General features: G+C 39.4%; 64 protein-coding genes (1 of these 64 running past the window's edge). 28 read left to right on the forward strand and 36 right to left on the reverse strand.

The window, feature by feature from the left end; genetic code table 11:
• Positions 1–335 precede the first annotated feature (335 nt).
• The 9 genes from fliD (at position 336) to I3259_RS07845 (ending at position 6,933) form a co-directional block, all read left to right on the forward strand.
• Positions 336–1,670: a flagellar filament capping protein FliD gene (fliD, locus tag I3259_RS07805; protein ID WP_238029104.1), complete on the forward strand. Its 1,335-nt coding sequence runs from the start codon at positions 336–338 to the stop codon at positions 1,668–1,670.
• A gap of 13 nt (positions 1,671–1,683) precedes the next feature.
• Positions 1,684–2,079 (forward strand): flagellar export chaperone FliS, encoded by a 396-nt coding sequence (gene fliS, locus I3259_RS07810; RefSeq protein WP_238029105.1) that lies wholly within the window; start codon positions 1,684–1,686, stop codon positions 2,077–2,079.
• A complete protein-coding gene (locus I3259_RS07815; protein ID WP_238029106.1) occupies positions 2,066–2,368 on the forward strand; it encodes a hypothetical protein in 303 nt (100 codons plus the stop codon). Before fliS ends, I3259_RS07815 begins: the two co-directional genes overlap by 14 nt.
• A gap of 3 nt (positions 2,369–2,371) precedes the next feature.
• Positions 2,372–3,460 (forward strand): flagellar hook-length control protein FliK, encoded by a 1,089-nt coding sequence (locus I3259_RS07820; RefSeq protein WP_238029107.1) that lies wholly within the window; start codon positions 2,372–2,374, stop codon positions 3,458–3,460.
• 24 nt (positions 3,461–3,484) lie between these two features.
• Entirely contained in the window at positions 3,485–3,973 is a 489-nt protein-coding gene (locus I3259_RS07825; RefSeq protein ID WP_238029169.1) for a flagellar basal body-associated FliL family protein, read from the forward strand.
• A gap of 7 nt (positions 3,974–3,980) precedes the next feature.
• Entirely contained in the window at positions 3,981–4,709 is a 729-nt protein-coding gene (locus I3259_RS07830; protein ID WP_238029108.1) for a FliA/WhiG family RNA polymerase sigma factor, read from the forward strand.
• Between the two features lie 9 nt (positions 4,710–4,718).
• Positions 4,719–5,576 carry a flagellar motor stator protein MotA gene (gene motA / locus I3259_RS07835; RefSeq protein ID WP_005364325.1) on the forward strand — a complete coding sequence of 286 codons (858 nt, stop codon included), beginning with the start codon at positions 4,719–4,721 and terminating at the stop codon, positions 5,574–5,576.
• The gene (locus I3259_RS07840; RefSeq protein ID WP_238029109.1) at positions 5,576–6,574 is read left to right on the forward strand and encodes a flagellar motor protein MotB; all 999 of its coding nucleotides are present in this window, start codon (positions 5,576–5,578) and stop codon (positions 6,572–6,574) included. Before motA ends, I3259_RS07840 begins: the two co-directional genes overlap by 1 nt.
• Positions 6,575–6,639: 65 nt before the next feature.
• The gene (locus I3259_RS07845; protein ID WP_045082413.1) at positions 6,640–6,933 is read left to right on the forward strand and encodes a hypothetical protein; all 294 of its coding nucleotides are present in this window, start codon (positions 6,640–6,642) and stop codon (positions 6,931–6,933) included.
• Here the strand turns inward: I3259_RS07845 and I3259_RS07850 are convergent.
• Both I3259_RS07850 and I3259_RS07855 read right to left on the reverse strand, forming a co-directional pair.
• Positions 6,930–7,205 carry a hypothetical protein gene (locus I3259_RS07850; protein ID WP_238029110.1) on the reverse strand — a complete coding sequence of 92 codons (276 nt, stop codon included), beginning with the start codon at positions 7,203–7,205 and terminating at the stop codon, positions 6,930–6,932. The two genes, I3259_RS07845 and I3259_RS07850, sit on opposite strands and share 4 nt — an antisense overlap.
• Positions 7,206–7,371: 166 nt before the next feature.
• Positions 7,372–8,124: a class I SAM-dependent methyltransferase gene (locus tag I3259_RS07855; RefSeq protein WP_275949783.1), complete on the reverse strand. Its 753-nt coding sequence runs from the start codon at positions 8,122–8,124 to the stop codon at positions 7,372–7,374.
• 394 nt (positions 8,125–8,518) lie between these two features.
• On the opposite strand from I3259_RS07855, the gene I3259_RS07860 reads away from it, so the two are divergent.
• Positions 8,519–8,800 carry a hypothetical protein gene (locus tag I3259_RS07860; RefSeq protein WP_238029111.1) on the forward strand — a complete coding sequence of 94 codons (282 nt, stop codon included), beginning with the start codon at positions 8,519–8,521 and terminating at the stop codon, positions 8,798–8,800.
• Between the two features lie 71 nt (positions 8,801–8,871).
• Entirely contained in the window at positions 8,872–9,579 is a 708-nt protein-coding gene (locus tag I3259_RS07865) for an SDR family NAD(P)-dependent oxidoreductase (RefSeq protein ID WP_238029112.1), read from the forward strand.
• Positions 9,580–9,582: 3 nt separating this feature from the next.
• Here I3259_RS07865 and I3259_RS07870 read toward each other — a convergent pair whose 3' ends face one another.
• Complete coding sequence (locus I3259_RS07870; protein WP_238029113.1) at positions 9,583–10,479, reverse strand: permease; 897 nt, start codon at positions 10,477–10,479, stop codon at positions 9,583–9,585.
• 110 nt (positions 10,480–10,589) lie between these two features.
• On the opposite strand from I3259_RS07870, the gene I3259_RS07875 reads away from it, so the two are divergent.
• Complete coding sequence (locus I3259_RS07875; protein ID WP_238029114.1) at positions 10,590–10,886, forward strand: metalloregulator ArsR/SmtB family transcription factor; 297 nt, start codon at positions 10,590–10,592, stop codon at positions 10,884–10,886.
• 17 nt (positions 10,887–10,903) lie between these two features.
• On the opposite strand, the gene I3259_RS07880 is transcribed toward I3259_RS07875, so the two are convergent.
• From I3259_RS07880 to flgB, 12 genes are all read right to left on the reverse strand, one after another.
• Complete coding sequence (locus I3259_RS07880) at positions 10,904–11,953, reverse strand: flagellin (RefSeq protein WP_238029115.1); 1,050 nt, start codon at positions 11,951–11,953, stop codon at positions 10,904–10,906.
• A gap of 14 nt (positions 11,954–11,967) precedes the next feature.
• On the reverse strand, positions 11,968–12,867 hold the full coding sequence (gene flgL, locus I3259_RS07885) for a flagellar hook-associated protein FlgL (protein ID WP_045082418.1): 900 nt from the start codon (positions 12,865–12,867) through the stop codon (positions 11,968–11,970).
• 10 nt (positions 12,868–12,877) lie between these two features.
• A complete protein-coding gene (flgK, locus tag I3259_RS07890) occupies positions 12,878–14,245 on the reverse strand; it encodes a flagellar hook-associated protein FlgK (RefSeq protein WP_238029116.1) in 1,368 nt (455 codons plus the stop codon).
• A 5-nt stretch (positions 14,246–14,250) separates the two neighbouring features.
• Positions 14,251–14,733, reverse strand: coding sequence for a rod-binding protein (locus I3259_RS07895; RefSeq protein ID WP_238029117.1), 483 nt, complete (start codon positions 14,731–14,733; stop codon positions 14,251–14,253).
• A 9-nt stretch (positions 14,734–14,742) separates the two neighbouring features.
• Positions 14,743–15,864 carry a flagellar basal body P-ring protein FlgI gene (locus I3259_RS07900; RefSeq protein WP_275949782.1) on the reverse strand — a complete coding sequence of 374 codons (1,122 nt, stop codon included), beginning with the start codon at positions 15,862–15,864 and terminating at the stop codon, positions 14,743–14,745.
• On the reverse strand, positions 15,864–16,532 hold the full coding sequence (gene flgH / locus I3259_RS07905) for a flagellar basal body L-ring protein FlgH (protein ID WP_005364296.1): 669 nt from the start codon (positions 16,530–16,532) through the stop codon (positions 15,864–15,866). The genes I3259_RS07900 and flgH overlap by 1 nt, the downstream gene beginning before the upstream one ends.
• Before the next feature lie 9 nt (positions 16,533–16,541).
• A complete protein-coding gene (gene flgG, locus I3259_RS07910) occupies positions 16,542–17,327 on the reverse strand; it encodes a flagellar basal-body rod protein FlgG (RefSeq protein ID WP_045186484.1) in 786 nt (261 codons plus the stop codon).
• Positions 17,328–17,362: 35 nt separating this feature from the next.
• Positions 17,363–18,094 carry a flagellar basal body rod protein FlgF gene (locus I3259_RS07915; protein ID WP_238029118.1) on the reverse strand — a complete coding sequence of 244 codons (732 nt, stop codon included), beginning with the start codon at positions 18,092–18,094 and terminating at the stop codon, positions 17,363–17,365.
• A 12-nt stretch (positions 18,095–18,106) separates the two neighbouring features.
• Positions 18,107–19,303, reverse strand: coding sequence for a flagellar hook protein FlgE (gene flgE, locus I3259_RS07920; protein WP_238029172.1), 1,197 nt, complete (start codon positions 19,301–19,303; stop codon positions 18,107–18,109).
• 69 nt (positions 19,304–19,372) lie between these two features.
• A complete protein-coding gene (gene flgD, locus I3259_RS07925) occupies positions 19,373–20,050 on the reverse strand; it encodes a flagellar hook assembly protein FlgD (RefSeq protein ID WP_238029119.1) in 678 nt (225 codons plus the stop codon).
• Positions 20,050–20,484 carry a flagellar basal body rod protein FlgC gene (gene flgC, locus I3259_RS07930; RefSeq protein ID WP_238029120.1) on the reverse strand — a complete coding sequence of 145 codons (435 nt, stop codon included), beginning with the start codon at positions 20,482–20,484 and terminating at the stop codon, positions 20,050–20,052. The genes flgD and flgC overlap by 1 nt, the downstream gene beginning before the upstream one ends.
• A 2-nt stretch (positions 20,485–20,486) precedes the next feature.
• Complete coding sequence (gene flgB / locus I3259_RS07935; RefSeq protein ID WP_238029121.1) at positions 20,487–20,849, reverse strand: flagellar basal body rod protein FlgB; 363 nt, start codon at positions 20,847–20,849, stop codon at positions 20,487–20,489.
• A gap of 151 nt (positions 20,850–21,000) precedes the next feature.
• Between flgB and flgA the strand changes: the two genes are divergently transcribed.
• Together flgA and I3259_RS07945 are read left to right on the forward strand one after the other, a co-directional pair.
• Positions 21,001–21,744, forward strand: a complete 744-nt coding sequence (flgA, locus tag I3259_RS07940) for a flagellar basal body P-ring formation chaperone FlgA (RefSeq protein WP_238029122.1) — start codon at positions 21,001–21,003, stop codon at positions 21,742–21,744.
• Between the two features lie 214 nt (positions 21,745–21,958).
• Positions 21,959–26,563, forward strand: a complete 4,605-nt coding sequence (locus I3259_RS07945) for an SslE/AcfD family lipoprotein zinc metalloprotease (protein ID WP_238029123.1) — start codon at positions 21,959–21,961, stop codon at positions 26,561–26,563.
• Between the two features lie 67 nt (positions 26,564–26,630).
• Here I3259_RS07945 and I3259_RS07950 read toward each other — a convergent pair whose 3' ends face one another.
• Positions 26,631–27,770, reverse strand: coding sequence for a PcfJ domain-containing protein (locus I3259_RS07950; protein WP_238029124.1), 1,140 nt, complete (start codon positions 27,768–27,770; stop codon positions 26,631–26,633).
• A gap of 208 nt (positions 27,771–27,978) precedes the next feature.
• Here I3259_RS07950 and flgM point away from each other — a divergent pair, with 208 nt between their 5' ends.
• Genes flgM through I3259_RS07965 form a run of 3 tightly spaced genes read left to right on the forward strand, consistent with a single transcriptional unit; the run spans position 27,979 to position 29,550 of the window.
• Positions 27,979–28,260: a flagellar biosynthesis anti-sigma factor FlgM gene (gene flgM, locus I3259_RS07955; RefSeq protein ID WP_238029125.1), complete on the forward strand. Its 282-nt coding sequence runs from the start codon at positions 27,979–27,981 to the stop codon at positions 28,258–28,260.
• A gap of 30 nt (positions 28,261–28,290) precedes the next feature.
• Positions 28,291–28,758: a flagellar protein FlgN gene (locus I3259_RS07960; RefSeq protein ID WP_238029126.1), complete on the forward strand. Its 468-nt coding sequence runs from the start codon at positions 28,291–28,293 to the stop codon at positions 28,756–28,758.
• An 18-nt stretch (positions 28,759–28,776) separates the two neighbouring features.
• Positions 28,777–29,550: a lytic transglycosylase domain-containing protein gene (locus I3259_RS07965; protein WP_238029127.1), complete on the forward strand. Its 774-nt coding sequence runs from the start codon at positions 28,777–28,779 to the stop codon at positions 29,548–29,550.
• A gap of 120 nt (positions 29,551–29,670) precedes the next feature.
• Here the strand turns inward: I3259_RS07965 and I3259_RS07970 are convergent, their stop codons facing one another.
• Together I3259_RS07970 and I3259_RS07975 are read right to left on the reverse strand one after the other, a co-directional pair.
• Entirely contained in the window at positions 29,671–29,868 is a 198-nt protein-coding gene (locus tag I3259_RS07970) for a hypothetical protein (protein ID WP_238029128.1), read from the reverse strand.
• On the reverse strand, positions 29,865–30,017 hold the full coding sequence (locus I3259_RS07975; RefSeq protein ID WP_238029129.1) for a hypothetical protein: 153 nt from the start codon (positions 30,015–30,017) through the stop codon (positions 29,865–29,867). The genes I3259_RS07970 and I3259_RS07975 overlap by 4 nt, the downstream gene beginning before the upstream one ends.
• Before the next feature lie 400 nt (positions 30,018–30,417).
• Between I3259_RS07975 and I3259_RS07980 the strand changes: the two genes are divergently transcribed.
• The 3 genes from I3259_RS07980 (at position 30,418) to I3259_RS07990 (ending at position 32,011) form a co-directional block, all read left to right on the forward strand.
• Positions 30,418–31,236 (forward strand): PhzF family phenazine biosynthesis protein, encoded by an 819-nt coding sequence (locus I3259_RS07980; RefSeq protein WP_238029130.1) that lies wholly within the window; start codon positions 30,418–30,420, stop codon positions 31,234–31,236.
• Between the two features lie 48 nt (positions 31,237–31,284).
• Entirely contained in the window at positions 31,285–31,581 is a 297-nt protein-coding gene (locus tag I3259_RS07985; protein WP_238029131.1) for a Dabb family protein, read from the forward strand.
• A gap of 139 nt (positions 31,582–31,720) precedes the next feature.
• Positions 31,721–32,011, forward strand: a complete 291-nt coding sequence (locus tag I3259_RS07990; protein WP_107208340.1) for a YkgJ family cysteine cluster protein — start codon at positions 31,721–31,723, stop codon at positions 32,009–32,011.
• Positions 32,012–32,081: 70 nt separating this feature from the next.
• Here I3259_RS07990 and I3259_RS07995 read toward each other — a convergent pair whose 3' ends face one another.
• Positions 32,082–32,669, reverse strand: a complete 588-nt coding sequence (locus I3259_RS07995; protein WP_238029132.1) for a YceI family protein — start codon at positions 32,667–32,669, stop codon at positions 32,082–32,084.
• Between the two features lie 46 nt (positions 32,670–32,715).
• Positions 32,716–33,261, reverse strand: coding sequence for a cytochrome b (locus tag I3259_RS08000; RefSeq protein WP_238029133.1), 546 nt, complete (start codon positions 33,259–33,261; stop codon positions 32,716–32,718).
• Positions 33,262–33,513: 252 nt separating this feature from the next.
• Between I3259_RS08000 and I3259_RS08005 the strand changes: the two genes are divergently transcribed.
• Positions 33,514–34,209: a pseudouridine synthase gene (locus I3259_RS08005; protein ID WP_238029134.1), complete on the forward strand. Its 696-nt coding sequence runs from the start codon at positions 33,514–33,516 to the stop codon at positions 34,207–34,209.
• Positions 34,210–34,330: 121 nt separating this feature from the next.
• On the opposite strand, the gene I3259_RS08010 is transcribed toward I3259_RS08005, so the two are convergent.
• On the reverse strand, positions 34,331–34,837 hold the full coding sequence (locus I3259_RS08010; RefSeq protein WP_105061909.1) for a lactoylglutathione lyase family protein: 507 nt from the start codon (positions 34,835–34,837) through the stop codon (positions 34,331–34,333).
• Positions 34,838–34,936: 99 nt separating this feature from the next.
• Here I3259_RS08010 and I3259_RS08015 point away from each other — a divergent pair, with 99 nt between their 5' ends.
• The 4 genes from I3259_RS08015 (at position 34,937) to I3259_RS08030 (ending at position 38,850) form a co-directional block, all read left to right on the forward strand.
• Positions 34,937–35,812 (forward strand): LysR family transcriptional regulator, encoded by an 876-nt coding sequence (locus tag I3259_RS08015; protein ID WP_238029135.1) that lies wholly within the window; start codon positions 34,937–34,939, stop codon positions 35,810–35,812.
• 55 nt (positions 35,813–35,867) lie between these two features.
• Positions 35,868–36,281, forward strand: a complete 414-nt coding sequence (locus I3259_RS08020) for an NUDIX domain-containing protein (RefSeq protein WP_238029136.1) — start codon at positions 35,868–35,870, stop codon at positions 36,279–36,281.
• 519 nt (positions 36,282–36,800) lie between these two features.
• A complete protein-coding gene (dtpA, locus tag I3259_RS08025; protein WP_238029137.1) occupies positions 36,801–38,279 on the forward strand; it encodes a dipeptide/tripeptide permease DtpA in 1,479 nt (492 codons plus the stop codon).
• A gap of 277 nt (positions 38,280–38,556) precedes the next feature.
• Entirely contained in the window at positions 38,557–38,850 is a 294-nt protein-coding gene (locus I3259_RS08030; protein WP_238029173.1) for a SemiSWEET transporter, read from the forward strand.
• A 132-nt stretch (positions 38,851–38,982) separates the two neighbouring features.
• Here the strand turns inward: I3259_RS08030 and I3259_RS08035 are convergent, their stop codons facing one another.
• Positions 38,983–40,239, reverse strand: coding sequence for an adenylosuccinate synthase (locus I3259_RS08035; protein ID WP_238029138.1), 1,257 nt, complete (start codon positions 40,237–40,239; stop codon positions 38,983–38,985).
• Positions 40,240–40,418: 179 nt separating this feature from the next.
• On the opposite strand from I3259_RS08035, the gene I3259_RS08040 reads away from it, so the two are divergent.
• Positions 40,419–41,324: a LysR family transcriptional regulator gene (locus I3259_RS08040; protein ID WP_238029139.1), complete on the forward strand. Its 906-nt coding sequence runs from the start codon at positions 40,419–40,421 to the stop codon at positions 41,322–41,324.
• A gap of 102 nt (positions 41,325–41,426) precedes the next feature.
• Here the strand turns inward: I3259_RS08040 and I3259_RS08045 are convergent, their stop codons facing one another.
• The 7 genes from I3259_RS08045 to I3259_RS08075 form a co-directional block, all read right to left on the reverse strand.
• Positions 41,427–41,891 carry a copper resistance protein NlpE gene (locus I3259_RS08045; protein ID WP_238029140.1) on the reverse strand — a complete coding sequence of 155 codons (465 nt, stop codon included), beginning with the start codon at positions 41,889–41,891 and terminating at the stop codon, positions 41,427–41,429.
• An 82-nt stretch (positions 41,892–41,973) separates the two neighbouring features.
• A complete protein-coding gene (locus I3259_RS08050) occupies positions 41,974–42,279 on the reverse strand; it encodes a hypothetical protein (protein WP_238029141.1) in 306 nt (101 codons plus the stop codon).
• A 92-nt stretch (positions 42,280–42,371) separates the two neighbouring features.
• Positions 42,372–43,310, reverse strand: a complete 939-nt coding sequence (locus I3259_RS08055) for a hypothetical protein (RefSeq protein ID WP_238029142.1) — start codon at positions 43,308–43,310, stop codon at positions 42,372–42,374.
• Between the two features lie 251 nt (positions 43,311–43,561).
• Positions 43,562–44,098, reverse strand: a complete 537-nt coding sequence (locus I3259_RS08060; protein ID WP_238029143.1) for a hypothetical protein — start codon at positions 44,096–44,098, stop codon at positions 43,562–43,564.
• Positions 44,099–44,379: 281 nt separating this feature from the next.
• Positions 44,380–44,733 (reverse strand): hypothetical protein, encoded by a 354-nt coding sequence (locus I3259_RS08065; RefSeq protein WP_238029144.1) that lies wholly within the window; start codon positions 44,731–44,733, stop codon positions 44,380–44,382.
• A gap of 215 nt (positions 44,734–44,948) precedes the next feature.
• Positions 44,949–46,859: an alkaline phosphatase D family protein gene (locus tag I3259_RS08070; RefSeq protein ID WP_238029145.1), complete on the reverse strand. Its 1,911-nt coding sequence runs from the start codon at positions 46,857–46,859 to the stop codon at positions 44,949–44,951.
• 80 nt (positions 46,860–46,939) lie between these two features.
• A complete protein-coding gene (locus tag I3259_RS08075; protein WP_238029146.1) occupies positions 46,940–47,818 on the reverse strand; it encodes a LysR family transcriptional regulator in 879 nt (292 codons plus the stop codon).
• A gap of 120 nt (positions 47,819–47,938) precedes the next feature.
• Here I3259_RS08075 and I3259_RS08080 point away from each other — a divergent pair, with 120 nt between their 5' ends.
• Complete coding sequence (locus I3259_RS08080) at positions 47,939–49,315, forward strand: MATE family efflux transporter (RefSeq protein WP_238029147.1); 1,377 nt, start codon at positions 47,939–47,941, stop codon at positions 49,313–49,315.
• Positions 49,316–49,413: 98 nt separating this feature from the next.
• Here I3259_RS08080 and I3259_RS08085 read toward each other — a convergent pair whose 3' ends face one another.
• From I3259_RS08085 to I3259_RS08115, 7 genes are all read right to left on the reverse strand, one after another.
• Positions 49,414–50,073, reverse strand: a complete 660-nt coding sequence (locus tag I3259_RS08085; RefSeq protein ID WP_238029148.1) for an alpha/beta hydrolase — start codon at positions 50,071–50,073, stop codon at positions 49,414–49,416.
• A 38-nt stretch (positions 50,074–50,111) separates the two neighbouring features.
• Positions 50,112–51,383 carry an ABC transporter substrate-binding protein gene (locus tag I3259_RS08090; RefSeq protein ID WP_238029149.1) on the reverse strand — a complete coding sequence of 424 codons (1,272 nt, stop codon included), beginning with the start codon at positions 51,381–51,383 and terminating at the stop codon, positions 50,112–50,114.
• A gap of 25 nt (positions 51,384–51,408) precedes the next feature.
• Complete coding sequence (locus I3259_RS08095; protein WP_238029150.1) at positions 51,409–52,854, reverse strand: ATP-binding protein; 1,446 nt, start codon at positions 52,852–52,854, stop codon at positions 51,409–51,411.
• Positions 52,855–52,939: 85 nt separating this feature from the next.
• Positions 52,940–53,671, reverse strand: a complete 732-nt coding sequence (locus I3259_RS08100) for a response regulator transcription factor (protein WP_238029151.1) — start codon at positions 53,669–53,671, stop codon at positions 52,940–52,942.
• A 278-nt stretch (positions 53,672–53,949) separates the two neighbouring features.
• Positions 53,950–55,209 (reverse strand): glycine betaine/L-proline ABC transporter ATP-binding protein, encoded by a 1,260-nt coding sequence (locus I3259_RS08105; RefSeq protein WP_238029152.1) that lies wholly within the window; start codon positions 55,207–55,209, stop codon positions 53,950–53,952.
• Positions 55,206–56,099 carry a proline/glycine betaine ABC transporter permease gene (locus I3259_RS08110; RefSeq protein WP_238029153.1) on the reverse strand — a complete coding sequence of 298 codons (894 nt, stop codon included), beginning with the start codon at positions 56,097–56,099 and terminating at the stop codon, positions 55,206–55,208. The genes I3259_RS08105 and I3259_RS08110 overlap by 4 nt, the downstream gene beginning before the upstream one ends.
• Before the next feature lie 97 nt (positions 56,100–56,196).
• Complete coding sequence (locus I3259_RS08115) at positions 56,197–57,198, reverse strand: ABC transporter substrate-binding protein (RefSeq protein ID WP_238029154.1); 1,002 nt, start codon at positions 57,196–57,198, stop codon at positions 56,197–56,199.
• A gap of 326 nt (positions 57,199–57,524) precedes the next feature.
• Here I3259_RS08115 and yidA point away from each other — a divergent pair, with 326 nt between their 5' ends.
• Positions 57,525–57,671: the beginning of a sugar-phosphatase gene (gene yidA, locus I3259_RS08120; protein ID WP_238029174.1), read on the forward strand. The gene runs 663 nt beyond the window's last position; the window shows 147 of its 810 coding nt (coding positions 1–147); the start codon lies at positions 57,525–57,527; the stop codon falls past the right edge of the window.

The raw sequence follows: 57,671 nt of genomic DNA on the forward strand, positions 1-57,671 counted from the left end.
GTGGAGCTAGGACATTAATATGCCTAATTTCGACTCCGAATACATTAGCGCAAACCAACTCCGTTATTACTAATATTGTAGTTGCAATAACGGGGCGGACCATACATTTTTGTAGCCATTATTAAATGCCAGTTAGTCGATATACAGTAAATCGAACTATTAGTAAGCCTTTGGTTAATAAACGGAACATAGGAATAAAGCAGGAAATAACAAACGGAAATCACATTTCCGCCACCTAACACACCAACCATAACCACCTGTTTTTTAAATGATTTATATAGATAAAGTTTTGGCATAGCTCTTGCGAATATAGCTAGTCACTTAAGGAGCATTAGATGAATACAATTGATCCAGCGCAAATGGCACAGAACCTTGCAACGGCAGATACACAAAAATTCCAACAACGCGCCCAATTTCAAGCAGATAAATACCAAAGCCAATTAACTGCACTGGGAAAAGTAGAATCTGCTCTACGTGATTTTCGCTCGACGATTCAGGACATTAACAGTTCAACAACCAGTATTATTCAAAATAGAGCAACATTAAGTGACGACAGCCATTTTTCCGTCAGTGCAAATGCAAAAGCGTTAAGTGGCAGTTATCAGGTCTTTGTTGAGCAAATTGCTAGTGCGCATCAGGTAAAAACAGGGATGCCAGCGAATTTAGAGTCAACGACTTCTGTACCTAATACAGGAACACTTTCATTCACTGTCGATGGTCAAACTCTTGATCTCGACCTTTCAACAATCGATAGCGATAGTGATGGGCAATCCACTATATCAGAGCTCACAACAGCGATTAATAACCACCCCGATAACCCCGGAGTCAATGCCACGTTAGTTCGTACCAGTGGTCAAACTCATTTCATGTTAGCAAGTAACGAAACAGGGGTTGCGAACACATTAAGTGTTTCTTCGAGTACAGGCACAACATGGTTTGATGATGCGTTTACTAACTTAACTGAAATAAGTGCGCCACAAGACGCAGTGATTTGGCTGGGTGCTGAAACGACCGGCTTAAAACTGACCAATAGCAGTAATACCTTTTCAAATGTCATTGATGGTATTGATATCACTGCGACTAAAGCACAAACCTCTGGCGACCCCGCTCTTTCCATGGCTATCGATGCCGATCAGGACGCTACTTTAGAACAAGTTAATACTTTTATAGAAAGCTATAACAAAGTGATGAGTACCCTTGATAGTTATACCCAGACAGGATCAGCAGACACTAAGCGCGGCGCACTGGCGAATGATCCCACCCTTCGATCTATTGAATCGCAATTAAACAATTTATTACGCGATCAATTTGAAGGAAAAAGGTTGTCAGAAATTGGAATTAGCCTTAATCGTGAAGGCAAACTTGAAGTCGATAAAGATAGTTTTAAAAACGCACAGCAAACCATGGGGACAACCATTGAGTCCATGTTTAACGGCGATGGTAATTTACTCGATTCATTAGAAGATTCGCTTAAACCTTTTCTCCAGTTCTCTTCTGGGATGTTCACTTCTCGCAAAGAAGCATTACGAAACAACATCGATCGTATCGACGATAAGCAAGTCACTCTCGATCGTAAATACGACATGACTTACACCCGCTACCTCAAACAATTCACCCAAATGAATCAAATCATGACCCAAATGCAGCAAACCCAAGGTTTATTTGGTTAAAAGGAGTACAACAATGTTAATGCAAGATGCAGGTTTTAATTCATATCAACAAGTCGACTTGGATGCACAAGCCGCTTCAGCCTCCCCTCATCAATTAGTCTTGATGCTCATTGATGGCTTTCAAGATGAACTGATCCGTGCACAAGGACATATCGAAGCAAAACGACTCGATGCCAAGGGGATCAGCATTAATAAATGCATGAACATCTTAATAGGGCTAGATAGTGCATTAGATTTAGAGCTTGGCGATGAAATTGCGGCTAATTTGCATGATCTTTATGAATTTTGTCAGCTTGAACTTTACCAAGCAAGTGTCAAAAACGATATCTCCCACCTCGATAATGTCACTTTAGTGATGAACAACATTCGAGAAGGCTGGCAAGGGTTTGGGCAGCATGCAGCCAAATAATTCCATATCGATAAAAATGCTCACAGCAAAAATTCAGCAAGCTGCTGAGACTGAAAATTGGTCTCGCTTACAGCAGCTTGATGATGTGTTACGTACGCTGTTACTACCGCTTAAATCGAAACCTAAAACAGCGCAACAGCAAGTACAAATAACGGCGTTAATGGCTGCACATCGCCAAGCCTATCTTGCGTTACAACAAGCACAACAAATACTACAACAAAAAATAGCAACTGCTGACAAGGAAAAAGAACGCCTTGAGGCTTATCAGTCAGCCAACAATATGGAGTGAACAATGTTAATTAATACTGCGCTCACCAAAATTGACAATGTATCGTCATCATCTGAGATCAAACAAGCTGGGATGCTTGTTGAAAGCTCAGACGCTACAGTAGGGCAAGAAGGTTTCTCGAAAACATTAAAAACATTTTCCCAGCAAAGCGAAAGTACGTTACCAGAGCTACTATTAGGCAATGCCAATACAACAGATCTTGAACAGATAGACTCAGCAACAGTATCGCAACATCAAACATTGCTGCCGGTACCGCCAAGTGAAATTGAAACAACCGTAACTACACCAATCATAGGTAATTTTTCACTTAATCACTTAGCTACGCAGTCAACCACAAGCACACTGTCCTCTGCTTCATTTACGCAGCAACCAGATCTTAAGAGTGCATTATCAAGTTCTCATCAGATGCTAGACGGTGTCAATACATCTGCGATTAACCATGCAAATAATCCTATTAAGGAAGTAATCGCACCACTAACAATGACTTCACTACCAAGTTCAGCCTTAGAACAAATGTCATCGTTGAACGCGGTAAAAACACCGGTTTTCAATGGTGAAATGCCCGCTGCACAATCGGTTCAAAATCTTACAGCAGTCGAACAAGTTTTATCTGCTCAAGCACAAACACAAACCAACATAACGGTTAATCGTGTGAATTGGGCTCCCATAAGTGTTGATCCTCAATCTCCACAATGGGGTGAGAAAATGCTGAATATTCTACAAGATCGCGTTTCTCTTCAAGCGACACAAAACATGCAAGAAGCACGTATTCGTTTAGATCCACCGGATCTTGGCAAACTTGATCTGATCGTCAAAATGGATGGCGATAAGTTGAATGTTCAAATCAGTGCTAATAACACTGCAGTACGTGATGCACTTAACCAAGTATCTGAACGTTTACGTCATGATCTCCAGCAGCAGTTTGTCAGTGTCGATGTCAACATCAGCCAAGGTAAGCAACATTCCCATTCAGATCAAACCGCACAACATTCAACCCAAGATGATAACGATCATAGGGTAATCACTTCCTCGTCATCAGCAGACGTTGAAACCTCAACAACTAATGAGCATTGGCTATCCACGCTCGCATAATTTTTCTTATTTAGGATCAGGATGATGACTAATAACAAAACGCTTTCTAACCTCTTTATCATATTGCTGATCAGCATTATTGTTGCTGTTGCCACTTTTAGCGCCACCCTATGGTATAGCCAACATAATACGTCCACTCCAAACATAGATTCATGGATCACAAAAGTCTTTCAATCAGAGCCAGAAGCCACGGCACAGCCTGCTTTTCACCCTCTCGATAAGGTCGTTGTCAGTGTAAAAGGCGAACGCCAAACTCATTATGTGATGATTGAGCTAGCAGTCCAAACCCACTATCCCGAACGAATAAAACAAATCGATAGTTATATGCCACTCGTTCGCAATGCATTATTAAAAATGTTCAGTAAGAAAAAGTATGAAGAGTTACAAAACCAGCAATCTATCGATCAATTACAGCAAGAAGTAAAACAAACCCTGACCGCAGCCTTTGCCAATACCACGATCGCTCGTGATATCGATGATGTGCTTTTTACCAAATACGTCATTCAACAATGAGGTGAGTATGCTTGATCACAACCCAACCACTCACTATGAACCCGGCACAGCCCCATCGCCGCAACAGGATCATATTGATGAAGATTTATTAATCCGTCATCACCTTGTTTTAGTTAAGCGAGTGGTTAATCAACTTCGTCACCATACTAGCTCACATTGCAGTTATGAAGACATGCAACAAATTGGACTGATTGGGCTGTTAGAAGCGGCGCGACGTTATGGCAATGTCGAAGATCCTCAATTTCCAGCGTTTGCTGTATGTCGTATTCGTGGTGCGATTTTAGACGAGCTGCGGCGACTAGATTGGCGTTCTCGTCATACACGCCAGCAAGCCCATGAACTTAACGACATCACCCGTGACTTAATGAAGCAACTTGGCCGACAACCCACAGAAGCTGAGATCACATCTGCGCTTGGGATTGATAGTGAAAATTATCAACTGCGTTTACAAGCCAGTATGGCAAGTGAAATGCAAAGCCTTGACCAATTGCTAGAGGCAGGTAAAGAGCTAGATGCACCGTTGGAATATAACGGTGTTGAACATGAACATATGCGTCGCACACTGGAATACGCTTTAACGCAATTATCAAAACGAGAGCAGTTGTTGCTGACCCTATTTTATCAACATGAACTCAATCTGCATGAGATAGCGTTAGTGCTTAACCTTACTCCACCGCGTATTTGTCAGCTGCATAAACAAGCACTGAAATCCCTCAATCACAATTTATCGGCTTAGGAGCTGTGTATGCAAAAGTTTATCGGTGCCATCATCATTATTATTTGTGTTTTTGGTGGCTACGTTTGGGCTGGCGGAAATTTACGTGCGATTTGGCAACCTGCTGAATTTTTAATTATTGCCGGAGCTACATTAGGCTCGTTGATCATTGGTAATCCACCGCATGTATTAAAGGAAATGCGCCAACAATTTCGTCAAGTACTCTCGCCTCGTAATAATGAGGCTCAGTACTACATGGAATTGATGGCATTACTGCAAACCTTGCTTGATACCGTTCGTAATAAAGGCTTTAAAGCACTCGATGAGCATATTGAGTCTCCTCAAAGCAGCACAATTTTTAATCGTTACCCTCTCATTAAGCATGATCATCATGTTATTTCTTTCATTACAGACAATTTACGTTTAATGGCAATGGGACAAATGTCGCCTTATGAACTTGAAGGGTTATTAGAACAAGAAATCAGTGCAATAGAAGAAGACTTACTCTTGCCTTCACGTTCTATGCAACGTACCGCAGAAGCCTTACCTGGATTTGGTATTTTGGCGGCTGTCATGGGGATCATCATTACCATGCAAGCCATTGATGGCTCTATCGCCATGATCGGCTATCACGTTGCAGCCGCATTAGTCGGTACTTTTCTTGGGATTTTTGGTTGTTATTGCATTCTTGATCCTGCCAGTAATGCCATGGCACAGCGTGTTAAACGTAATATGTCAGCATTTGAATGTATAAGAGCAACACTTGTCGCCTATGTCGCAAAAAAGCCGACCTTATTAGCTATTGACGCAGGAAGAAAACATATTCAGCTAGACATTAAACCTACATTTAACGAAATGGAGAGGTGGCTAACTGAACAGGAGGGATAATGCAGAACACAGAGCAGATCGTCTTTAAACGCGCAGCAAAACGACATTCACATCAACATCACGGTGGCGCATGGAAAGTCGCTTTTGCTGATTTTATGATTGCTCTTATGGCACTATTTTTAGTGCTTTGGTTGATGCAAGTAGTTGATCAAAAGGAACGTAAAGCTATTGTCGCTTACGTAAATAGTGCCAGCGTTTTTGACGAAGGGGCTGGCAATCCTTTTGATACCGCCAACAGCTTATCCCCTATTGATTTCGGTGGCGAAGCTGCTGATCTAAGCTCTCACAATGCAGCGATGACAATAAAATCGTTTTTTGATGGTAACGGTGATGGGCCAGAGAGTGATGCGTTAATTCCAGGTAGTTTTGAAACCCAAGAGCAATTAGCTATCCTTGCTTCGGTCGTTGAAGAAACCGCTAAGCAAGTATCAGCTCAAGGTAATATTTCGGTTGATGTTACACCGCAAGGCTTGAGGATTATTTTACAAGATGACTTCAAACAAAATATGTTTCATCGTGGCAGTGCTAATTTAACCCCCTTTTTTGAAGATGTATTATTAAGTATTGCCCCTATTTTTAAACAAATCAGCAATTCACTGATCATCAGTGGCCATACTGATGCGACTCCGTTTAAACGCCAGTTTAGTAATAGATCAAACTGGGAACTCTCCTCTTCCCGTGCCAATGTCGCAAGACAGACGCTCATTGCTGGCGGCATGCCAAGCAATCGAGTACTTCAAGTAGCAGCAATGGCAGAACGCGCCCTACTGAACAAGCAATCCCCTAATGCCAGTGAAAACCGTCGGATTGAGTTATTTATCTTAACCACGCCTGCAGCCAGCGTTGTAGATGCCCTATTTGGTACAGGAAATCCTGATAACATAATTGATAAAGCTTACGAAAAAGCACGTTTTAATCAACCTGTGCTACGTAGCGACTATATAAACCATTCAGTTACCCAACCAAAAGAAATACAGCCCGTCGTGTCTAATTTATAAGCTATCTTTTATAAATATTGAATGCAATGCTCGGTTTTGGTGAGATTTTAGTGGATGTGTGCCCAATGACTCATACACAAATAAAACAGCGTAAAGCTGATAATTTACAAAAGACTTTTCTATGGCTGATCGTCATTGATTATATTCTGCTGTCTTTTTTTCTATTTCAACTAGGCTCGCTCGACTTACGTACTGGCACAATGATCAGCCTGTTATTGATCTTTTATAATGGTTTATTAGCGTTTTTTTGTTTTCATCGTGCGAATAGAATAGATGACAGCTACATTATTTACCCTATCATCTCAGCTATATTGCTCGCTTTCGTCTGCTTTTTATATTTCTTCTTTTTAGTGGCTTAACGTCGACGACAAAAAAATCTTACCACTATTTTCCCTAGCCAAAAGCTAACCGCAAACAATGAGATAAAAAAGACACTACTACATGCATACGCCCACATAGCAGATAAACGAAAGAAATAACCAAAACTAAATGCAATGCCATTGAATGCTTCAAACGGCATCTGTAACCACGGCGTGTTAGTCGAGTTTCCTATTGTTGCAATCACACAAACTAAAACAATGCAGGCAATACATAAGCCCAGTTTATTTTCGACATGCTTCATTTTATTCATCAGCTCTGTATTCGTTATTGTGCTTTATAAACGAATATGTAAATTACCATAGAATGACTTCAGCATTAATTGAAGCAAAACAATTAAATAAAAAATGCAAATGGATAAATCTAAAACGGGTTACCCAACAGTAACCATTAATCACTGCTGGATGACCCTTTAATCGTTACTTCTTCACACACACGACGATTGCATTACCTGATTCCCCATTCCAAGGAATGAGTTTCTCGTAGTCATGTTCAAACATATGAACATCAAAATATGGCTCAAGTAGCGCTTGAAGTTCAATAAAGCTCACCGCAACCATTGGATGTTCATCATGCCAAATTTCAGTATTGAGTGTATCCGCTTTTTCAATACTCAATTTCAGCGCTTGTTTTTCACCTTCACCTTGATAATACCAACCAGAGCTGAAAGTAAAGCGGCTGTTATCATGTTCAACACTGTGGCTGACAAAGTAACTATTGTTGATTAAGTTCTTTTCAACCGCATTGAAACAAAATATACCATCTTCTTTTAACGCCGCATGTGCACTTTCAATACAGCGCGTTAAATTGACAAGACCGTCGCTGTAATGAATGGAATACAAGAAACAGGTGATCAAATCCAATGGCTGATCCACTTTAAATTCACACATATTCTGCAAAACAAAGTCGGCTTCTGGACAGCGAAGTTTTGCTAGATCAAGCATTGGCTGATTGATATCTAAGCCAGAACTTTGAAAGCCATGATCAATAAAGTGACGAACATGAGGCCCTGTACCACAGGCTAAATCTAAATGGCGTGTACCTTTATTACCAAAAAGCTGGTGAAGTCTACGAATACACTCTGCTTGAACTTGATAATTAATATCAGCACACATTAAATCATAGTAAGAAGATAGATCTGTATACAGCGCTGTAGAAGTGGTTGTTGCCAATATCTTATACCGTGTAGGGTTATTAACTGGCGCGGATAGTATAGTAATTGACACTCGTTCAAAAACATAGATTTTTATCATTACGATAAATTTTATTTACTAAACACTGTAAAAGTAATATTAATTGAGCGCATCCCTTTAATAAGAGTTCTAACAACACGCTATGTAGATGATCATCGCTAAGGGATTTACATCCTCTTACAAATAAAACTGAGAAGCTTTCCCTTGTTTGTCTAGTTATTGATCACATAGTATAAAAGCATACTTTTACAGCCAAATTTAATCAGAACGCTATAGCTAAATATTATTTCAATGTATTTGCAGAACCAAAGACGTATTACTCAAACTTTCGTTTTCAATTTTTATACGCTTGGTGAAATATAGAGGAATAATTATGACGATTAAATTTCAGTTCTTTACGCTTAACAACGACAGAAAACAATACACTTTTCTTGATATGTCATCTTCGACATTTATGAAAGAGAAAGAAACATTACTGTCTCAAGGCTTTGAAGTCTTAGATGATGTGATCTATGCAGAAACAAGTGAAGAAGCAGTAGAGCACTACAAGTCAGACTATATTTACGTATTAGAAGAATATAACAGAGCGTCAAACCCATTCTATATTGTTTTAAGCATTATCGAATCTATTCGAGATTACTTTAAGCGTAAGTAATTAAAACAAAACTATTTAGCTAAACTCATCGTATAGATACTTTGTTATTTCAATACGGTGAGTTTCTCTTTATGCATATATTGATATTAGGTGGCACAGGTGGCATCGGTTCAGCCTTAATAAAAGCATATCTAAGCCAAGATGCAGTCAATCATATCCATGCGACATACCACAACAGCCATCCAACTATTGAACACCCTCAACTTACTTGGCATCGTGCTGATGTCAGCAAAGATTCTGATGTGGCTAAATTATCAGAAACAGTTGGCCAGCTTGATATCGTGATCAATGCGGTTGGCATGTTACACAATGGCGATACGATGCCAGAAAAAACGATTACTCAATTTGATAGTGATTTTTTCAATCAAAACATCGCAACGAACGTATTACCTACACTGCTCATCGCTAAGCACTTATCTCCTAAATTAAAATCAAAAACATTGAATTACTTTGTTACTGTTTCGGCAAAAATTGGCAGTATTGAAGATAATAATATAGGTGGATGGATAAGTTACCGAAGTTCAAAAGCAGCATTAAATATGACTTTGAAAACCATTAGTATTGAATGGAAAAATAAAAAATTTAATACCTGTGTATTCGCTTTTCACCCCGGTACTACAGACACAAACTTATCAAAGCCTTTTCAGCGCAACGTGCCAGAAGGTAATTTACAAACGCCAGAAAAAGTCGCTGCAGCATTAATTAACTTGCTACAGCGACTGAGCTTAAAAGATAATGGAAAATTCTTCAGTTACGATGGCACTGAAATTCCATGGTAAGGATTAAAAAATCCAGCTATATAAGTAACCTGAACTCATAGCCATGGTTAAAACAACCGCAACAAAAGCAATAATCATTGGTGTTTTAAATATCGATTTTAATAAGATAACTTCTGTTAAACTTGCGCCAGCACTACCAATAATTAATGCCATCACCGCCCCTAATCCCATTCCTTTTGCAGCTAAAGCAGCACTTAATGGAATAACGGCTTCTGCACGAATATATAATGGAATACCAATGACAGCCGCTACCGGAATCGCAAATGGATTATTATCACTTGCGATTTTCGCGATGAACTCAGTTGGCATAAAACCATAAATCAATGAGCCAATAGCAATACCACCGATTAAGTAAGGCAGTACTTTTTTGAAGTCTTTCCATGTTGTATTCCAGATTTTTTTCCATTTATTGGTTTCTACTTTTACCCCACCACAGCTTTTAGCACCACATGATGACTCAGGTTCAGTATAGGCTTCTGGCTTTACAAAGCGTTCAAAATTGAGCTTTTCTAAGAGCACGCCGGCAATAACAGATACACCCATCGCCATCACAAAATAGAATGCCGCAACTTTAATACCAAAGGTTACGACAAATAAACCAATGATAACGGGGTTAAGCAGAGGACTTGCTAAAAGGAACACCATCATGGTGCCAAAGCCCGCTTTAGCTCTAAGTAATCCTTTTAAAAACGGGATTGTTGAACAAGAACAAAACGGAGTAATAGCTGCTAATAATGCAGCAACAACATAACCCTTACCTTTCTTTCCACTTAATATTCTCTGAATTTTTGCCGGTGGAATATAGCTTTGTAATACACCAACCAAAAAACTAATCAACAAAAACAGTAGCGTTAACTCAGTCGCCAAAAAGAGGAACATCTCTAACGTATCTTTTAACATCACAGCACCAACCTATATTTCTAGAATAATCGAAATATAATTGACCTTTATTGGATAGATCAAGTTATTTCTAGTATTATCGAAATATAAAGTCAGTAAAGGTACTCACAATGAATACAGAAATCATTGCTAAGGCATTGAAAGAATTAGGACACCCGACAAGATTGATGATTTACAAAACAGTGATTAGAGCGGGTCAACAAGGTATTGCTGTTGGGGGATTACAAGAAAAGCTTTCCGTTCCAGGCTCAACCCTCTCTCATCATATTGCTGGGCTGGCCTCTGCGGGGCTCATTTCACAACGCAGAGAAGGACGAATTTTGTTTTGTGTCGCTGAATATCAGAAACTGGATTCAGTGATTGCGTACCTTCAAGATGAATGTTGTGCAGACGAAAGTCAGAAATAAACATGTAGTCAGTGACATTATTTCAATAAAGCGACAACGGTATGACGATGTACATTCGCTTGTGCTGCTAAAGAGCGATACGTTGCACTAAATTGCTGGTTTCCAGCCCCCGAGAGTTGGCTAAGCTTTTCTTCTACTTGCTTAACATCGCCCAGCGACGTGTTTGCCTTCGCATCTGCCATTTGTTTAGCCAATACCGCCTGATAAGCTTTGATATCATCAAGGCTTTGTTGCACTTGCCGTAAATGTTGGTTCACTTTAACTAAAGTATCGCGAATTTGCTCACGGTTATTAAAAGTAAATTGACTATCTTCAATACCTTCAGGCTCAGGCTTAATCGTCAGGGTATTGGCCTGCCCTGCAGGGTATCGATGCCCTTGACCAATTACCTGAACTTTTCCTTCCAACCCTTGAAAACCTTGCTCATTGGTTCGAAATACAATATCGCCGTTATCTTGTTGCGATGCTCGAAGACCAAAAGGGATCACATGACGATCTATTTGCGAAACTAAGGCTTTATCACTTAGTTTCGCATCCATATTCACAACAACCGTTCCCAACTGTTGAAAGCTTAATTTAATCAACTCACTGTGCTCTCGCTGGCGCTGAACATTCAGACCGGGAACAGAAAATGTACGTGTTATTGGTCTATCAATATTAACTTTTAGCTCTGCATCAATAACACGAAGTCCGTCGCTCTTAGCGTTATTCAATGTGTGTTTTATCGAATCAAGATGATGATTCGCATTGTTTTGAGCTGACGGAGCAACAGCGCGTTGAGCAATAAGCTCAGTACTTAAGATCTTCTTTATTGCTTGTAAGTCCCGCCCTACAACGCCTAAAGCTTGTTGTGCTATTTGTACCGATGTTACTTGCTGCTGCCCCTTGGCAAGTAAAGTTTTGGAAACCGTATATCCATCGTGCTGATAGCTTAATTGTTTTAAGTTCGAACCAGCGATTTTCTTGGTATCGATTGTGTCTGCGGCTGACGGAACAATGGCAGCTTTCTTGCTCGCATTAGCAAAATTTATACTCTGAGTTCTGACTTCCGATGTACTTGTCACCATAATTCTTTGCTACCTTACAATCGATTAAACAATGAAAGGTCGTTAATTTTCATGTAGCTTGCCTGTGTAGCCTGAAGCGCAGCCATATAATTATTTAAACGAACCGATGCTTCACCATAATCCAACGCTTCTAGATCATTGGTGACAGCTTCAACAAATAACTTATTATCACCATGGCTGGTTTCCATTAAATCTAAATTATTATGACGCCCACCAATATCGGTTACTGCTGCTAAAACATTATCATGCGTTATATCTAGAGTATTTAACGTTGCTTGTAAGGTGTTATTGAGATTTGCTGTCGGGGCTTGTAACTCGGTTATCGCTGCGTCAATCTGATTTAAGATATTATTACCGCCAAGATCGAGCATTTCTTGTGAAGCAAAATTTGCTTCCATCGTAACGCCTTTGGCTACCGTCACTACGCGCTTATCGCTATTACCTTCAAAAATATAGCCACCAGCAGGTTGAGCTGTAATCGCTGGGACATCACTTTGAGTACCGGAAAAAAGGTAATTACCCTCTTCATCTTGAACGTTAAATGAAGACATAAAAGCATCACGTAAGCTGACTAATTTATTGGCATAACTTTCTCTATCAGCATCTGATATGGCACCATTTGACGCTAATAACAACGTATCTCGCATATCCTTTAACGTATCACTTGCGGCCATTAAATGAACTTCTTGCGAAGATAGCGCGGTTTTCACATTACTAATGTTATCTTGGTACTGATTTATCGCGCTATTTTCACGGTCTAAATTCAATAAATTAATAGAATCAATTGGGTTATCAGATAATTTGAGTAAGCGCTGACCTGTTGACATCTGCGCTAACACTTCACCTAAGCCTTGGTTATTTTTTGATAGGCTGGTTAACATTAGCTGGCTAAATTGCGTATCACTGACTCTCATCATTCATCCCTTACAATAATCGTAATACTGAGTCGAACAGTTCATTGGCTGTACTGATCACTTTCATGTTTGCTTGATAAGCATTGGTAAATGTCATTAGATTTGCCGCTTCCTCATCACTGTTAACCGCACTTAAATTATCTCGTGCTGCGTTGGCTTGACTAAATAAGGTTTCTGCGGCTTTTTGATCAACTGCGGCTTGTCGCGTTTCTATTGCTGTTTTACCCACCATAGAAGCAAATGCATCATTCAAGGTCACACTACCTAACCCAGTGATCACCATTGGTTTTGTCGACAAATCAATCAAGGCTTGTAACGTATCACTGTTACCCGGCGTCCCATCTGAAGATAATGCCAGCTCAGCTGGTGTGATCGCTGTGATATCAAGGCTGGCTGCTGGCGAATTGGGATCAAATGAAAACAATGCTTGGCCTGGATTACCATTTAAATCAAAACCCGTCGCTAGTACCTGATTAAATTCGGTTGCTAGGTTTTGTGCCATCTCATCAAGAGCTTGTTGGGTCGGTTTTAAGGTGTCTTTAAGATAGTTATCAAATGCACCTAATTGCCCTCCTAACTCACCTGTAACTGCAAAAGTTTGCCCAGAAAAATCAATTTCAATGTTCTTAATAAACGGCTCATTAACTATCGGAGTAGATTTTAATTGCGCAGCATCACTACCTAGGATTAAGGGCTGACCCGATGCCAGAGTAACTTGTAGACTACCATCTGGTTGCTGGGTTGAACTTATCTCTACCACTTCAGAAAGTTGCTTAACTAATACATCACGTTCATCAATAAGCTGAGAAGGATTACCGCCTGTCGCTTGTGTCTCAACAACGCGATGGTTTATATCAGCAATGTTACTCATTAAGCTATTTGCATGCTCAATAGACGCCGTGGCCTTGTCACTAATACGTTTACCCTGACCATGTAAAGATTCAGACAAGGTATTAAAGCGACGAGATAACGCTTTAGCTTCATTAATAATTTGCTGGCGATTAGGGGTAGATTCCGGTTTAAGCGTCGCGTCATTTAACGCCGAATATAAAGAATCAAGACCAGCACTAATATTAAAGCCCTCTCCACCTAATAGGCTTTCGAGCATCGTCATATTGTCTAAATTCGTATTGCTTGCTGCTTGTTGACTGGTTGCAGCCCATGTTTGTTTTACAATAAATTGATCTGATATACGACGTATACTGGCAACGTCAACACCACTTCCCGCACTTAATATATCGTTGCCAGCAAGAGCACTCATCATCGCCTGCTGTCGACTAAATCCTGGCGTATTAACATTAGCAATATTATGAGCAGTAACATCAAGCGCCGTTTTATTGGCATTTAATCCTGTTAAACCAATATTAATCATATTCATAGCGATTACTGCTCCTTGTAAGATTGCAATGATTGTTGAAAAGCAGTACACGTTCGCATTGCCAATTGATTGGCCGCTTCATTGTTAACAGGCTTTGGTGTGTCTTGTTTTTCCAGTACTTGATGAGTTAATGCGGCACTATTTTGAACATCATTAAATCCTTGGTTAGGATTTAACTGTTTCATCAACATTTCTTTAATGCCTGTTTGCTGTTGTTTCGCCATTTCAATTGCCAACTGACCATCATAAAAATCGCGATAGACGCTCTGTTGTTTGCTGGAAAATGGATTATCTTCATCAGCCAAGACATCACTGCTACTTCGCATTTGGCGTAAAACCATTTGTAAAAACATCGCTTCAAATTGCCCAGCAACCACCTCTAAACCTTGCTCATCAGATAGCGAATGTTTGATTTGCTGCAAACCATTATTATCATGGTATAGAACATTATTTTTGTTAATTGTGCTGATATTGTCGTCGATCTTCATCTAACTCTCCTAAATCACTACCAGCTCTGCATTCAATGCGCCTGCTTCATGTAGCGCCTGCAGAATAGACATAAGATCATCAGGTGACGCACCTAAGCTGTTTACGGCATTTACGATAGTATTAATCTCAGTTCCTTCAGGCCAAATATACATTTGTGCCTCATCTTGGTTGATATCGACAGTGGAATTATTGACTCGCTCTGTTGTACCTTGACTAAAGGCATTTGGCTGGCTGATTTGATCACTTTCTGAAATCGTCACGGTAAGATTACCGTGGCTCACAGCCGCTTCACTAACACGGACATTTTTGCCAACCACGACCGTTCCTGTTCTCGCATTAAATACCACCCGCGCAGCTTTTCTCCCTGTCATCACTTTTAAGTCTTCCAACATCGACATAAAAGTCACCCGCTGTTGTAAGTCTTGTGGCGCACGCATTTCCACTCGACCTTTACTGATCGCAGTCGCTACTTTTGGGCCGAAAGTCGCATTTATTGCACGGGAAATATTTTTCGCTGTGGTAAAGCTCGGTTGGCGTAAATTTAACGTGACTATGCTGCTGTTATTAAAATCAGTCGGTATTTCTCGCTCTAACGTTGCACCATTAGGAATGCGTCCTGTTGTGGGTGTATTGACCGTGATTTTTGAGCCACTTTGCCCTTCTGCTTTTACCCCTCCAACAACAACATTCCCCTGTGCAACAGCATAAACTTCACCATCGATACCTCTAAGTGGCGTCAATAATAAAGTACCGCCACGTAGGCTTTTTGCATCACCAATAGATGAAACAACAACATTGAGCTCTTGACCGGGTCCCGCCATCGCTTCAACGGTAGCCGTCACACTCACTGAAGCGACATTTTTAAGCTTTGGATCGATCCTATCGCCAATCTGTACCCCAAATTGACGCAGCATATTGGTGATAGACTGGCTGGTAAATTTCACTTGATTTCGATCTCCTGAGCCATCGAGACCAACCACTAAACCATAACCCACCAGCTGATTTGAGCGTATGCCTTGCACATCCACTAAATCCATCATAGGTACTGCTGTTTTAGCGCTAACGTTAAGCGGCATCCAACCCAACGCTACCCACAAAAAAGACAGGATAAAATAAACTATTTTTTTCATTAAAAAGGCATCCATGGGCTAGTGAAAAATTGTGTTAACCAGCCAGCAGCATTGCTATCAGCCAGTGCGCCTCTGCCAGAATAAGTGATCCTCGCATCACCAATACGTTGAGAAGACACTTGGTTATGACGATTAACATCATCAACCCGAACCACGCCCGTTAAGCGTATGTATTCATCCCCTTGGTTTAGTCGGATCCACTTTTCACCACGGATCATCAACACGCCATTAGGCAATACCTTATGCACAGTGACAGTGATTGCCCCTTGCAGCTTATTACCTTGAGTGCTGGCAGCTGTGCCATCAAAACCACGATCACCGCTGACACTGGCAGAGAGATCATCAAAGGTTTTATTACCTAATGTTGGCGCTGCAAATTCAATAGAGGAGGATTTACCAAACTTGGTATTGGCTTTTTTGCTTGACTGCGTTTGCTCATCCAACTCTACCGTTAATACATCGCCGACCCGATAGGCACGGCGATCTTGAAACAAGGTCATCGAATAATTATGGCGATACAAGCTGCCATGCTTGGCTTCAGGTAAGCTGTAATCAAGATCCGGTGGCGCAAATGCAGCATCATTAGGTTCAGGCGGAATAAATTCTTCACGCACTGCACAACCTGATACAAAAGAGAGAAAACATAGCAGCATTAAAAGCGTCTTCATCCTCACTCCTTACACGGCTTGAGCGACAAATTTCAGCATGTCATCAGCGGCAGAAACAACTTTGGCATTCATTTCATAAGCGCGTTGAGTGGTGATCATATCAACCATTTCTTCAACTACTTGCACGTTTGAGCCTTCTAGCGCACCTTGTTTCAAACTGCCTGCTCCATCAGTGCCTGCAATCATCTCTTGCGGCTGACCACTGGCTTGTGTCTCTTTATAAAGATTACCGCCAATCGCTTCTAAACCTGCTGGATTAATAAATTTCGCCAAGGTAATTTGCCCTAATTCTTGAGGCTCTGGATCCCCTGCAAGCGTCGCCGTGACAATGCCATCAACGCCAATAGATATCGTATTCGCTTCTTCAGGTATTTGAATTTGCGGTTGAAGTGGTAGACCTTGTCCGTTCACCATTAAACCTTCAGAGTTAACGTGAAACTGTCCATTTCGGCTAAACATCACTTCACCATCGGAATTCTCTATTTGGAAAAAGCCCGAGCCCATTACTGCAAGATCCAACTGTTGTTGGGTATTTTGTGAATTCCCTTGAGTAAATACTTTTTGTGTGCCGACTACACGTACTCCACTACCAAGCTGTACTCCACTCGGTAACTGATTTAACTGATCAACTTGCGCCCCAGGTTGACGTTGAATGCTGTAAAACAAATCTTCAAAAACAACACGATCACGTTTAAAGCCTACCGTATTAACATTGGCAAGGTTGTTTGAAATCGCAGTCATTTTTGTATCTTGTGCTGCCATGCCTGTTTTACTGACCCAAAGTGCTGAATGCATGATGACTCTCCTTGTAATTATTGCTATCTACGTGATTAACGTGGGTTCATTAAGCGGGTTCCTGCTTGTGCTAATGTTTCTGCGGTTTTCATCATTCGCACTTGCATTTCAAAGTTACGAGTCAGCGACATCACACTAACGAGCTCATTAATCGCAGACACGTTACTGCCTTCTAAATGTCCTGCCGTCATAGCCACACTCGGGTCTTGAGCAAAAACTTGATCATTCACTGAGTGTAGCAAGCCATCACTTTGTTTTTGCAGTTGATTAAATTCCGGATTAACCAACTTTAATTGTCCAACTTCAAGTTCAGCACCACCACCTAGCGGCACGATTGACACGACACCCTTATCGCTGATTTCCACATTTTGATATTCTGGTAGCACTAAGGCTTCCCCTTCTGACATCAATGGAAAACCGTTAACGCGCATCATGCCTTGCTCATCAACACGAATGTTACCAGCACGGGTATAGGCTTCATTACCAGCGACAGTTTGTACGGTAAAAAAGCCATCACCATTAATGGCAATATCCAGTGCACGCCCCGTTTTAATTACATCCCCAGCATCAAAGCGTGTCGCTGCTGAGTTAGTCACAACCATGGTGCGACCATCAAAACCCGCGCCCTGTAAAGGGATGCTTTTCACTCGCTCCATATCCGCACGAAAGCCAGCGGTATCTGCATTTGATAAGTTATTTGATCGCACATGTTGCGCTTTCATCACTCGGCTTGCGCCACTGGTTGCGGTATATAAAAAGCTATCCATAACAGCCTCTCACTACACCGCGTTAAAGAGTGATTGAGTTAATTTATCCGACGTCGAAATAGTTTTGGCATTGGCTTGATAGTTGCGCTGAGCGGTCATTAGGCTTACCAGTTCGCTGGTAAGATCAGCATTTGACCCTTCTAATGCGCCAGCAACTAATCCACCTAAAGTACCCGTACTTGGCGCACCATTAACAGGAGCCCCCGAACTGAAACTTTGGATCCAAGAAGTGCCATTGGTTTTTACCAATCCTTGAGGGTTGGCAAAATCAGCCAGCATCACCTGACCTTGCAACTGAGATTGACCATTCGTGTATGCGGCAAATACCATCCCGTTGTCTTCAACACGCACACCAGCCAGCTCACCTGAGGTATAACCATTAGGCGCATTGGTACTCACGCCAAAATTAGCGCCAAACTGAGTTGTGCCTGCAATATCAATATTTATATTCGCCGCATCCGCACCTGCAGGATTGAAATTTACAGCAAAAGGAGTCGTTGGTGATTGCAATGTACCGTCGGTATTGAAAACAACATTTTGGGTTTGCGTCGGGGTAGCCGCGCCATCAACGACCACATGCACCTGCCACTCATTAGCATTGGTTTTGGTGAAGTACTGTGTAACGGTGTGAGGATTACCTAAAGAGTCATAAACTTTAGAAGTATAAGAAGAGTTAAAGCTGTCAGTCGCATTAGGATCGAAAGGATTAATAGCAGGATCAATCACACTCGAACGGGCATCTAAGTTAGCCACAAAAGCAAGCTCATCTGTCGCTTTTGCCGGCAGTGAAGCGGTGGTGATTTTTAAATTACCGACTGCGCCTGCTTGTAAATTATTATTCGCATCAACGGTATAGCCTTGAAGTTTGGCACCATTATTACTAACAATGTTGTTATCTTTATCAGAACCAAACACACCTGAACGGGTATATAAGGTTTGCCCAGTATGATCTTTAGTAACAAAAAATCCGCTTCCCGAAATCGCCAGATCTAACGGTCGACCAGTCCCGGAAATTGAACCTGTTTTATCAAAGTTCTGCGAAATAGCAGCAACTTCAACCCCTCCTGCTTGCATACCATTGTATACCGCTGAAAATTCAGTTCGTGACTCCTTAAAACCCGAGGTAGAAACATTGGCAATATTATTACTAATAGTATTTAACTGAACATTGGTTGCGTCTAATCCACTTAATGCGATATCAAAACTCATAACTTCCTCTTTCTTCATTCCTTGATTTCTTTCATTCATGGTTAAAACCAAGCGAAAGCGTAAATAGATTTACTCGCCAAACTGGCTAATTTGATAAAACGGTACTCGACCAATACCTTCAACATTTACCAACGCGGCTCCGCCATTAGAAGGCACGCGAACCTGTGACACTTCTCCTGCGAGCAAAACATTGGGTTGTGGTAAATCTTTCGCCACCTCAACACTGATTTGATATTGCCCTTTAGCTAAACCCAATGCGTTAGGATCAATCGTAAATTCCACTTCACCTTTATTTTTAGGGCCTAACGGCATGATTTTCTTGTTACCAAGTTGATCAGTTAGAACAATCGAGACGGTGCTCGATGCATGATCTAATTCAATTCGCCCTTGCTGCTTAGCATCCGTTAATTCAACCTCACTACCTTCAACATAAACGGTTTGCCCTACTAACCCAACCGTTGACAGAACTTGCATGTTATCCAGTAAAACCATGCTGTTTTGCATCAACTTCGCCATGTTCTCAGTACTTTCTACTTGAGAAAATTGCGCTAATTGCCCGACGTATTCAGTACCATCAAGCGGATTTAACGGATCTTGGTTTTGGATTTGAGCAACCATTAAATTAATGAATTCATTTTTTAATGAGTTAGCATCGTTAGCATTATTTGGGTTACCCGCCACAGCCATATTGGTCGATTCAATCGCAGGCACATCGGTACTCAGTGCGTTAAATTGTGCAATGGCCATCAGTTACCCTCACCTAAACGAAGCAACCCTTGCTGCATGCTTTTCACATTACTCAATACTTCGACATTGGTTTCAAAACTGCGGGTGGCTGACATCATGTCAGCCATTTCTGCGACTACATCTATATCAGGGTAATATACATACCCCTCTTCATTGGCCAGTGGGTTACTCGGCTCAAAGCGTTTTTCAGCCTCTCCAGCATGTTGAACCACATCCATAATGCGTACTTCAGCACTCGGATAGTCGGCTTGATCTCCAGTTAATTGAGTTTTGTTGTAAACTGTGGCGAATACAGGTTTTAACGCCTTGTAAGCATCGTTGGCATTGGCAGCAACTGCATCGGCATTCGCTAAATTACTTGCGACAGTATTTAAACGTATGGTTTGCGCATTCATTGCGGAGCCCGCAATGGAATAAATATCAGTAAATGCCATTATTAACGTCCTTTTATCACGGCAGCTAAACCCTTAAATTTCATATTCATAAACGTTAAGCTGCTCTGAAAATCCATGTTATTTTTCGTAAACTTTGCCTGTTCAACACTGAGCTCCACCGTATTGCCATCTTTCGAATTTTGGTAAGGCACAGCGTAACCATCAGACACCACCAATTGGGTCGGGGATTTTTGTACTTTTCCAACCTCTATTTGACTTACAATGGCATCAAAGCGAATATCTTTTGCTAGGTATCCAGGGGTATCGACATTTGCTAAATTACTGGCAAGCACCTTGGCTCTTTGCACCCGAAAATCGAGCGTTTGAGGATGAATACCGAGTGCATTTTCAAAACTTATTGCCATTAACCACTCCTTAAACAGTACAACCAAGATTGTAATAGAGTGAATTAATCCAAAATGCGTGCCATAACGATAAGCATTAATATTCAATAAGTTAAAACCATAACGGAACAGGAACTTCCCCCTCAGGGAAACAGTACGGAAAGGAAAATCTGTGACTTTTTTACGCCTTACTTTATTACTTTGTTTACTGCTTTCATGCTGGGCTAATGCTGAGCAACAAAATCTGACGTCTCAAGCACAAAAACTCGATACCAACGCATTAACAGAACACCTAATAGAAACAATCAATAAAGATATCCAGCAATATAGTGAGCGTCATCATTGGTCGAACGTAATCAGTAAAATTAAAGTACAGCTGCCAGCCGCAGCAGCCTCATTACCTGTTTGTCCTACTACCTTCATCATTGCTAGCCAAGATAATCAATCGCAGCCTGTAGGCAGATTAAAAAGACAAGTTAAGTGTGAAAGCCCAACAGTGAACTGGCGACTCAATGCAACGGTTTATGTCCAATTAACACTTCCAGTAATGGTAGCTCGCACGTTAATTCATCGCGATGAGCTTATTACGAGGGACATGCTCGATAGCCAAATGCTGCAACTTAAAGCACCTAAAAACATCATCACTGATGCAGATCAAGTGATAGGCTTACATACCATCCGTCGAATTCGCCAAGGGCAACTAATCACTGAAAACTTGTTAAAAAAGCCGTTTTTAATTAATAAAGGGGATCAAGTACTGATTGTCGCTAAAAAAGGTAAGTTTGAAGCATCAACCAAAGGAATGGCGTTAGAACATGGAAAAATGCACGAACAAATAAAAGTGGAAAATACAGCGACTCAAAAAGTCATTCATGCTCGTGTTTTTGCCCAAGGAAAAGTAGAAACAATATTTTAAAACACGCCAAAAAGATGCCGCTCACCTTAAGAATAAACAATAATATTTTGACGGATTTTTAGGTATTTATATCGTTACAATCTATACCGTTTATCAATACGGGAATTTTATCTCAATATCGTATCTAAATGTTAATGAGAGATAAATAACATTGTTAACCCTTTATTTTTACAATATACAACAGCAATAAATTACCATTTTAGGTTATGCCTTCATGCAAAAAAAACTTATTGCAGTTGCTATTAGCTCCTCAATTTTATTGATGGGTTGTCATGGTGACGATACATCTAACACAACCATTATTCCTCCTACCGAAATTCTGCCAAGTGAACCACTTCCAGAACCAGATATTGACGACCCTGAGATCACGCCACCACCTGTTGAACCACCAACGGAGCCTGAAATCACGCCACCAGTTGTTGATCCTGAAACAGGTGATCCAGAAGTAATCCCTCCAGTAGAGCCAGATCCAACCGCCACCGCACTTTTTGCTTTAGATAGCGATCTTCGTTTTGGCAACAGCGTGTTATGTAATGGTGAAACAGCAAACAGCCTGATTATTAACAATGCCGATACTGTCAGTTGTTATTACGGTGCTGTTGAGCTTGCAACATTTAGCAATATCGAGCTTAAAATCACCAAAGGCACAGCATTAGAAAAAGTTAAGCGCTTAAACTTAGCGGATTCAGATCGTTTTGTTGCGATCACAGATGCTATTGAACTGCAAAATGCGTTAGACAACACTCGAAGTCTATTGCTTAAAAGTGGTACTTCTATCGGTGGCGTAGTTGAGCTGTCATTATCTTCTGCTGAGCAAGTACATTTTAACAGCTTGTATCATTCCACAGAATTACAGACCTTGAGTAAAGATGAGTTTAACAAGTTATTAGTCGATAAAGTCGAAGATAATACCGAAGCGGATAGTAAGCCTTCAACTCATGAACCGAATGTAAAACCAGAAGTCACTCCTGGTACAAGTGACGATCTAAATTCTAATTTTGTTTCTGCCAATGCGGAGGCAAACTTGGTTTATCAACCGACAAAGGTGATCCTATCTCAAGGTACGCTGGTTGATAGTCACAACAAGCCAGTACAAGGTATTGAGTACTACAGCCATTCATCTCGTGGCATTACCGATGAACAAGGCAAATTCTCATTCAACTGGGGCGAAACTGTCTCTTTTGGTATCGATACCTTTGAATTAGGTGAGATTAAAGCCAATAAAACGCAGTTTTCCATTGCAGATTTAGGCGCTGAGCACCTAGGCCGTAATGCTGAACGTTTATTGCAACGTTACTCTCATGATGATTCACAGATTGTGATCAACGATCGTGTGTGCCAAGTATTTGCCATGTACCCGAACGTCATCAATGAAGCGATTAACCTATCACTGTCAGAGCCTGTGATGCTTGATAACGGCACAGGTACTCAAACACCAATTGATGGTGAGTTTGATAAACAATTTAACCAAGGTTTAGCACTAGATATCGACACCGCGATTTGTGAAGGTAAATGTAGTTCCACACGCAGTATCTCAAGCTTATCTTTTCCTCGTGTGATGGATGCTGGCGGTAACATTCAAGCGGATATTTTAAAGCTATGGGGTGCCGGTGTTGATGCACAATCAGAAGGCTGGAAACCTGTCACTAAATTCCATGTATTTAGTGACGAAACATGGTACTACGGCAGTCCAGGTTATCCTCGTGGACAAGGTGCAATCAACATTTCAAATGCAGCATTTCCTGTATTGATGCCGCGTAACGATAATAACTTTTGGCTACGTTTTGGTGAGAAGAAAGCATGGGACGAACGTTCTCTTGCATACATTACTGAATCACCATCAACAGTGAAGCCAGATTTAGTCAGTGGTAACACTGCAACCTTTAATCTGCCATTTATCAGTATTGGTGAAGTAGGCGCAGGTAAAGTTATGTTGTTAGGTAACAGCAAATACAACACGATCCTGGTGTGCCCTGACGGCTTTAGTTGGGATAACGGCGTAAGTGACAACGGAGCATGTTGGAATAACACCCAAGACTCCGAAGATATGGCGAATTTCTTCTTCAATACCTTCCGTTATTTAATTGGTGATAAGTACACTACATCAGCAGAACCGATCAACATTGGTACCAATATTCCTGATGTTTATTTCCGCCGTTCAGGACATCTAATCATTGGTAATAAAGCACCATTTGTCATTGATCCTCGCTTTAATATGACAGCTCAACAGCTTTCAAGCTTTAGTGGTATCGATCCTGCTGATATGCCGTTGTTAATTCTAAATGGCTACGAAAATAGTGTATCAATCAGTGATGAGATCCCTTCTTTAGCCAATACCGATCAACCTAAACTAACTCAACAAGATGTTTCTGATCTACTCAATTATGTAGAGCGTGGCGGTAATATCTTGATCATGGAAAGTATTACTAAACGTGTGAACGATGACTTTACTCGTTTACTGGACGGTGCAGGCTTAGCAATTAATGGTCAATCAACCGCAGGTGGTAATGGCCCAAGTTATGGCTACCCTGATCGCGTACGTTCTCAACGTCAACACGATTACTGGGTCTTAGAGCGCTATGCTGCAGTTAAAGATGGCGATACAGATAAACTAAAACAGCCGTATAACATAGACGAAGTGACTGGCACAGTTACGTGGGATTTTATCGAAAACAAAAAGCCTGATGATAAACCTGAGTTAGAAGTCGCACGTAAGATAATTAAGAACGAACAAGGTGAGAATGTTCAATTACTGGCGTTCATTGATACTTACGAAAAAGGGGAAAAAAGAGCGCCAGAAGCTATTGAAGCAGACAAACAACGTATTCTTAAAGAGTTCAATGTTAAAGAATGTACGCTAACGGATTATCACTATGAGATTAACTGCCTAGAGTATCGTCCGGGGAATGATATACGTCTATCTGGTGGTATGCATCGCGCGCTTTATAAAGAGTTGCCACTAGATGAAGCGACAGCAAAAGCCATGATTAAAGCGGCAGATCTTGGTACTAATATCGAGCGTTTATATCAACACGAGCTGTATTTTAGAACTAGAGGCAGCCAAGGTGAACGCTTAAGCAGTGTTGATCTTAATCGTATCTACCAAAACATGACGGTATGGTTATGGAACGATCTCGATTATCGCTTTGAATCTGGTAAAGAAGACGAACTTGGCTTTGAACGCTTTACTGAATTCCTAAACTGTTATGGTGATACCGCTGCAGGGCAAACCACCTGTAGTGATGCGCTAAAGCAAAGTCTTGAATCCAACAACATGGTTTACAGTAATAATGCAGGTAAATACGCCGGCTGGATGAACCCAAGCTACCCATTAAATTACATGGAAAAACCGCTAACACGCTTAATGTTGGGTCGAACTTACTTCGATCTTGATATTAAAGCAGATGTTCGCCAATACCCAGGTGAAGTTACAACAAGTGGTGGTAGCACTAGTATCACAGTTGATTTAAGCAATAACACTGCCGCTTGGTTTGCAGGAAACCGTCAAGCTACAGGTCAATGGGCAATTGCACATGAACCAATGACAATCACGGCATCAGGTAATAGTAATCCGATCACAGTAACCGTTGCACTAGCAGATGATTTAACAGGTCGTGAAAAACATGAGTTAGGTTTAAAGCGTCCGCCTCGTATGACTAAGACCTTTACTCTACAACCCAATGCAACAGCTAATTTTACAACGCCTTATGGTGGCCTCGTATATGTGCAAGGTAATGAAACCAATCCTGTGACATTAAACTTCTCAGGTACGGTGAACGCCCCTTGGTTTAAGGTCGATAAATGGGTTAACGATCAAAGCTCACCAGCACCTATTGGTGAAATTGAATCGAATACCTTTATTTACACCGCTGCCGCTGAGAATTTAACAGCAAGCAATTACGGTGGGGATAGAACCAAATTTGCTGCAGAACTTGATATGTTCTCCGCAGATGTCAATGATTTCTACGCTCGTGATGAAGCGGTCGGAGAAGGAAATGGTCGTAATGGCAAAGCGACAGATAGTACGCGATCAAATAACAAGCACCACTTTGTAAACGATATCGCTATTTCTATTGGCGCTGCCCACTCCGGCTACCCAGTGATGAACGGGAGCTTTAATAAAACATCAACATTACTATCAACTACACCACTAAATGACTGGTTGTTATGGCACGAGGTTGGTCACAATGCCGCTGAAGCACCATTTAATGTGGAAGGTGCTACAGAAGTTGTGAACAACATGCTGGCACTTTACATGCAGGATAAATACCTCGGTAAAATGACCCGTGTCGAAGCTGATATAAAAATGGCACCTAACTTTGTCCGCCTAGAGCAAGGACATGCATGGGCTGCTGGCGGTAACAGTGAACGTTTACTGATGTTTGCTCAATTAAAAGAATGGGCAGAGCAAGAGTTTGATATCAATAACGTAATCAAAGCACCTTTGCCATCTTACTACGCGAATACTGTAACCGGGCTAAAAGGCTGGGATTTGATCAAGCTAATGCATCGTTTAACGCGTAATAGTGAAGAAGACAACACACTATTACCAACTAATAACGTTTGTCGTGATCAAAGTGGATTAAGCAAAGGTGATCAACTGATGTTATGTGCCTCTTACGCTACACAAAAAGATCTGTCAGATTTCTTTGCTGCATGGAACCCAGGTTCAAAAGCATACCTTGTTCCTGGTGAGTCTAAGCCACAATATGAAGGTGGGATCACTTCAGCAGGTTTAAGCGCAGTACAAGCACTAAAACTACCGAAGCCAATGCTAGATCCTTTATCGATTAATGCAATCACTATTACAAATCGATAAGCTTAAATATTAATCACAACAGAGCCGCTATAAGTCATACTTTATAGCGGTCTCTATTTTAAAATAATTATAACAGCCTGTACTTTTTCACTTCTTTATCAAACCACTGATAAATCTTTTTCAAGGTTTCTTCGGAAGCTGTACGATTTCTATATCCACGCACTTGATCTATCGCATAAGGTCTTGCACTATTTTTGTTAATGCTAATACCTATCGTCACCCGTTTAGGGTAAGGCTTAGTAAAAACCGAATAAGTCTTAGCCCTTATCTTTCGGTGATAGCTCATAATACAATGTTCTTGCTCTGCAGATTCTTGTAATAATTCACCATAGGTACAAACAGCATAGATCCCATGCTCATAACAATCATCAAAGGGGATATCATAAGGAATATGCGCATCTTCAGGACAAGATTCCTTTAATCGAATGCGTTCTTGCACCCAATGATTATGTAATTCAACTAATGCTTGATACGACGACAGCTCACCGACTCTTTTATTAGGGGTATCTATATTTATTTCATAGCCTAGCATCAAGGTATCAAAGATATACCCCATACATGGCCAATCAGGACGACGTTTATTCTTAGATAATGCAATCCCCAACTTTGACCCAGTCAGCTCTGGCATATTTCTATCGACAAAAAAGCAAAAGTCATTAACACGCTCATAATGCTTAAATCTTAAATATAATTTATCTGTCGGATGTAAATAAAGTCGGATCATGTACATCGCAGATCCCATCGTTTTACTGAACTTTAGTTTATCTAAAAATCGTAATGCCGCTTTACTACTCTCTAAATTAAAGTGAGATAGAATTGACCTCTGCCCCATTTCAGCAACTTTTAACGCTTGATATTTATCAATTTTATATCGATCACAAATTAACGCTAATAATATACCGCGCTGTTGTAATAACTGACTGGCAGCCCTTGAGTTGGCAGCAAGCCATAATATTAAATATTGATACTCGCTATAGTTGGACGATAACGTAATATAGTCCACAGGAATCTGAGCTAACCATTCAGTACCTTCGGTAAATTCAGAGAGTAACTCGAGACTTAATCCTAAATTGCCTTCTAATGGTTCAATATCACCACTGCTATAAACACGATAACCATCAAAGCCCTGCTCCCAACAATTAAGAATAATATCAAACGCATAACCTAATGTTGTTGTAGGAATGGTTAACGCTCCACCTTTTATCATGCTCAGTTATCGCCTATGGGTTAGCTATACTAAAATGTAAGCTATGTCTTTTTACTCAAAACCGAAAGCCAATTTCACTATGCTCACTGTATTTTGATATTAAATAATCTCTTTGCGATAAAAATGCTGAAATTCTCATTTATTATTTAATCTTCCTATGAGGTTGGTCGCCCAAGTAGACTAAGCGTCTTGTGTAGGAATGAAAACGATGAAAATAGATAAAGTTGCAACCTCGCAGTTTCCCCATACCCAGTTAAAACCATCAGAGCAACAAATAAATCCTCAGCCCGTTAAAAATAACGCTATCAACACACCTAGCACTACCGACAGCCAACGCTTAGCACAAGCACAGCAACCGCTAAGTGCCTTACCTGATGTTGATATGGCAAAAGTTGAACAGATCAAAAACGCTCTAAATCGTGGCGAGATAAACTTAGATATCGAAGCGCTTTCAAGCGCGATTTTGCAATTTCATACTGGTCATGAATAAGCACATTGCTAATGTTATATGGAGTAAAATATGCCTAACAAACCCAATAAACAGCAAATGATCGCTGTGCTTATAAAAGATATTCAGTGCGATATTGTTGATTACCGCCAACTTTATCAACTAATGCAACAACAGCACCAATGCTATTTAAAATTTGATGGTGAATTACTTTCGCGACTGACGGAACAACAACTGCCCCTGCTTAAACAACTAACACAACGCAGCCAGCTGCGCACAAAACAGCTACACAAGCTTGGCTTACCGATCAATAATCAAAGCATGAATAAACTGATCCATGCTTTACCAAATGCAATACAGAGCAAACTTCAGCAACAATGGCATACCTTAGAAACGCTTGTAAAACAGTGTCATAAGTTAAATCAGCGTAATGGAGTATTATCAGCTAACTTCAGCGAATTGCTCAATCAAGTGTATGCTCAAATGCCCCAACAGAATGACAATAACGCCTATAGCACACCGCATTTAATGCAGTATTAAAGGCTAATGAGGTATCATTTGGATAATAAAAAATGCACGATCCTCTCTCTACCTCTAAGTATGTTCACCATGCTGATTTTGTTATTGTCCGCTAACACTAGCCAAGCTGTCACAACACTACCTACAAAATACAAAGCAAAATTTGAACAACAGGTTAGCAAGCATTACCAACGGTTATCACCTCATAAAAAAGTGATCAATAAACAATTCACACGTAATCAAAGTACCGTACAGCATATAATCAAACAGCTTGATGCTAAAAAGCTGCCGCGCAGTCTGGTATTAATTCCAATGATTGAATCGACATTCGATCGCCATGCAGTCTCTCATGCAAAAGCAGCTGGACTTTGGCAACTCATGCCTGCAACAGCAAAACGTTTTGGTTTAACGGTCTCAAAGACTAAAGATGAAAGATTCAATATTGCCCGTAGTACAGATGCTGCAATGCAATATCTGATCTTTCTCTATAACAAATTTGATCAAGATTTAAAGCTAACGTTAGCCGCTTATAATTCAGGGGAAGGACGTGTACAACGGGCATTAAAACGGGTCGTGGATAAACATTTTTCAGCTCTACGCTTACCTAATGAAACCGTTGATTACGTGCATAAATTTTATGCTTTAGAAAAACTGATCGATCTTAATGCGTTAGTAAGCTCAATACCGAATGTTCACTCTCCCTTCGCAATCAATACAGTATCTATTAATAATGATATCGTGTTTCTAAAACAATTATTTGAAACCAAAACAGTGATTAATATGAAACCTATCAAACCAATCATTACGTTTTAAACCGTCATAAGACTAACCTAGAAAGTAACAAATACTTCAGTTAATCAGCACGTTATCTAATTACAACAAACGTTATAAGGAAAAAGGAAATAGATAAGAATTCTAGTTCAGTAATAAACGTTACGGTAATAACAGAGGAAGTTTACGACGCCCAAAAATCTGAGCGCATAACGTCATTTGTTTGTCAGATAATTGACCATGATTTAAAAGGGTTTGATTTAAATTACTAAGATAGTCTCGTTCCCAATGACTTAACTTTTCAGAATAAAGTAATAAGGCATCATTAATATTCTGAGCAATTAATGAGCTATTTATCATAGCTCCCACTCTTTGTCCCATTCGCGCTGCATTTGTAAGTTTTCAATCCGCTCGCGAACACTCACTTTTCTTTCAGTTGTTTTTGGTGCGATTTTTTTCTTTGCTTTAGCTTCTGTGGTTGTACGTTTGGTATCAGTTTGCTTTGTCATGAATGTCTCTCTGTTAATACATAATCGTAAATAGCTATATCGGTAGATGATTAAGTGTTGCAGTTACCAAGCAATAAAATTGCATGATATGGAAAGGTATAGATAAGCTAGGAGATCAATATATAGCTTTAATAGTAAAATAATTCATTTTATTAAAGGTAATATAAAGATTTGTTTACATATTACCAAAATTATCGCATAACTTCCACAAAACATTTTCATTCGCATTTGTAAACTGATTTTTCTAACCGAATATGCAATGTAGATTAATCAAACTGAAATTATTAGCAATACGAATCAATATAACACTTATATATCTGCAATCTTACATTGAATTAACAATCAAGGTAGAGACAATTGTTACGATTTTAGAAATTAGATGAAGAAAAATAGGTAATAAATGAACATCGAGATCTATCAAGTTGATGCTTTTACCAATGACATTTTTAAAGGCAATCCTGCGGGTGTTTGCATTACAAAGGAAGCGTTATCTGAAAGTTTAATGCTTTCCATTGCTGCTGAAATGGCAGTTTCAGAGACCGCTTTTTTATCATTAAAGGACATGAACTTAAAATGGTTCACGCCTCAAGCTGAAGTCAAACTATGTGGCCATGGCACACTTTCCGTTACTCATATTTTAAAAGAAAAAAAACTTTTTAACGTTAATGATACCGTGACATTTAATACTCTGTCAGGACCATTAACCGCCTTAATACAACCATCAACTATAGAGCTCGATTTCCCCGCGCCAGTTCTTGACTTTAATATTACGCCATCCTCTGAATTATTGACATCTTTAGGCATTGAAACTGAACATGTTATTTCCTATGGTATTTTTGATTCAAAGATATTGATTGAAGTTGATGACGAAGACATTTTATTAAATCTTGCGCCAAACTTTGATCGCTTAAAAAAAATTGATGGTCGCGGCGTTTTAATTACCGCACTAACAAAACGTGATGATCTTGATTTCATATCTCGTTTTTTTGCCCCCTGGGTTGGCGTTAATGAAGATCCTGTAACAGGTTCTGCACACTGCGCCTTAACACTTTACTGGTCAGAAAAGCTCAATAAAGTAAAACTTAATGGTTATCAAGCATCAGCGCGTGGTGGATATGTCAGCACCGAGTTATTACCCAATGGCCGTATAAAACTCATCGGCTCTGCTATTACCGTAATCAAAGGAACATTACATCTACCAGAGCTTTCAAACTATTGATTTAAATAAAACAACAACTTGAGTTTAACAATAATAAGGTTGCATGTAATGATTCGTCATATTTTACTCATCAAATTTAAAGATATAGCAGCACCATCAGATATCAACCAGGTAAAAGATCTATTTGAAGCTATCCCAAATAAAATTAATGGCGTTATCTCGGTTGAATGGGGGATTAATAATAGCCCTGAAAACTTAGCTAAAGGTTATACCCATTCTGTTTTTATGACGTTCAAAAAAGAAGACGATCGACAACGCTATTTACCTCACCCTGAACACGATGCTTTAAAAGCCACTTTTTTACCACTTATTGAAGATCTTGTTGTTTTTGACTATCAGACATAGATAACTAATGTAAAAAATAGCCATTAAAACTGTTTATCGTATCTTTAATAAAGCAGTAAAATTGGGAAAAACAATATCGTTATCTTATTTAAGGTATAATGATTTACTGAGTATTTAAGATCACTGTGTTTTTCAAGCTATGAACATCCCAATAAAAAATGAAACTACGCCTGAGGTATCTTGCTCTAACTGTAAAGCATGTTGCTGTCGCTTAGAAGTGATGATTATCTCAGATACAGGTGTACCGGAAAGGCATATCAAACGAGATATGTGGGGAGGTGAAACTATGCTTCGACTCGCTGACGGTTGGTGCTCGGCCCTTGATAGAGAAACTTTCATGTGTACAATTTATGAAAACCGTCCTTGGATTTGCCGCGAATTTGAAATGGGTTCTTACGAATGTGTTGATGAGCGTACTGAATTTCTATAATCCGTAGCTCTAAGACTAACGAGTTAGCACTTACCTTTTATATAAATGCTAACTCGTATCTTTTACTCAATTAAAGACGGATTCCTTCAACATTAAGCTCTAATTCAACCGTCGTGGATGCTGGGCCTAAGTTTGTTCTAATATCATAATCTTTCAATATAATCATTGTGGTACCAACAAACCCACGACGATAACCGCCCCACGGATCATTACCAGCTCCAACATGTTTAACATCAATCGTAACCGGTTTTGTCACGCCGTTTAATGTTAAATCACCTGTCATGAGTGCTTTTCCATCACTCTGCTCTTTAAAAGAACTGCTAACAAACGTTGCTTGTGGAAACTTATCAACATTTAAAAAATCACTGCTGCGTAAATGTTTATCACGTTCAGCATGGTTTGAATCCACACTCGCCGTTGCTATATTCACTTTAACTTTTGATGCTTCAGGCTGCTTTTCATCATAACTAAACTCACCATCAAAGGTATTAAAACGCCCTACCAACCAACTGTAACCAAGATGCTGGATCCGAAATTGAATCGATGCATGTGAGCCATTAGTATCGATTTTATAATCGTCTGCTAGCGCTATTGATGACATACTAGCCACAGCTAAAAGTGTGCAAGGAATAAAAGATCTTAATAGGCGTTTTTTCATCATAATCTCCGTTTATGTCGTAATACGTCTTATCTAATTTTTGTTATTATGCTTTGCCTAGCATGCGTTTTAGCGTGTTATCTTTATCTATAAAGTGATGTTTTAACGCGCCAATGGCATGTAAAAGAGTAAAGCCAATCAACACACAAGCGCCATACCAGTGGATAGTCCCGGCGATATCTTCTTGATTTTGAATACTTGTAAGCGTTGCTGGAATATCAAATACACCAAAGATACTGATCGCTCTTCCATCTGCAGTTGAAATCAAGTAACCGCTAAACATCACCACAAATAACAATAAATACAATAGCCAATGCGTTTTTTGTGCAAGCCATTTCTCCCATTTAGCATGACTGGAAAGGGGGGCTGGTGCAGCAGTTAATGTTCTTAATAGCATCCTTACGATCAATACAAAGAATAAGATCAAACCGATGCTTTTATGGGTATCAGGTGCCGTTTTATACCAAGCATGATAATAATTTAAATCAACCATCCACCAGCCAAGCGCAAATAATCCAACCACAACCAGCGCAACCAACCAGTGAAGTAAAATAATCATGGGATTCCAATTTTTATTTGGTGTTTTTTTCATGGTGATACACTCGATAACAAAATCCGCCACCAGCATAATAAACATATCGACAACAATTTATTAACTTGATTTGTAAGAAATTGTGTCTGACAGCGCTATATTTATTCTCATAGAAAATAAATATAAATACTTCCCCACAAAATGATAATGCTATTTCGCATAATCAACACTCACGAAACCAGTGCTCAGGATTGCTAAATATGAGTGATAACGGATAATAACGCGCTTGTTTCCTTACTCGTATTGAGTGTTATGCGCCTTGATAAATTTATTTGTAAATGTACCCAACTCACTAAAGCAGAAGCCATTGAGCGAATACACGCTGGTGATATTAGCGTCAACGATGCAGTCATTATCAATGAAGCAACACAAGTGCATGAGAATAATACCGTTATCATGGATGGTAAAAGGCTAATTGCGCGTGAGTTTCGCTATATCCTAATGCATAAACCTGCTGGAACTATCTGCTCAAATATTGATGAAGTTTACCCTTCTCTATTTAACTACCTTGATGTTGAAAATATCGCTGAATTACATATTGCAGGACGTCTAGATGCGGATACCACAGGAATGGTACTGATCACTGATGATGGGCGTTGGTCATTTAACATCACATCACCCAATCAAAAATGCAGTAAAGTTTATCGAGTTGGTTTGTCTCGAGATATTGCGGTAGACGTGGCCGAAAAATTTAAAGCGGGGATAAAATTACAAGGCGAACAAAAGTTAACCGCACCAGCGATATTAACCGTTATTTCAGCGAAAGAAGTATTGCTGACGATTACTGAAGGAAAATTTCATCAGGTTAAGCGCATGTTTGCCGCTGTTGGTAATCGCGTTGTGTCTCTTCACCGTGAAGCAATTGGTGAGGTGATGCTTGATCTTGAAGTCGGGCAATGGCGTTACCTAACCAAAGACGAAGTCGCCTCCTTTATTAAAGCGACTTAATCAGAACAAATACTAAAATATACAAAATCCGACTCATTTACCTTTCTTCAAAGAAAATTTAAAAGTCGGATTTTGGTTATAACAACACAGTACTAATTACAACAAAGCTAACACTAAACGCTTATTTATATGCACCTGCACTGTAGTGTAATTCATAGCTATGAGAGTAAATTTCAATGATGTTACCAAATGGGTCTTCCATATAAATCATACGGTATGGCTTCTCACCAGGGTAATAAAAACGTGGTGCTTTCATACGTTTTTTACCGCCAGCTGCAACGATCTTTTCTGCAAGCTCTTCAACATTAGGATCTTGAACACTAAAGTGGAATACTCCTGTCTTCCAATACTCGAAGTTATCTTCAGGATTGGTTTGGTTTTTAAACTCAAACAGTTCGATACCAATACGATCACCTGTTGATAAATGTGCAATACGAAAACGCTCCCAATTACTACCAAAAACATCTGTACACATTTCACCAATCGCGGAATCATCTTCAATAATTTCTGTTGGCTCCATGATCACATACCAACCCAGAACTTCGGTGTAAAACTTAACCGCAGCATCAAGATCAGGTACTGAAATACCAATATGAGAAAAGCTACGTGGGTAAGTCTGATTTGTCATGGTTTGTTCTCTTCATCGTTATTGTTGATGTGAGTAGATTACAAACCACAAATTATTAAGTAAAATTATCATTAATAATAAAAATGAGTACGTTTTGTAATGATTAATCCCATTTGGTTACGTAGCTTTTGTACTTTGGTAGAAACTGGACATTTTACTCATACCGCTGGAAAGCTTTATATGACGCAATCCGGTGTCAGCCAACATATAAAGAAATTAGAGCAGTATTTAGAGCAACCACTGCTCACTCGCCACGGAAAAAAATTCACTTTGACTCAAGCAGGTGAACGCTTATACAACGAAGCCAATCAAATTGTATTGTCGCTTACAGATTTAGATAAAAGGATCAGTATTGATCCTCGTTATGAAGGTATAGTACGCATTGCTTCTCCAGGTAGCATTGGGTTGAAGCTCTACCCTCATTTACTGGCTTTTCAACAACAACATCCTGAATTAGTTATTGATTATCGCTTTGCACCTAACCATGAAATAGAAACCTTACTTGCAGAGCAGCGTATCGATATTGGCTTTATGACACGTCTTTCAAATAAAGCCGATATAACCCTGAATGCCATTGCTGAAGAAGCACTTTTGCTGGTTACGCCAACCTCTATTTCACCGCCAAATTGGGACAACCTTATTGAGTTAGGCTTTATAGATCACCCTGATGGGGTTTATCATGCAAGCCAGTTACTCAGCGTTAATTACCCTGAGTTTAAACATATTAACCAATTTAAGCGGTCAGGATTTTCTAACCAAATTAACCTTATTTTAGAGCCAGTAAAATTAGGATTAGGGTTTACTGTTTTGCCTCGTTACGCTGTAGATGCCTTTCAAGATAAAGTACATGTAAATATCCATCTGTTTGACAATGAAGTCAGCGAGAAAATTTATTTAGGCACTCACGCCAACCGATTTATTCCTAACCGTGTTGAAGCTGTGATTGAAGAAATAATGACTTGTCTGGATGCGTAAAGTATAAGAGTGAAAAATGGCGCAATGTTTTTACAGAAAATTATTGAGTAAATAAATGAATAAAGTAATTGATAAGCTCGCTTGGGTTTTAATTCAAGACGGCAAATTTTTAGTAGTAAGATCTCAAGGTAAAGCACTGTTTTACCTTCCTGGCGGTAAACGTGAAGCCGGTGAAAGTGACATTGAAGCGCTAACCCGCGAAATAAAAGAAGAGCTGTCCGTTGATCTTATACCAAACAGTATTAACTACATGGAAACATTCACGGCTCAGGCCGATGGTAAGGCGGAAGGCATCTCAGTAAAACTAACGTGTTACTTTGCTGATTACTCAGGGGATCTCATCCCTGCTGCTGAAATCGAAGAGCAAAAATTCATTGATAGTAATGATGAAAACCTATGCTCTATTGCCGCATTAGCGGTATTGAAGTGGCTAGAAGAAAAATCACTGATTGCAGGAAAACTTGCCTAATAAATAAAGAGAGGTGTCGATCAGTCGATACCTGTCCATTCTTTCACTAATCGCTATCTCTAACCCATAAATGACTTTGCTATTGTTTCAAATCCATATTCAACCCATTAATTATCCCTATTGAATGACTTATAACGTATAAAATGACGTTTTATTGTAATTTTATTGAATTGATTATTTAGGAAATAAGCAATTATTTACACATTATAAAATATATTCACTCTAATAATTTTAGTTATTTATTTACTAATATTTTTAAATCGCTAGTTAATTATGATTATTTTTTAATTGATTTCACTCTCACAATAAAAAACACCGCACAATATAATTTTAAAGCTCTGATTTAATTGAAATAAAAAATAACAGCAATTAATTACAACTGATCAAAAGTAACAACTTATATTTAGGTATTGCTGATAATGGATAATACTAGTAGTTTTTTTAAACAGGTGTCTCGTTATAACACTGAATAGCTAAAAATACAGAAAATAAAATAATTATAATATTTAAGGGAATGTAATGTCCGAAGTAAATATATTTAAACAACCAAAGCCTTTCTATTTAATATTTTCAATTGAATTTTGGGAACGCTTTGGCTTTTATGGCATGCAAGCTATTTTAACTGTGTATATGGTTAAAATTCTTGGTATGTCGGAATCAGCATCATTTACTTTATTTGGTGCCTTTTCTGCGCTGGTGTATGGCTCTGTCGCTATTGGTGGTTGGGTAGGTGATAAAGTATTGGGAACCAAGCGTACAATTACTCTCGGTGCGATTATTCTTACTGCAGGGTATGTTTTACTTGGACTTTCCGCCAGCCATGATAATAGCAGCCCAATGTTGATTTACATGGCAATGGGCTTTATTACTATGGGTAATGGTTTATTTAAAGCGAACCCATCAAGTTTATTAGCCAAAGTTTATGGCGAGAATGATCCTCGCTTAGACGGTGCCTTCACCCTGTATTACATGGCGATTAACTTAGGTTCTTTTTTCTCAATGCTATTAACACCTTGGATTGCAGAAAAATTTGGTTATGATTTTGCCTTTTCCGTTAGCGCCATCGGTTTGGTGATCACTATTGTGAACTTTATGATCAGCCACTCTACGGTAAAACACGTAGGCTCGACACCAGATATGAAGCCAGTTAATGTTGTGCATTATATCAGTGTATTAGTGGGTGCTATTATCCTGAGTTTCATCAGTGCTATTTTGCTACAACATTTATTCTACGCACATGCCATTTTAGTGGTGGTGGGGATCACTATTGTTGCGTTGTATTTCAAAGAAGCCTTACAAACCACAGGTATTGAACGCGCTAAAATGTTGGTAGCATTTATATTGATGCTACAAGGCATTGTCTTCTTCGTGCTGTATTTCCAAATGCCAACCTCGCTTAATTTCTTTGCGATCCATAATATCTCTCATGATCTGTTTGGTATCAGTGTCGCACCAGAACAATTCCAAGCGCTGAATCCACTATGGATCATGATTGCTAGCCCTGTTCTTGCCATTATCTATAATAAGTTTGGCGATCGTTTCTCTATGCCGTTTAAATTTGCGCTCGGCATGGTGTTATGTAGCCTTTCTTTCTTAGTACTTGCTTTTGGTGCGCATTTTGCCAATAGCCACAGTATTATCAGCTCTAACTGGTTAGTGTTGTCTTACTTCTTCCAATCTATTGGTGAACTACTGGTATCTGGTCTCGGATTAGCGATGGTTGCTCAGCTTGTTCCTCAGCGTATGATGGGATTTGCGATGGGTATGTGGTTTTTAACTTCAGCAACGGCTGCGGTTCTTGCTGGCTGGGTAGCAACACTAACAACAGCTTCAACCAATATTGTAGAGCCACAACAAACATTAGCTATTTATAGTCATGTATTTGGGGTGATAGGCTATGTTACCGCTGCTATTGCTCTGCTGACCCTAATTATTGCCCCTAAACTGACTCGTGTTATTTACGCTAAAGATGTATCAACAGAAACTGTCACTGCATAATATTCTTCTAGGGTTTTATTTTAACTAAAGATCAATCAATATGCCCAGGCGCTTTCAACTACAGGTTTTGATAATACGAGAACCCTGTATGTTGAAGTCTCTGGGTATATTTTTATATGTTATCGCGACTTTCAAACTAGAGATAGAATCCTAAATATTCCAGCCTAGAAACATCATTCATCGTAACTTGAGATTTTTAGCATTTAACGAAGAATAAAACTAAGCTTTTAAATATTAGTCGTCGACGACGTATTAGTAGTTTAGGAGTTGAATGCATATGTCGCTGTTGGAGAGTGTAGGGAAGAAACTTGAACCGCTCATGCTGTTTATGGGTTTAATCAGCCCTATAGCAACAATGCCTCAGTTATATAAGCTTTTTATATCTCATTCCAATCATGCCCATGGTTTATCGTTAACCACCTGGTCGATGTATGCACTTATTTCTTTGCTCTGGTTTATTTATGGTCTCTACCATAAAAATCCAACAATTTGGGTGGGTAATTTTTTAGGATTTCTCGCTTATTTTGCCATGATGGTGGGTATCATGATCAAGGCAGGGGTCACCTTTTAGATTTACATAAAATGAAAGAATAGAATCTCCTTCTCTTAAGGTTCAATAGAGAAAACGGGCGTGTTAATAATTAACACGCCCGTTTTTACTATTCATACATTGTGATAATAAAAACTATCTCAATATTGCCGATTAGCGAAGGATCATTTGATCACGCTCAGGGCCAACAGAAACCATTTTAACTGGCACACCCATTAGCTCTTCAATACGAAGTACGTACTCTTGAGCACCTTTAGGAAGAGATTCAAATGTACGACAACCTGTAATATCTTCTTCCCAACCAGTCATTTGCTCGTAAACAGCCGTTAATGATGCAGTTTGAGGCCAAATTGGGTTTTCAGTATGCTCGCCGTCGTAAGCGACACAGATTTTCAGATCTTTCATACCCGTTAGGCAGTCGATCTTAGTTAGTGCAATTTCAGTTGCGGCTTGTAGCTCAACACCGTTACGAGTCGCTACTGCATCGAAGTAACCCATATCACGTGGGCGACCTGTTGTGGCACCGAATTCTTTTGCATCTTCACGGAATTGGTCTTGATCTTCCATTGCAGTGATCAACGTACCCGTACCTACTGAAGAGCTGAATGCTTTTGCTACTGCAATAACACGCTCAGGGTGAAGAGCAGGTAAACCACTACCGATACCAGCGTAAGCTGCTGTTACGTTAGAAGATGTTGTCCATGGGTATTCACCGTAAACTAAGTCACGACCCGCACCTAGTTGCGCTTCAAACAACAACGTTTTATCTTCTTTTTGTAGCGCTTTAAGTGGCTCTGTTACGTTACAAATACTGTCACGCCAAGGCTGAGAAACCTCTAATAGCCACTCTGTCATTTCTTCCGCTGTTTGCGTGAATTCAAATGATGGGTATAGCGCTTTAAGTTGAGGAAGTTTCCAATCCATCATGAATTGAATGCGCTCACGTAACACTGCAGGTTGTTTTAACCAACCAACAAGAATACCTTTTTTCATTACACGGTCGCCGTATGCAGGTGCGATACCTTGACGTGTTGAACCGTAAGCACCATCACCTAGACGTTGTTCTTCTAAGGTATCTTCTAGTGCGTGTAAAGGTAAACATAGTGTTGCACGATCTGAGATGCAAAGTTTTACTTCAACACCTGATGTCGCCACTTCTTCGATTTCTAAAGACAATTTTTCAGGGCTGATCACCATGCCAGGACCTAACACAGCAATACAATCAGGATTAAATACGCCGCTAGGTAATTGGTGCAATTTGAACGTACCAAAATCGTTAACAACAGTGTGACCTGCGTTATTACCACCTTGGAAACGGATACTTGCTGAAGCTTGGTCTGCTAAATAGTCAACAATACGACCTTTACCTTCATCACCCCAGTTAGCACCAACAACAACGATAGACGACATAATTTGAATCTCCTCAAAAGCAATGACAACTATCCTATGCTCATCCTACCAATAAGAATAATTAATAATCGTTATTAACTTGATAAGAATATCATATCTAGAGTATGGTTAATCTTCTCTACTCAATATGTTATGTATGATGATTAACACCATCTACTGCTTAGGAAATCATTGCGAATATGATTGATATCCACTGGCTAAATACCTTTGTCGCTTTGGCAAAACACCAGCACTTCGGTAAAACTGCTGCTGCGCTACATATGACACAACCTAATGTAAGCCTTCATCTCAAGCAATTAGAACAAACCACACGGGTTAAATTGATTGAGCGTAATCCTTTTCGTTTAACTCAAGCCGGTGAACGTCTGTTACAAAGTGCAGAAAACACCTTAATGGAACTGCAAATTTGTCAGGCTGATCTGAATGCCATCAATGAGCTTAATCGCGGCACTTTAACCATCGCAGCCAGTGATATTATTTCTCGTTTATTATTAATTAGCCCTTTTCAATCTTTCAAGAAAGAATACCCAGGTATTGATCTGTCACTTTTTAATACCACTTCGTCTCAAGCGACTGAGTTAGTCAAAAGTGCGAAAGCCGATCTGGGGTTTGTTATTGCACAAAAAGAGAGTCAACCATTGCATTTTACTGAATTGCGACAAGTTAAGTGGTGTGCATTAGGTAATGGCTTGTCACGCTGGCAGGCACTCTCAGCGAATCCTTCGCAAATCATTCCAGTTGAACCATTAGCCGCAGAAGAACCTACGTTAATATTACTCGGTCACGATACTCGAACCCGTGAATTGATTGATATGGCATTACCTTTATTAAAACTAAAGAAATACCATGTAATGGAAGTAGGCAGCGTGGATGCGCAGATTGATTGGGCTGAAGCGGGATTTGGCGTCGCGATTGTACCGAGTTTTTCATTACATTCGAAACCGCACTTGCAAACAAAAATCACTCCTCTACCTGATTTTCCTACAACCAGTTTAGGTTATATTGTGCGTCAAAACCAAGTGCTTTCACGAGCCATTAAACAACTCTTACGGTGGGTTGATGATGAAATCCAACGCTCTCAGTAATGCTAGCGATCTTCATCTCCTCTCCTAGCGCTAGATATAATTAAGCCCTGTGATCAGGGCTTAATATATGTGTTATCAGCACAATGTTCAGATCATAACAAGTTATTTATGATCTTGTTTTTTTAACGTATACGCATCAGCAAGATCACCTTGCACACGTTTACCATCTTTATCTAAATGGAAAATGCGTTGTTCACTCACGAAATACTGCGTTGATTGACCACCACCTAAATTCAAAGTGATCGTATCACCTTCATCATTCCAATTAAACTTACCTTCAGTGGTTAAAGGCTTGGTTTCTTTACCTTGATAAGTTTGATCTAAAATGTAAGTTCCGTCGTCTTTCAGCGTTAAGCTTGTTTCAATTCCTGAACAATCAGCACAAGGCTCAATACCTGTATACTCACCCATCCAATCGAGTGAGTTCTTCGCATTATCATCAGCTTTTGATAATTCTGTCACTTGACCGTTCGCTGCAGGTACTGTTGAAGATGTTTTATCTGATGCCTGATCACAGCCCACAAGCACTAAACCAAGAAGTACTGTAGCTAAAATCGTTTTCTTCATCTTAATCTCCTTGAAATAACACAAGATATTATGGATGCGTATTCTTCGTAAAATAGAACACCATAATAGACTGTGCTATCAATTACTCAGCAGTTGCATCCTTAACTGCGTCTTTCATATTATCCGCAGCTTTGCTTGCATCATCAGCCATATCTTTTGTTGCATCAACGGCTTTATCTGCAACATTATTCGCCGCTTTTGCAGTATCGTCAGCCGCTTCCTTTGTAGCATCAACGGCATCATTGGCTGCCGCTTTTGTTGAATCAACGACTTGAGTTGCTGTATCTGATACTTTATTTTGCATATCAGTCGTAGTTTTATCGCTGCTTTGATCACAACCAACAAGCGCTAAACCAAGAATTGCAGCAACTAATAGTGTTTTTTTCATCTTAATCTCCTTAGAAGAAACAAGATACCTTGATACTTTAAGCATAAAAGTATCACGGTATCTTGCTATAAAATTCGAAACTTATAGAGTATTTAGTTCAATAAATCTGACGCTTTTTTCTCTAAATCATCAGCCTTATTTTTAACATCGGTCGATACATCATCTATCGCTTTATTTGTGCTATTTACCGCTGAATCTGTTATTTCAGATGCTTTATCTTGCGCCGCTTTAGCTGAATCATCGACAGATTTCATAGCATCATTTGCGGCATTTTTTAAGTTATCTTCTGCCACCGTTGTTTTATCACTTACAGCGTCAACAGCGTTCGATGTTTTATCCATTGCTGCATCTTTCATTTCTGTCGCTGAATGTTTCATTTCATCCATTGAATGATCTACCGATTCTTCAGCGCTATTCGCTGCATGCGTCATTGAGTCTTTAGCATCTGCCGCTTCATCTTTTGCCTCATCAATAGCATGGTTTGAGTGATTAACGACAGCATCTTTCATCTCTGTTGCATTATGTTCAGCATGATCAACCGCAGTTGATGTTTCTACCACAGCACTATTTTTTATTTCGGTTGCGGCATCGGTTGTGCTTTTCATCGCATCTGTTGCTGTATCCGTCGCTTGTTCTGATGAATTAGTCAATGAAGTTTTTAACTCAGCCGCTTTTTCCTTCATTGAATCAACTGAATCATCAACAACTTGCTTTGATTTATTGACAACATCAGACGTCTTTTCTTTTACTGAATCAGTCATATCCGACGCTTTTTGAACTGCTGAATCACTTAGTGCTGCTGCTTTATCAACCATTTTATTGGTTTGCTCTTTAACTACATCAGCAGCATCGGATACCGTATCTTTAGTTACATCTAACGCCGTATTAGACTTTTCAGTTACTTTGTCTTTCATTTCAACGGTTGAATGTTGGGCAGCAGATGCGCTATCTGTAGCTGTATCTTGTTTTGCCTGATCACAACCAACTAAAAATAAACCTGCGATAGTCATCGCGATAATTGTTTTTTTCATACTAACCCCTGTAACGAATACTGTTTTAATACGACCTTGACAGTATCTATCTACCAGATAAACCTATGTCTTAACGACGTCATTTCCAAGTCAATAATAGGTCAAATTATTACTTTTAGGTATTAAATCTCTTTTAATTCAAGATTGAAAATATAAAAAATGGAAAATAACATAGCATTATTTTCCATTCTTCTTAGGAAATGTAGAATTTCTCATTAATTGAAACATTCTAGATTTTGATAATAATCATATTATTCGTTAATATAATTGTTATTAGTTGAACTGCGTAAATATGAAATGAGATATTTAACTGAAGAATAAAATATAATTGTATAACCTAAAAGTTCAGTACTTTCTTCTGCTATATTTTTCACAATTCTAACAAAATCATCACCCATTACTTGATGCCAAAAACTTCCCATTCCAAATAAACGAGAAAAGACGAATAATATAGCTATCCCTAAACAAAGTAATGAGAAATTATCACTATTTATGAATTTTTCTAAATTTAATAACGTATTTTTTCTATCTGTTAATGCATAACCTATTGCGAAAATTGCTACTATTAAAGCAGGTACTATCCAAAAACCATGATTAATATACCGATCAAAAAATGAATCTAATTCACGAATAAACATACAGGTAAAAAAAGCGGAAACTAAAACAGCAGCGCGGCGGTGATATTGGCTATCCCAACCCATATAAGCGTAGCAAAATATACTGAACAACAATAACAATTGCTCGATGTATTCTGTTGCTGATTGCTCTGGAATATTATTCTTAAGCACTAATACGTCAAAACGTATCACCCATATTGGCAGTGATACAAGTAATAACAACGAAAAAAAATGAAACATTTTAAATATAATTAATTTGTACTGCGTACACATTCTACACCATCATTTACTAGAGTAATAAATACATTCCTTTTTATATCTATTTTGATATCCATAATTTATGGTGGAATAATACGTAAGCAGTAATAATGGCGCAATTTTATTAGCTGTTTTAGTGCGTAAAAGACTTTTACTACACCGATAGGAATAAATGACTGTACATTTATTTAATACTAATAAGCATTAATATCACACCCACATGAAATAAACTCATATTCTGTAGGACCAAATAACTTACATTCTTTTTTAAACAGTATAACATCAGAACCAACTGGACAAAAAACACTCGCCTTTATAGGCACATTCACTTCTTTATCGCTGTCTTCAGGCACAACCTTTAACACTAATTTTCGTTCTCCAGTTTCAAATTTTGAGAACGTTTCTGTTACTTCACCAACGACAGAGTCAATGTCATAAGTATTTTCACCAACAAAAAAAAGAGCCCCAGCCAAACCGGTAAAAGATAAAAACAAAAAAGCGACACATATCTTTTCTTTGCATAACTGGCTCATCAATCGTTTTAGCAAAATACCTAATCCTATAGCAAGCTCTCATTGAGCAACGCTCTATAATTTAGCATTTTAGAGCCCTTAAATTAAGCCATTTTGTGAATAGGATCTTATAAAAAATGAAAACACATAATTTACACCATCAGAAATCATTAACAAAAAACGATTAACCTATTGTTATATATATACAATAAATAATCATGACATCAAATTGACACTATCTGACATAATGTTTACTTTTTTACTGGAAAATAAATAGTTTCACCCTCAGCTGTTAATATTTCTATCACTTTAGGCGAACCATCTGATGCAAGATATAACTCTCCTATTGCACTGCGATTAACCAGTCGATGCGCTCCTGCAATATCTGGATCACGCTTTTCAATCAGCAATTTCTTACGCTTGGTAAACCAGTTTAACGGTGAATGAGGGCTGTATAGTGTCCGATCCATCGCATCACAAAAGCGCAATAAACGATTAGGAAATTCATTTTTTAAACCGCTACAGGTGATCTGATAAATATGAAATTTGCCTTTATGATTTCGAAACGTTATGTCGTAAGCAAAAGAATAATGAACATCACCCGATAGAATAATAAATTGGGTCGGTGTTTTGGTATGGGTAAAAATACTCAGTAGTGTATTGGCTGAGCCTGGATGCGCCATCCAGTTTTCAGCATCAACCAATAGTGGCTGCCCTATCCATGTCATCATTCGTTGCAATGTTTCAATAAACTTTACACCGAACATTGGTGCAGCAGAAACAATAATCACTGCCGGTTCATGTAATAATTCCTGCTGAAACTCAATCATGGCTTCCCAATCCATTAACCCTGATGGACGGTTATCATTCGATTCTGAACGCCAACGTCGAGTACGCGTATCTAATACCACCATTTTAGGTGTGGTTGAAATGGTATAGTGCCAGTGCTCAAACTGATTTAACCGCGTAATAAATGCATCTTGTGTTTGATTACAGGGCTCAGCAAAGTAGTACTTGGCGTCATCAAGGAAAGGTTGTTCAAATTTTTCGGGAGCATTGCCCCACGCCTGACATAGCCAGTAGCTTATTAGTGCATTACCAATAATTCGACGAGAAAATAAGTTATTAAACGCTGCGGTTTCCCAGCGACGATTAAGCATATAGTCATCCGTTACATCATGATCATCGAAAATCATATACGTCGGAATATGTGCAAACAAACGCTGAACTTGCGGCAGGCCTTGAACGAAATCATCCATAATATGGCTTTCTTGGCGCCATTGTTGCTGCCATTTAGGCGCAATTTGCACCCCACCACAGGTGAAATTCCGCTTCGCAAAACGCTCACGATCAACCCAACCCCACAAAGTTGGTGACCATACCAGTAAATACATTGCAAAATATTCACTAAAACTGATCAGATGATTTTCACATTCTCGCGAGCTAAAAATAGGCACCACACGCTCAGGCAATAATTTACCTAGCCATGTTTGCGTATCAATATAGATCGGTAATAATTTATCTCGTCCATATAAATGATAAGGACTCTGATACAAAGCATCTGTATCTGCAATGCTAGACTGTTCAAACGTTTCAGTGGGTAAACCTAGCAGTTGGATCACTTGTTCAATCGCATCAAGTGTAGGTCCCGCAACATGATCAGCATAAATTTGATCACCACTCATCATTAATAAGCTTGGGCGTTCAAGAATGGGTTGCTCAGCCACTTTGCTATCTGCTACCACTAAGCTGTCTTTACTTGGGTAATGAGGGTTACGACAAGAGCCATGTAACACATAATCAGCTCTAGTGTTGATCACAATGCTAATCATGGATTCATTATCGTAGGTTAGTGACGGAATTAAATCGGTTAAAAGCCCTTGCTGGGTATCAAGCTGATAAGCAAGTGGAGTATTAACTGCAAATTCACCCTCAAACTGTGCGAGTACAACCCAAGCATGTTTACCGATTTGAATTTGATGTTCATCTGCAATAGTGGCTTGATAACTAGGGGTATCATCACCTTGTTGATATAAGTAAAAAGTAGCATCCAATCGTTCCGTGGTCACAAACCATAGTACTAATTGCGTTGCTGTCGCTTTACGTAAAATAGGACCGGCAATAATAAGTGGTAAGGATGATGCTGGTGCTTCTTTAGACATTTACTTCTCAACTCGCGCGTAATAATTCAGTGTCACTCACTGCGATACCATCAAAACAACAATAGATAATCAGACTTAACCTATTGAGTAAACATTTTCTTTAGTTCTTGCTGAATCCATTTTATAACGGGCCCTGTCGCTCGATCACGGCGTTTAACAACGCCCATTTCAATCCATTGCGAAGCGGGAATATTTTCCATCGACAGTTTTACAACACCTTCGGAGAAAAAGTCATACGTAAAAACATGATCAGGCACAAATGCCCAACCCATGTTTCTCAATACAAACGAAGTGATTGAATAGTAGCTGTCAATTTGCCAATAATTAGCTGATAACGCTTCACTGTGATGGCGTCCACTTCGATCGCAAATTAATAACTGACGATGCTGGCTTAATTGCTGCACGGTAGGTGCTGAAATTTGCACTAACGGATGATTTTTACCCACAATCAGTGATGAGTTAAATTCACAAATAGGTGTGAATTCTAAGCTACTTGGCAAAGTTTTACTGAAAAATAAAATACCGATATCTGCCATTTTTTCATCGACACGGGTCGCTATATCATCTTTCGAGCCATTAATAATGGTTAATTTCAATAATGGAAATGTCTCAGAAACACGTTGAAAGAAATCTTCAAAAGCGGTTAATGGCGATGCCTCATCCATTGCGATAGTCAGGGTAACTTCTTCGCCTTGCGTTAACGTCAATGCCCGAGATTGTAACCGTTCACATTGGGCTAATACGACCTTTGCCTCTTCATACATTTGCTGACCTTCTGGAGTCAGGATCGGTAATCTTGCACTTCGATCGAATAATTCAAACCCTAAATCTGCTTCTAGGTTACTAATTGCAGTGCTGATCCGTGACTGTGCTTTTCCTAACCGCCGAGCGGCTGCCGAAAAAGAGCCTTGTTGTACTGAAATAACAAAAGCATTGAGTTGATCTAATGTCCAATCCATAAAATCAATCCATCCGATAATCAGATATATAATATCTTTGAGCAATCTAATATTCGGAGATAATACAGTGATTCCCACCAACTGAATAGTCTGTGGGTAGACCATTTTATGAGAATATTTATGCACAGTAATGAACCGATGCCGTCGTCGAGCAATATATCTAAAAATTTTTGGCGTTATACCATCCCTTCTATTGCGGCAATGATGGTTAATGGACTCTATCAAATTGTTGATGGGATCTTTGTTGGTCACTACGTTGGCTACCAAGGCTTAGCCGCAATTAATATGGCATGGCCGATAACATTCGTATTATCAGGTTTAGGCTTGATGATTGGTATTGGTAGCGGGACGCTAATTTCAATCGCCCGCGGTGAGCAAAATCAGCTTAATGCTCAGCGCGCTTTTCATACCGGTTTGATCCTAACTTTTATTATTAGCTGCCTTTCATTTGCTGCGTTTACATTTTTTGGCGACTATTTTTTACAACTTCAAGGTGCCCAACAAAACATTAAGCACCTTGCTTTAGACTATGTTTCTACTTTTGGTAATGCTGCCTTTATTACTGTCTTAGCAGGCGCAATGCCAATGTTGATCCGAAATGATGACAGCCCGAAAATCGCAACAACGTTATTAGTAATAGGCGCACTGACCAATATTCTTCTTGATTATGTGTTTTTGGGGTTAATGGGTTGGGAATTAAAAGGTGCCGCAATTGCAACGTTGATCGCACAAGGTATTACCTGTGTTGGTGGCTTAATCTACTTTTGCTCTCAATACTCAACTTTAAAGCTAAAAGTTTCACTGCCTGATTTTTCATTGTCAGAAAGTAAAAAGATCATGGTGCTAGGCTCTTCAGCACTGATCATGTACCTCTATGGTAGTTTTGTTGTCGCATTACACAATTATCAATTCATGATATATGGCACAGAATTAACCGTTGGCGCTTTTGCTATTGTCGGCTACATGATGACAATGTACTACTTGGTAGCAGAAGGTATTGGTGAAGGTTTACAACCACCAGTGAGTTACTACTACGGGGCGAAACAACCTCAACATATACGACAAACATTAATTTTAGCAATGAAAACGACGGTGATTGCTGGTATCGCTTGGTTCTTGTTACTGACGAGCTTCCCATCAACCTTGATCAGTTTGTTTAATAGCAGCAACAGCGCACTGACGTTAGAGGCGACCCAAGGTATTCGTTTACACCTATTTGCAATGTTTTTAGATGGCTTTATTGTCTTGGCTACAATGTACTTTATGTCAGTGAATCAAGCGTCAAAAGCATTGGTAATTTCAATTAGTAACATGCTAATACAACTGCCGTTTTTGTATTTCTTGCCGAAATTACTTGGCGTTGTCGGTGTATGGCTAACCATGCCAGTATCTACTATGGTATTGAGCTGTATTGTTGCGGTTATTGTTTGGCGTGATATCAATAAGCGTTGTAAGCCACTCAATTCACTTGATAATCAAGATCCCTTAATCGATTAATTAGTAAGTAATCGCCAATAAAAAACGCATCAGATCGATAACCGCTCTGATGCGTTTTATTTTTAACTACAAATTTTTAAACCCATTTAAGGTTAGATTTAAGATAGTGTTTGTTTTATCCATGCTGAAATATCTTCAATTTGAGGCATGCAAACCTGATGCTCCATTGGGTATGTACGCCAGTGCGGTTTAAATCCCGCTTTAATGACATCATCTCGTGCCATTTCACCTAATTTCGGAATAACAACGGGATCATAAGATCCATGCATAATTTCAATCGGCATATTACGATTCACATCGCTATATTGGATGATCTCTGCGGTTGGGAAATAGGTTGATAACGCTAATATTCCCGCTAATGGCTTGGAATAGCTTAATCCTGCTTGATAAACTACTGCACCACCTTGTGAAAATCCTGCAAGAATAATACGTTCAGAAGGAATGCCACGACTAATTTCACGCTCAACAAGATCTATTACCTTTTGAGCTGATTCCATCAGTTGTGTTTCATTAATTTTACGAGATGTATCTAATGAAATAATGTCATACCATGCTGGCATTAAGGCATTACCATTAATGGTGACATTCAACGTCGGTGAATGAGGAAATATAAAACGTATTGGCGATGTTTCTTCTAACTGTAAATGCGGTAATAAAGCCTCAAAATCATGGCCATTTGAGCCTAAACCATGTAACCAAATAACACTGGCTGTCGCGGGAACACTAGGTTCTATTTCAACACTCGCTAAATAATCCATTTTCCTATCCTTATTCTTTTCCAAATACATACGTCTTATTACATTGCTGATTTTACTGCGCGAGATAAGCGAACAGCTGCCAATTTTGGATCCGCGCTTGGATCATCAAAGAAACGACTTACAACATCAATGATTGCACTTTGAACATCACTGGATGTCGCTAAATTATGTGAAAAACTGGGGACAAGTGCATTGTTTTTTGCTGCAAACTTAAATGCTTTCATTGAGGCTAATGAACAAGCGTCAAAACCCTTTAACGATACATCCTGACGGATCGGGATCGAACCTTTATCTAAACTAAACTCTCGTTGAAATGGCTTAGTTAAGAGTATTTGCGCTAAATCTTGTTGAGCTTTTTCATCTTCTTTATTACTTTTTAATTTAAAAAAAGTAATAGTATCAAGGTTATAAGAAAACATACCGTGTGTTCCCGGCACTGGTACACATAAATAATCTTTACCTGCGACTTTGTGCTCGCTAGTAAACTCACCTTTTGCCCAATCTCCCATTATTTGCATTGCGGCCTGATCATGCATCAGCATTTCGGTTGCTTGGTTCCAACGACGCCCTTTTGCATTTGGATCTATATACTCTCGCATTTTTTTGAACTGACGAAAAACCTCAACCATTTTATCGCTACTAAGTTCGGTTAAATCTAAATCAACAAACGCTTTCGCATAATCTTGTGCACCCAGTACGCTTAGCGCCACCGCTTCGAACAAAGTCGCATCTTGCCAAGACTCCCCACCATGAGCTAATGGGATATAACCTGCCGCTTTGATTTTGTCAGCCGCCACATAAAACTCAGCTAAGGTTGTGGGGACTTTTGCGCCTGCAAGTTTAAAGATATGTGGATTGATCCATAACCAATTAACCCGATGTAATGTTACAGGTACAGCCACATAATGACCGTCATATTTTATCAATTGAAGATCATTAACGATTTGCTCAACTTCAGGTAACAACACGTTTTCCCAGTGCTCTTGTTCTGCAACCTTATTAAGTGATGTCAGAAAACCTAAGCGTCCCCACTCTTGAATGTCTTGTCCTTTTAACTGTGCCGCTGTAGGTGGATTCCCCGATATTGCGCGCATTTTTAACACTGTCATCGCACTTTGACCACCACCACCAGCAATGGCGAAATCTTTCCAGTGATGCCCTTTCGCTTCCATTTTATCTTTTAAAACTTGAACCGCTTTAGATTCGCCTTTTGATGTCCACCAATGCAATACTTCAACAGTTCCCTCTGCGAAAGTTGGCTGACACACAAAAAGCAATAAGGCAGAAAGACTCCATTGCTTGATATTCATTTTCACCTCAGAACTCACAATAGCGTTAGGCATTTTTTAATAATCGAGGAAGTACAACAGTCACCAACAACCCACCTTTAATCGAATTTTTAATAGTTAACTGACCACCATGGGCACGTACGATATTGCGCGCAATCCCCATTCCAAGTCCATGTCCTGTATTATCGGTTGCTAAACGAACATAGGGTTCAAACACAGTTTTTAATTTTGTATCAGGGATCCCTTGCCCTTTATCACTAATGGTGATGATCAACTTATCCGTACTATCAATAACATTAACCGTCACACTGTGTCCGTATTTCACACCATTATCAATTAAGTTACTTAAACAACGTTTTAAGGCTAACGGTTTTGCCATAATCGGCAAAATAGGATGTTGAGGTAAACGAACTTTTGTATCTTTATGATTATGATGTTCAGCAATACTATTTAGTAACTGTGCAACATCAATAGTCACCAAGTTTTCGTGTAAATCAGTATCTTTCACACATTGCAATGCCCCTTTCACCATGATTTCGAGTTCATCTAAATCGTGATTAAATTTATCTATTTTTTCATCATCATCAATCAATTCTGCACGTAACCGTAAGCGAGTGATCGGTGTTTTTAAATCGTGAGATATAGAAGAAAACAGTTGCTCACGATCTTCAATATACTTTCTTAAACGCAGTTGCATCCGGTTAAATGCATGCGTTGCCATCACCAACTCACTCGCCCCTTGTTCTTTTAATGGCGGCTGATAAATATCAAGACTTAATGCGTTAGCAGCATCTGCCAACTGTTTTAATGGTCGTGTTTGTCGCCTTACCATGATGTAAGTGAACAGCAGTAATAAAATAGTACTAAAGGTTAGGTATATAATTTGCTGACGTGTAATGATCTCATCTTTTAGCATCATGTAAGGGGCGGGTAATAACGCTGCAATATATAACCACTGATTTTTATCAAGTTCTATTTGCACCACTAATATAGGTGGGTTAAGCGGCTCTAGGCTTAACGTGTTATGTACCCAAGAACGCGGGAGATCCGACAGCAAAATATCATTTTTTAAGACATGCAGCGTTTCTGGACGTGAAAACTCAACATGAATATTACTAAGGGTAGGTAATTTTTCATGTAACACTGTTTTAAAAACCGATACCGCCATTTCTTTTTGTTCAGTATTTTTGATCGGCTTAATCTTGATCTCTTGCTCATTAAATGACACAAAAAAACGTGTTCCACCCATATTTCGAAGCTGTTCAAGCACAATATGGCGATATTCTAGCGGTAATGATTGGAAGAAATTCACTGTTGATGCAAACATGGTTGCCATGCTCGCTGAAGTTGATTGTAGTCCCTCTAAATCTCGTTTTTTAGATTGGGTGTACCAAATGCCTGTTGCAATCATTTGCGCAAGAAAGACGGCTAATAAGGTTAACCATAATGTTCTTGAAACCAATGACTTAGGCCACAATGACTTCCAGTTCATAATTTGATATTTACCTATATCAAGATAATAAAAAAGTGTGGCTATCAGCCACACTTAGTCTTGTTCATCTATAATGTTGCTAACTTTACACATGGTCGTCATAACGAACATCAGCAGTAAAGATATAACCGTTACCACGACTGGTTTTAATTAAACGTTGCGTACGACCTTTATCACCTAAGCGGTTACGTAAACGACTTAAGGCGACATCAATACCACGTTCTGATGGCTGTGCATCTCTTCCTCGAGTCGCGCATGAAATAGTATCGCGATCTAAAATCTCATTAGGTCTTGATAAAAACAACATCAGCAACGAGTAATCACCACTTGTTAGCTCAAATGCTTCATCATTTAATACATTTACTAAACAATGTGCAGAGGTATCTAGCCGCCAATTAGAGAAACTAATATATTTAGCGCTAGACGATGACGGCTGACTATCTGACGCCTTGCTACGACGTAATATTGCTTTAATGCGAGCTAGTAACTGGCGAGGACTAAAGGGTTTGGCAATATAGTCATCAGCACCAATCTCAAGCCCTATAATTTGATCCATTTCCTCAGAAACCGCCGTCAACATAATAATAGGGACATCTGACGTTTTGCGAATATGCTGACATAAGGTAAACCCATCATCCCCCGGCATCATGATATCGAGTAAAATCAAATCTGGATATCCACCAGCAAGGCAACGTTTCATCTCCTCACCTTCCGCAGCAGTTTGTACTTCAAAACCGTTCTTGGTTAAGTACTCATCCAGTAGTTCACGGATTTCTTTATCATCATCAACAACGAGGATTTGTTTAGAGATACTCATGTATTGGCTCACCATACGACATTAGACTATTCCTCACACGTCATAAGCGAATACAAGGAGAAATAGAGCAAATATAGGCTATTTATTATTTCACTATATTTGACCACTAATTTAAAAAAATGTCAGCAATTTGCGCTATCTATGGAGAATTATCGGTACCTTGTTAACATATTTAATACCTTAAAACGAAAAACCAGCGCATATTACTAATATAAAGCAATACTCGCTGGTTATGTTTATCAGCCGTTAACCGTCAAATAATGTTTTTTTTATTCAACTTAAGCGACTTCTGATTCTACTTTTTTGATCACTTCAACACCTTTTCCTGACGACGCATCATTTGAATGTTCGCTCAAAACTTCTGCCAATGTTGAACGTGACAAACGGCCTGTCACCTGTCCTTCTGCATCCACAACAGGCAATGGGTGATCGCTATCCAAGGTTTCAGGAATGACCGTTTCAAGCAACGCATCGGTTGAAACCGCAGGAACATCTTCAAGCATTGAAGCGTCTATTGCATTAGCGTAATCAGATTCTTTTACGCTCTCTAATTTCTCTTGCGTAATCACCCCTTGATAACCTTGGTTATCAACGTAATACGCAAAATCATCTTTTACTTTACGCATTTCAGCAACAGCTTCGCCAATCGTTTCAGAAGAAATACGGACAACCTGTGGCTTCATGACCGTTTCAACCGTCAGTGCACGTGCACGGTTAACGTCTTTAACAAAAGCTTCGACATAGTCGTCAGCTGGGTTTAATAAAATATCAACAGGTTTACCCTGCTGCACTAATACACCATCCCGTAAAATGGCAATGCGATCGCCTAAACGTAATGCTTCATCTAAATCATGGGTAATAAAGACTATTGTTTTATGTAACTTTTCTTGTAACTCAATAAGCTGATCTTGCATTTCACTTCGGATCAGAGGATCAAGTGCAGAGAATGCTTCATCCATTAATAGAATTTCAGCATCAGTACACAAGGCGCGAGCTAAACCAACACGTTGTTGCTGACCACCAGAAAGATTCACTGGATAGCTATTTTCATATCCCGTCAAACCAACAGTCGCTAACCACTCTTTCGCTTTGGCTTGCCATTGGCTTTTACTCTGCCCCTGTACTTGCAGACCATAGCCGACATTTTGCAAAACCGTGCGATGCGGCATTAAACCAAAGCGTTGAAAAACCATCGACATTTTATGGCGACGAAAATCCTGAAGCTGCTTTTCATTGAGCGACATAACATCTGTCCCTTCAATTTCAATCACACCTTCAGTTGGATCGATAAGTCGATTAAAGTGACGGATAAGCGTGGATTTACCTGAACCTGATAAGCCCATAATCACAAAGATTTCACCTGGGTAAATATCTAGGTTGATATCACTTAAACCAACGGTATGACCAGTTTTCGCTAAAATGTCATCTTTTGATGCGCCACCCTTCACTTGCTGAACGACTTTTTTTGCTTTCGGACCAAACACTTTATAGAGATTTTTTACTCTAATGAGGGGATCCTGCTTTGATAATGAACTCATGATCGACCTCCTAAATGCTGCTGCGTACGTTTAGCATAGCTTTGTGATATACGATCGAAAATAATTGCGAGTGCAACAATCGCTAAGCCGTTTAATAAACCTAGGGTGAAATATTGGTTAGTAATCGATTTGAGTACTGGCTGACCTAATCCTTTTACACCTATCATTGAAGCGATAACAACCATCGCAAGCGCCATCATAATAGTTTGATTTATTCCTGCCATAATGTTGGGCATTGCAAGTGGTATCTGCACCCCAAATAAACGCTGCATAGGGCTTGCACCATAGGCTGTTGCAGCCTCAAGGACTTCTTCATCAACCAAACGAATACCAAGGTTGGTTAAACGAATCACTGGTGGAACAGAATAAATAACAACAGCGATTAAGCCTGGAATTTTACCTAGACCAAGTAGCATAACAACGGGGATCAAATAAACGAAAGCAGGCATAGTCTGCATCACATCAAGTAGTGGTGTAACAACCCGTTGAACTCTATCAGAGCGTGCCATGGCTATACCTATCGGTATTCCGATCCCTATGGCAACCATCGTAGACACTAAAATAATACTCATGGTTCGCATGGTATTATCCCACATACCAAACACACCAATGAAACCAAAAGACAACACGACACCAAGTGATAATTTCCACGACCGACTTGCAACAAAAGCGATGGCTGCCAATACGGCAATCACTATCCACCAAGGTGTGGCGAGTAATAGTTTTTCAAACCAGATAAGAAAAGAAAGAAGAGGATCGAAGAAACCTTCGATTGTGTCGCCATATTCACGAGAGAAAGAACGGTAAGCACCGTCCAACGTTTTTCGAATTTCAACTAACTGAGCACGCTCAAGCTGTGGAAATTCAGTTAACCATGATTTATCTGACATAAATGTTATCCATACATACTACTTTTATTTCCCACTCACGCAATATCCTTAGCGAAGTGGCTACAGTGGTAGTTAGCTACCACTGTAGACATACAGCTTACAAATCAGCTAAAGCACCACGTACTTTATCTGCTACTTCAGGAGAAACCCACTTCACCCAAATATCTTCATGATTCGTTAAAATCTCTTCCATTACCGTTTCACCATCAGCTTGGTTGTCTTCCATCCATGCTAAAAGGCTATTCATTTGTGCATTAGTAAAAGAACGTTGACCAAGGTATTTCACTGCTTCAGGTGAACGTTTAGCAAAAGAGGTAGTAATAACTGTATCCACTTCTGACGGTGGGTACATAGAAGCTTTTGGATCAACACATTCAGGTTTGGTTAGGCACTCTTTAAAGTATTTCGCATCCACACCAGAACCAAAATCGACTTTTACCATTTTGTACTTACCTAATACGGCAGTCGGTGCCCAGTAATAACCAAACCACGCCTCACCGCGCTCATAAGCTTTAGCAATGGAACCGGAAAGACCAGCACCTGAACCTGGATCAATCAGATCAAACCCTGCATCTTCAAGTTTTAGTGCTTCAAAAAGGTTACCAGCAGAGATCTGACAGTTCCAACCTGCTGGACAATTATAAAATGCTGATTTATCAGGATCTTCAGGATGAGAGAACAACTTAGCATTTTTCTTAATACCTTCAATGGTTGCTAAGCTTGGATCTTTTTTCACCATATACTCTGGCACCCAAAAGCCTTCTTCACCACCGTCAGAGAAGCTCTTACCCGCATATTGGATACGTCCTTCTTCAACACCGCGATCTAATGCGGCCTTCATCGAGTTACTCCAAAATTCAGGCGCAATATCCGGTTCACCCTTCTCTACCATTGATGTACCTGTCGGCATCGTATCACCAGGAACAAGATCTGTTTCACAGCCGTATCCATGCTGTAAAATAAAGCTGTCGACGTTGGCTAATAATGTTGCTGAGTTCCAATTCATATCAGCAATAGTGACTTTTCCACATTCACTTGCATGAACTTGAGTTGCTGACATTGCAGATAGCAATACCGTCGCAGCCAGAAGCTTTCGCATAAATATTATCCTTATCATTTATATCGAATCGGTAAGCGCAATTGAGTAAAAACAATTTATTGTCTATGCGCTAATAACTACTCAAAAGGCAATTTATTGTGCCAATTTATTTAGTAGTCTAAACAAAATAAACCAAAAACACCAAATTTATTAACAACAAATAATTATATTGCAACAAGTTTTAATATAATGTGAATGATTATTACATTAATAAACTTGTCAGCGTTCAACGATAAAAACCATGCTTATTAATAATAATTCTTATCGTTTTCACTGCTCATTTTGCTTATGATGAAAACAGTTTTAATTCTGTAATGGATATAATGATGTATAAATTAGTTGCACTTGATATGGACGGTACTCTTCTGAGTTCTGACGGTACTATTTCCCAAGAAAATAAAGCGGCAATTTCAGCGGCACGCGAACAAGGAGTATCGATTGTATTAGCATCAGGACGCCCTTTAGAAGGAATG

This window comes from Photobacterium sp. Ph5 (genome assembly GCF_022129445.1).
Taxonomy (GTDB): domain Bacteria; phylum Pseudomonadota; class Gammaproteobacteria; order Enterobacterales; family Vibrionaceae; genus Photobacterium.

Excerpts from the sequence above, each read along its gene's own strand:
- fliD (WP_238029104.1), top strand. The coding sequence starts at position 336 with ATGAATACAATTGATCCAGCGCAAATGGCACAGAACCTTGCAACGGCA.
- fliS (WP_238029105.1), top strand. The coding sequence starts at position 1,684 with ATGTTAATGCAAGATGCAGGTTTTAATTCATATCAACAAGTCGACTTG.
- I3259_RS07815 (WP_238029106.1), top strand. The coding sequence starts at position 2,066 with ATGCAGCCAAATAATTCCATATCGATAAAAATGCTCACAGCAAAAATT.
- I3259_RS07820 (WP_238029107.1), top strand. The coding sequence starts at position 2,372 with ATGTTAATTAATACTGCGCTCACCAAAATTGACAATGTATCGTCATCA.
- I3259_RS07825 (WP_238029169.1), top strand. The coding sequence starts at position 3,485 with ATGACTAATAACAAAACGCTTTCTAACCTCTTTATCATATTGCTGATC.
- I3259_RS07830 (WP_238029108.1), top strand. The coding sequence starts at position 3,981 with ATGCTTGATCACAACCCAACCACTCACTATGAACCCGGCACAGCCCCA.
- motA (WP_005364325.1), top strand. The coding sequence starts at position 4,719 with ATGCAAAAGTTTATCGGTGCCATCATCATTATTATTTGTGTTTTTGGT.
- I3259_RS07840 (WP_238029109.1), top strand. The coding sequence starts at position 5,576 with ATGCAGAACACAGAGCAGATCGTCTTTAAACGCGCAGCAAAACGACAT.
- I3259_RS07845 (WP_045082413.1), top strand. The coding sequence starts at position 6,640 with ATGACTCATACACAAATAAAACAGCGTAAAGCTGATAATTTACAAAAG.
- I3259_RS07850 (WP_238029110.1), bottom strand. The coding sequence starts at position 7,205 with ATGAATAAAATGAAGCATGTCGAAAATAAACTGGGCTTATGTATTGCC.
- I3259_RS07860 (WP_238029111.1), top strand. The coding sequence starts at position 8,519 with ATGACGATTAAATTTCAGTTCTTTACGCTTAACAACGACAGAAAACAA.
- I3259_RS07865 (WP_238029112.1), top strand. The coding sequence starts at position 8,872 with ATGCATATATTGATATTAGGTGGCACAGGTGGCATCGGTTCAGCCTTA.
- I3259_RS07870 (WP_238029113.1), bottom strand. The coding sequence starts at position 10,479 with ATGTTAAAAGATACGTTAGAGATGTTCCTCTTTTTGGCGACTGAGTTA.
- I3259_RS07875 (WP_238029114.1), top strand. The coding sequence starts at position 10,590 with ATGAATACAGAAATCATTGCTAAGGCATTGAAAGAATTAGGACACCCG.
- I3259_RS07880 (WP_238029115.1), bottom strand. The coding sequence starts at position 11,953 with ATGGTGACAAGTACATCGGAAGTCAGAACTCAGAGTATAAATTTTGCT.
- flgL (WP_045082418.1), bottom strand. The coding sequence starts at position 12,867 with ATGAGAGTCAGTGATACGCAATTTAGCCAGCTAATGTTAACCAGCCTA.
- flgK (WP_238029116.1), bottom strand. The coding sequence starts at position 14,245 with ATGAATATGATTAATATTGGTTTAACAGGATTAAATGCCAATAAAACG.
- I3259_RS07895 (WP_238029117.1), bottom strand. The coding sequence starts at position 14,733 with ATGAAGATCGACGACAATATCAGCACAATTAACAAAAATAATGTTCTA.
- I3259_RS07900 (WP_275949782.1), bottom strand. The coding sequence starts at position 15,864 with ATGAAAAAAATAGTTTATTTTATCCTGTCTTTTTTGTGGGTAGCGTTG.
- flgH (WP_005364296.1), bottom strand. The coding sequence starts at position 16,532 with ATGAAGACGCTTTTAATGCTGCTATGTTTTCTCTCTTTTGTATCAGGT.
- flgG (WP_045186484.1), bottom strand. The coding sequence starts at position 17,327 with ATGCATTCAGCACTTTGGGTCAGTAAAACAGGCATGGCAGCACAAGAT.
- I3259_RS07915 (WP_238029118.1), bottom strand. The coding sequence starts at position 18,094 with ATGGATAGCTTTTTATATACCGCAACCAGTGGCGCAAGCCGAGTGATG.
- flgE (WP_238029172.1), bottom strand. The coding sequence starts at position 19,303 with ATGAGTTTTGATATCGCATTAAGTGGATTAGACGCAACCAATGTTCAG.
- flgD (WP_238029119.1), bottom strand. The coding sequence starts at position 20,050 with ATGGCCATTGCACAATTTAACGCACTGAGTACCGATGTGCCTGCGATT.
- flgC (WP_238029120.1), bottom strand. The coding sequence starts at position 20,484 with ATGGCATTTACTGATATTTATTCCATTGCGGGCTCCGCAATGAATGCG.
- flgB (WP_238029121.1), bottom strand. The coding sequence starts at position 20,849 with ATGGCAATAAGTTTTGAAAATGCACTCGGTATTCATCCTCAAACGCTC.
- I3259_RS07945 (WP_238029123.1), top strand. The coding sequence starts at position 21,959 with ATGCAAAAAAAACTTATTGCAGTTGCTATTAGCTCCTCAATTTTATTG.
- I3259_RS07950 (WP_238029124.1), bottom strand. The coding sequence starts at position 27,770 with ATGATAAAAGGTGGAGCGTTAACCATTCCTACAACAACATTAGGTTAT.
- flgM (WP_238029125.1), top strand. The coding sequence starts at position 27,979 with ATGAAAATAGATAAAGTTGCAACCTCGCAGTTTCCCCATACCCAGTTA.
- I3259_RS07960 (WP_238029126.1), top strand. The coding sequence starts at position 28,291 with ATGCCTAACAAACCCAATAAACAGCAAATGATCGCTGTGCTTATAAAA.
- I3259_RS07970 (WP_238029128.1), bottom strand. The coding sequence starts at position 29,868 with ATGATAAATAGCTCATTAATTGCTCAGAATATTAATGATGCCTTATTA.
- I3259_RS07975 (WP_238029129.1), bottom strand. The coding sequence starts at position 30,017 with ATGACAAAGCAAACTGATACCAAACGTACAACCACAGAAGCTAAAGCA.
- I3259_RS07980 (WP_238029130.1), top strand. The coding sequence starts at position 30,418 with ATGAACATCGAGATCTATCAAGTTGATGCTTTTACCAATGACATTTTT.
- I3259_RS07985 (WP_238029131.1), top strand. The coding sequence starts at position 31,285 with ATGATTCGTCATATTTTACTCATCAAATTTAAAGATATAGCAGCACCA.
- I3259_RS07990 (WP_107208340.1), top strand. The coding sequence starts at position 31,721 with ATGAACATCCCAATAAAAAATGAAACTACGCCTGAGGTATCTTGCTCT.
- I3259_RS07995 (WP_238029132.1), bottom strand. The coding sequence starts at position 32,669 with ATGAAAAAACGCCTATTAAGATCTTTTATTCCTTGCACACTTTTAGCT.
- I3259_RS08000 (WP_238029133.1), bottom strand. The coding sequence starts at position 33,261 with ATGAAAAAAACACCAAATAAAAATTGGAATCCCATGATTATTTTACTT.
- I3259_RS08005 (WP_238029134.1), top strand. The coding sequence starts at position 33,514 with ATGCGCCTTGATAAATTTATTTGTAAATGTACCCAACTCACTAAAGCA.
- I3259_RS08010 (WP_105061909.1), bottom strand. The coding sequence starts at position 34,837 with ATGACAAATCAGACTTACCCACGTAGCTTTTCTCATATTGGTATTTCA.
- I3259_RS08015 (WP_238029135.1), top strand. The coding sequence starts at position 34,937 with ATGATTAATCCCATTTGGTTACGTAGCTTTTGTACTTTGGTAGAAACT.
- I3259_RS08020 (WP_238029136.1), top strand. The coding sequence starts at position 35,868 with ATGAATAAAGTAATTGATAAGCTCGCTTGGGTTTTAATTCAAGACGGC.
- dtpA (WP_238029137.1), top strand. The coding sequence starts at position 36,801 with ATGTCCGAAGTAAATATATTTAAACAACCAAAGCCTTTCTATTTAATA.
- I3259_RS08030 (WP_238029173.1), top strand. The coding sequence starts at position 38,557 with ATGTCGCTGTTGGAGAGTGTAGGGAAGAAACTTGAACCGCTCATGCTG.
- I3259_RS08035 (WP_238029138.1), bottom strand. The coding sequence starts at position 40,239 with ATGTCGTCTATCGTTGTTGTTGGTGCTAACTGGGGTGATGAAGGTAAA.
- I3259_RS08040 (WP_238029139.1), top strand. The coding sequence starts at position 40,419 with ATGATTGATATCCACTGGCTAAATACCTTTGTCGCTTTGGCAAAACAC.
- I3259_RS08045 (WP_238029140.1), bottom strand. The coding sequence starts at position 41,891 with ATGAAGAAAACGATTTTAGCTACAGTACTTCTTGGTTTAGTGCTTGTG.
- I3259_RS08050 (WP_238029141.1), bottom strand. The coding sequence starts at position 42,279 with ATGAAAAAAACACTATTAGTTGCTGCAATTCTTGGTTTAGCGCTTGTT.
- I3259_RS08055 (WP_238029142.1), bottom strand. The coding sequence starts at position 43,310 with ATGAAAAAAACAATTATCGCGATGACTATCGCAGGTTTATTTTTAGTT.
- I3259_RS08070 (WP_238029145.1), bottom strand. The coding sequence starts at position 46,859 with ATGTCTAAAGAAGCACCAGCATCATCCTTACCACTTATTATTGCCGGT.
- I3259_RS08075 (WP_238029146.1), bottom strand. The coding sequence starts at position 47,818 with ATGGATTGGACATTAGATCAACTCAATGCTTTTGTTATTTCAGTACAA.
- I3259_RS08080 (WP_238029147.1), top strand. The coding sequence starts at position 47,939 with ATGCACAGTAATGAACCGATGCCGTCGTCGAGCAATATATCTAAAAAT.
- I3259_RS08085 (WP_238029148.1), bottom strand. The coding sequence starts at position 50,073 with ATGGATTATTTAGCGAGTGTTGAAATAGAACCTAGTGTTCCCGCGACA.
- I3259_RS08090 (WP_238029149.1), bottom strand. The coding sequence starts at position 51,383 with ATGAATATCAAGCAATGGAGTCTTTCTGCCTTATTGCTTTTTGTGTGT.
- I3259_RS08095 (WP_238029150.1), bottom strand. The coding sequence starts at position 52,854 with ATGAACTGGAAGTCATTGTGGCCTAAGTCATTGGTTTCAAGAACATTA.
- I3259_RS08100 (WP_238029151.1), bottom strand. The coding sequence starts at position 53,671 with ATGAGTATCTCTAAACAAATCCTCGTTGTTGATGATGATAAAGAAATC.
- I3259_RS08105 (WP_238029152.1), bottom strand. The coding sequence starts at position 55,209 with ATGAGTTCATTATCAAAGCAGGATCCCCTCATTAGAGTAAAAAATCTC.
- I3259_RS08110 (WP_238029153.1), bottom strand. The coding sequence starts at position 56,099 with ATGTCAGATAAATCATGGTTAACTGAATTTCCACAGCTTGAGCGTGCT.
- I3259_RS08115 (WP_238029154.1), bottom strand. The coding sequence starts at position 57,198 with ATGCGAAAGCTTCTGGCTGCGACGGTATTGCTATCTGCAATGTCAGCA.